The organism is Parendozoicomonas verongulae, assembly GCF_009711465.1.
GTDB classification, from domain to species: domain Bacteria; phylum Pseudomonadota; class Gammaproteobacteria; order Pseudomonadales; family Endozoicomonadaceae; genus Sansalvadorimonas; species Sansalvadorimonas verongulae.
The window spans coordinates 1-48668 of sequence record NZ_SMME01000849.1 but is presented as its reverse complement, the minus strand read 5'-3'; the positions used below and the strand labels follow the sequence as shown (position 1 = coordinate 48668).

45 protein-coding genes and 1 tRNA gene are annotated in these 48668 nt (G+C 50.9%); 26 read left to right on the top strand and 20 right to left on the bottom strand.

Going from position 1 to position 48668, the window contains the following annotated elements; translation table 11 throughout:
• Positions 1 to 355: 355 nt before the first annotated feature.
• Positions 356 to 432, bottom strand: a tRNA-Arg gene (locus E1189_RS14840).
• Positions 433 to 738: 306 nt separating this feature from the next.
• Here E1189_RS14840 and E1189_RS14835 point away from each other — a divergent pair.
• From E1189_RS14835 to dnaB, 7 genes are all read left to right on the top strand, one after another.
• The gene (locus tag E1189_RS14835) at positions 739 to 1194 is read left to right on the top strand and encodes a c-type cytochrome (protein ID WP_329602056.1); all 456 of its coding nucleotides are present in this window, start codon (positions 739 to 741) and stop codon (positions 1192 to 1194) included.
• A gap of 203 nt (positions 1195 to 1397) precedes the next feature.
• On the top strand, positions 1398 to 2519 hold the full coding sequence (locus E1189_RS14830) for a polyamine ABC transporter substrate-binding protein (protein WP_155161110.1): 1122 nt from the start codon (positions 1398 to 1400) through the stop codon (positions 2517 to 2519).
• Positions 2520 to 2649: 130 nt separating this feature from the next.
• Positions 2650 to 3864 carry an EAL domain-containing response regulator gene (locus E1189_RS14825; RefSeq protein ID WP_196221451.1) on the top strand — a complete coding sequence of 405 codons (1215 nt, stop codon included), beginning with the start codon at positions 2650 to 2652 and terminating at the stop codon, positions 3862 to 3864.
• Between the two features lie 234 nt (positions 3865 to 4098).
• Complete coding sequence (gene rpsF / locus E1189_RS14820) at positions 4099 to 4515, top strand: 30S ribosomal protein S6 (protein WP_155161108.1); 417 nt, start codon at positions 4099 to 4101, stop codon at positions 4513 to 4515.
• A 52-nt stretch (positions 4516 to 4567) separates the two neighbouring features.
• Positions 4568 to 4792, top strand: coding sequence for a 30S ribosomal protein S18 (rpsR, locus tag E1189_RS14815; protein WP_155161107.1), 225 nt, complete (start codon positions 4568 to 4570; stop codon positions 4790 to 4792).
• 144 nt (positions 4793 to 4936) lie between these two features.
• The gene (gene rplI, locus E1189_RS14810) at positions 4937 to 5383 is read left to right on the top strand and encodes a 50S ribosomal protein L9 (protein WP_155161106.1); all 447 of its coding nucleotides are present in this window, start codon (positions 4937 to 4939) and stop codon (positions 5381 to 5383) included.
• A 142-nt stretch (positions 5384 to 5525) separates the two neighbouring features.
• Complete coding sequence (dnaB, locus tag E1189_RS14805; protein ID WP_155161105.1) at positions 5526 to 8429, top strand: replicative DNA helicase; 2904 nt, start codon at positions 5526 to 5528, stop codon at positions 8427 to 8429.
• On the opposite strand, the gene E1189_RS14800 is transcribed toward dnaB, so the two are convergent.
• Positions 8338 to 9726 (bottom strand): MFS transporter, encoded by a 1389-nt coding sequence (locus E1189_RS14800; RefSeq protein ID WP_155161104.1) that lies wholly within the window; start codon positions 9724 to 9726, stop codon positions 8338 to 8340. The genes dnaB and E1189_RS14800 overlap by 92 nt on opposite strands.
• 81 nt (positions 9727 to 9807) lie before the next feature.
• On the opposite strand from E1189_RS14800, the gene E1189_RS14795 reads away from it, so the two are divergent.
• Positions 9808 to 11526: a hypothetical protein gene (locus E1189_RS14795; RefSeq protein ID WP_155161103.1), complete on the top strand. Its 1719-nt coding sequence runs from the start codon at positions 9808 to 9810 to the stop codon at positions 11524 to 11526.
• Between the two features lie 120 nt (positions 11527 to 11646).
• Here the strand turns inward: E1189_RS14795 and E1189_RS14790 are convergent, their stop codons facing one another.
• On the bottom strand, positions 11647 to 12408 hold the full coding sequence (locus E1189_RS14790) for an SDR family NAD(P)-dependent oxidoreductase (protein WP_155161102.1): 762 nt from the start codon (positions 12406 to 12408) through the stop codon (positions 11647 to 11649).
• A gap of 114 nt (positions 12409 to 12522) precedes the next feature.
• Between E1189_RS14790 and E1189_RS14785 the strand changes: the two genes are divergently transcribed.
• Together E1189_RS14785 and E1189_RS14780 are read left to right on the top strand one after the other, a co-directional pair.
• Positions 12523 to 13377: a LysR family transcriptional regulator gene (locus tag E1189_RS14785; RefSeq protein ID WP_155161101.1), complete on the top strand. Its 855-nt coding sequence runs from the start codon at positions 12523 to 12525 to the stop codon at positions 13375 to 13377.
• Between the two features lie 208 nt (positions 13378 to 13585).
• On the top strand, positions 13586 to 14701 hold the full coding sequence (locus E1189_RS14780) for a Fic family protein (RefSeq protein WP_155161100.1): 1116 nt from the start codon (positions 13586 to 13588) through the stop codon (positions 14699 to 14701).
• 36 nt (positions 14702 to 14737) lie between these two features.
• Here E1189_RS14780 and E1189_RS14775 read toward each other — a convergent pair whose 3' ends face one another.
• The 9 genes from E1189_RS14775 to E1189_RS14735 form a co-directional block, all read right to left on the bottom strand.
• The gene (locus tag E1189_RS14775; protein WP_155161099.1) at positions 14738 to 16153 is read right to left on the bottom strand and encodes a protein adenylyltransferase SelO; all 1416 of its coding nucleotides are present in this window, start codon (positions 16151 to 16153) and stop codon (positions 14738 to 14740) included.
• Between the two features lie 17 nt (positions 16154 to 16170).
• Positions 16171 to 16749, bottom strand: coding sequence for a hypothetical protein (locus E1189_RS14770; protein ID WP_155161098.1), 579 nt, complete (start codon positions 16747 to 16749; stop codon positions 16171 to 16173).
• On the bottom strand, positions 16742 to 20080 hold the full coding sequence (locus tag E1189_RS14765) for a mechanosensitive ion channel domain-containing protein (RefSeq protein ID WP_155161097.1): 3339 nt from the start codon (positions 20078 to 20080) through the stop codon (positions 16742 to 16744). The genes E1189_RS14770 and E1189_RS14765 overlap by 8 nt, the downstream gene beginning before the upstream one ends.
• 118 nt (positions 20081 to 20198) lie before the next feature.
• Positions 20199 to 21182 carry a serine/threonine protein kinase gene (locus tag E1189_RS14760; RefSeq protein ID WP_155161096.1) on the bottom strand — a complete coding sequence of 328 codons (984 nt, stop codon included), beginning with the start codon at positions 21180 to 21182 and terminating at the stop codon, positions 20199 to 20201.
• A 63-nt stretch (positions 21183 to 21245) separates the two neighbouring features.
• The gene (locus E1189_RS25540) at positions 21246 to 21683 is read right to left on the bottom strand and encodes a pilin (RefSeq protein ID WP_155161112.1); all 438 of its coding nucleotides are present in this window, start codon (positions 21681 to 21683) and stop codon (positions 21246 to 21248) included.
• A 72-nt stretch (positions 21684 to 21755) separates the two neighbouring features.
• A complete protein-coding gene (locus tag E1189_RS14750) occupies positions 21756 to 23144 on the bottom strand; it encodes an MATE family efflux transporter (RefSeq protein WP_155161095.1) in 1389 nt (462 codons plus the stop codon).
• 1 nt (position 23145) lies between these two features.
• Entirely contained in the window at positions 23146 to 23514 is a 369-nt protein-coding gene (locus tag E1189_RS14745) for a MarR family winged helix-turn-helix transcriptional regulator (protein ID WP_196221450.1), read from the bottom strand.
• Between the two features lie 118 nt (positions 23515 to 23632).
• Entirely contained in the window at positions 23633 to 24088 is a 456-nt protein-coding gene (locus E1189_RS23955) for a ComF family protein (RefSeq protein ID WP_196221449.1), read from the bottom strand.
• Positions 24089 to 24360: 272 nt separating this feature from the next.
• Positions 24361 to 25485, bottom strand: coding sequence for a vWA domain-containing protein (locus tag E1189_RS14735; protein ID WP_155161092.1), 1125 nt, complete (start codon positions 25483 to 25485; stop codon positions 24361 to 24363).
• Positions 25486 to 25742: 257 nt separating this feature from the next.
• On the opposite strand from E1189_RS14735, the gene bioB reads away from it, so the two are divergent.
• The 7 genes from bioB to E1189_RS14700 all read left to right on the top strand — a co-directional run bounded on the left by bioB (position 25743) and on the right by E1189_RS14700 (position 32698).
• Entirely contained in the window at positions 25743 to 26825 is a 1083-nt protein-coding gene (gene bioB / locus E1189_RS14730; protein ID WP_155161111.1) for a biotin synthase BioB, read from the top strand.
• A gap of 5 nt (positions 26826 to 26830) precedes the next feature.
• Entirely contained in the window at positions 26831 to 27997 is a 1167-nt protein-coding gene (gene bioF / locus E1189_RS14725; protein ID WP_155161091.1) for an 8-amino-7-oxononanoate synthase, read from the top strand.
• On the top strand, positions 27994 to 28701 hold the full coding sequence (locus E1189_RS14720; RefSeq protein ID WP_155161090.1) for an alpha/beta fold hydrolase: 708 nt from the start codon (positions 27994 to 27996) through the stop codon (positions 28699 to 28701). Before bioF ends, E1189_RS14720 begins: the two co-directional genes overlap by 4 nt.
• A 5-nt stretch (positions 28702 to 28706) precedes the next feature.
• Positions 28707 to 29543 carry a malonyl-ACP O-methyltransferase BioC gene (gene bioC / locus E1189_RS14715; protein ID WP_196221448.1) on the top strand — a complete coding sequence of 279 codons (837 nt, stop codon included), beginning with the start codon at positions 28707 to 28709 and terminating at the stop codon, positions 29541 to 29543.
• Positions 29544 to 29561: 18 nt separating this feature from the next.
• Positions 29562 to 30242: a dethiobiotin synthase gene (gene bioD / locus E1189_RS14710; protein WP_155161088.1), complete on the top strand. Its 681-nt coding sequence runs from the start codon at positions 29562 to 29564 to the stop codon at positions 30240 to 30242.
• A 17-nt stretch (positions 30243 to 30259) separates the two neighbouring features.
• Complete coding sequence (locus E1189_RS14705; RefSeq protein WP_155161087.1) at positions 30260 to 30670, top strand: hypothetical protein; 411 nt, start codon at positions 30260 to 30262, stop codon at positions 30668 to 30670.
• 234 nt (positions 30671 to 30904) lie between these two features.
• Positions 30905 to 32698 carry a phenylacyl-CoA dehydrogenase gene (locus E1189_RS14700; RefSeq protein WP_155161086.1) on the top strand — a complete coding sequence of 598 codons (1794 nt, stop codon included), beginning with the start codon at positions 30905 to 30907 and terminating at the stop codon, positions 32696 to 32698.
• A 69-nt stretch (positions 32699 to 32767) separates the two neighbouring features.
• Here the strand turns inward: E1189_RS14700 and E1189_RS14695 are convergent, their stop codons facing one another.
• Entirely contained in the window at positions 32768 to 33418 is a 651-nt protein-coding gene (locus tag E1189_RS14695) for a chorismate mutase (protein ID WP_155161085.1), read from the bottom strand.
• Positions 33419 to 33598: 180 nt separating this feature from the next.
• Here E1189_RS14695 and E1189_RS14690 point away from each other — a divergent pair, with 180 nt between their 5' ends.
• On the top strand, positions 33599 to 33898 hold the full coding sequence (locus tag E1189_RS14690; protein WP_155161084.1) for a DUF2288 domain-containing protein: 300 nt from the start codon (positions 33599 to 33601) through the stop codon (positions 33896 to 33898).
• 6 nt (positions 33899 to 33904) lie between these two features.
• On the opposite strand, the gene E1189_RS14685 is transcribed toward E1189_RS14690, so the two are convergent.
• Entirely contained in the window at positions 33905 to 34519 is a 615-nt protein-coding gene (locus E1189_RS14685) for an acyloxyacyl hydrolase (protein WP_155161083.1), read from the bottom strand.
• 62 nt (positions 34520 to 34581) lie between these two features.
• On the bottom strand, positions 34582 to 34842 hold the full coding sequence (locus E1189_RS14680; protein WP_155161082.1) for a hypothetical protein: 261 nt from the start codon (positions 34840 to 34842) through the stop codon (positions 34582 to 34584).
• A gap of 214 nt (positions 34843 to 35056) precedes the next feature.
• On the opposite strand from E1189_RS14680, the gene E1189_RS14675 reads away from it, so the two are divergent.
• Together E1189_RS14675 and E1189_RS14670 are read left to right on the top strand one after the other, a co-directional pair.
• Positions 35057 to 36838 carry an acyl-CoA dehydrogenase C-terminal domain-containing protein gene (locus E1189_RS14675; RefSeq protein WP_155161081.1) on the top strand — a complete coding sequence of 594 codons (1782 nt, stop codon included), beginning with the start codon at positions 35057 to 35059 and terminating at the stop codon, positions 36836 to 36838.
• A gap of 152 nt (positions 36839 to 36990) precedes the next feature.
• Positions 36991 to 37143 (top strand): hypothetical protein, encoded by a 153-nt coding sequence (locus E1189_RS14670; protein WP_230460414.1) that lies wholly within the window; start codon positions 36991 to 36993, stop codon positions 37141 to 37143.
• Positions 37144 to 37303: 160 nt separating this feature from the next.
• Here the strand turns inward: E1189_RS14670 and E1189_RS14665 are convergent, their stop codons facing one another.
• Positions 37304 to 39709, bottom strand: a complete 2406-nt coding sequence (locus tag E1189_RS14665) for a response regulator (protein ID WP_155161080.1) — start codon at positions 39707 to 39709, stop codon at positions 37304 to 37306.
• A gap of 116 nt (positions 39710 to 39825) precedes the next feature.
• A complete protein-coding gene (locus E1189_RS14660) occupies positions 39826 to 39972 on the bottom strand; it encodes a hypothetical protein (RefSeq protein WP_155161079.1) in 147 nt (48 codons plus the stop codon).
• 175 nt (positions 39973 to 40147) lie between these two features.
• Between E1189_RS14660 and E1189_RS14655 the strand changes: the two genes are divergently transcribed.
• Together E1189_RS14655 and E1189_RS14650 are read left to right on the top strand one after the other, a co-directional pair.
• Entirely contained in the window at positions 40148 to 40780 is a 633-nt protein-coding gene (locus tag E1189_RS14655) for a hypothetical protein (RefSeq protein WP_155161078.1), read from the top strand.
• Positions 40781 to 40851: 71 nt separating this feature from the next.
• Positions 40852 to 41784: a class I SAM-dependent methyltransferase gene (locus E1189_RS14650; protein WP_155161077.1), complete on the top strand. Its 933-nt coding sequence runs from the start codon at positions 40852 to 40854 to the stop codon at positions 41782 to 41784.
• Between the two features lie 2 nt (positions 41785 to 41786).
• Here E1189_RS14650 and E1189_RS25935 read toward each other — a convergent pair whose 3' ends face one another.
• Positions 41787 to 42338 (bottom strand): pilin, encoded by a 552-nt coding sequence (locus E1189_RS25935; protein WP_155161076.1) that lies wholly within the window; start codon positions 42336 to 42338, stop codon positions 41787 to 41789.
• A gap of 264 nt (positions 42339 to 42602) precedes the next feature.
• On the bottom strand, positions 42603 to 42932 hold the full coding sequence (locus tag E1189_RS14640) for a hypothetical protein (protein WP_230460413.1): 330 nt from the start codon (positions 42930 to 42932) through the stop codon (positions 42603 to 42605).
• A 191-nt stretch (positions 42933 to 43123) separates the two neighbouring features.
• Between E1189_RS14640 and E1189_RS14635 the strand changes: the two genes are divergently transcribed.
• The 3 genes from E1189_RS14635 (at position 43124) to E1189_RS14625 (ending at position 47580) form a co-directional block, all read left to right on the top strand.
• The gene (locus E1189_RS14635) at positions 43124 to 44665 is read left to right on the top strand and encodes a Re/Si-specific NAD(P)(+) transhydrogenase subunit alpha (protein WP_155161074.1); all 1542 of its coding nucleotides are present in this window, start codon (positions 43124 to 43126) and stop codon (positions 44663 to 44665) included.
• 12 nt (positions 44666 to 44677) lie between these two features.
• Entirely contained in the window at positions 44678 to 46072 is a 1395-nt protein-coding gene (gene pntB, locus E1189_RS14630; protein ID WP_155161073.1) for a Re/Si-specific NAD(P)(+) transhydrogenase subunit beta, read from the top strand.
• Positions 46073 to 46350: 278 nt separating this feature from the next.
• Positions 46351 to 47580: a lytic polysaccharide monooxygenase gene (locus E1189_RS14625; protein WP_155161072.1), complete on the top strand. Its 1230-nt coding sequence runs from the start codon at positions 46351 to 46353 to the stop codon at positions 47578 to 47580.
• Positions 47581 to 47645: 65 nt separating this feature from the next.
• Here the strand turns inward: E1189_RS14625 and E1189_RS14620 are convergent, their stop codons facing one another.
• Positions 47646 to 47915: a helix-turn-helix domain-containing protein gene (locus tag E1189_RS14620; RefSeq protein WP_155161071.1), complete on the bottom strand. Its 270-nt coding sequence runs from the start codon at positions 47913 to 47915 to the stop codon at positions 47646 to 47648.
• A 415-nt stretch (positions 47916 to 48330) separates the two neighbouring features.
• Between E1189_RS14620 and E1189_RS14610 the strand changes: the two genes are divergently transcribed.
• Positions 48331 to 48504 carry a hypothetical protein gene (locus E1189_RS14610; protein WP_155161069.1) on the top strand — a complete coding sequence of 58 codons (174 nt, stop codon included), beginning with the start codon at positions 48331 to 48333 and terminating at the stop codon, positions 48502 to 48504.
• The last annotated feature ends 164 nt before the right edge of the window (positions 48505 to 48668 follow it).

Below are 48668 nucleotides of genomic sequence, written 5' to 3'. Positions count from 1 at the left end.
ACTTTCTTCCAGAATCCAACAAGGGGCGTACTGACCCACGGCCAATGTCTAAACGTGATCGGGAGGTCATCAAGCTGAGGGAAAGGTTTGGGCCGGAAAAACTGCGCAAGGAGCTTGAGAGTTTGAAGAGGAAGGTCGGGCTTTTATCTTAGAGGGATCGATACCACTCATTGGCCCTCCCATTTCATTCGATGATTATTTTCTCGGTAATGAGGGGGGCTCTATTCAAGGCCTCCTGGCAGAATCCTGAAAGCCTGAATCTTATGACTTTGCTTCAAATGCGCTTAATCTGCGCTTAAATCACCAAACATAAAAAAAGGGTCTGCGCTAAATCGTCGCAAACCCTTGATTTACATGGCGCACCCTAGAGGATTCGAACCTCTGGCCTCTGCCTCCGGAGGGCAGCGCTCTATCCAGCTGAGCTAAGGGTGCGTATCGCATGCATTGCCTTCCCGAGCAGGCTCCGGAAGCGGCGCTAATAATACTCAGGACGTATTCGCAAGTCTACGGGTTTTTTGAGGATTCTCAAGCGCTTGAGAGGCTTGTGGGAGTGTATCCTTTAAAATTGTGGTTTGTGCGTCTTGACTGTCATCTTGTGTCATTGTTGGCGAGGGGGCATTTGTCTATAATCGCGGTTGGCAATAACAAATGGACCGGTCTCTGCGTTCCTGATAATGATGAAAACAGTCAGGTGTTGTCAGGCCCAAATAAGTCCGTGGCAATGATGAGGAAAGGCGAGTGGCAAACGTCAACAGGGTGCGTGCTGTTAAGGCAGCTGTGTTACTGGGGGGAATGATGACGGGCCTGGCGATGGCCGCATCAGCTGAAGTGGATAAAATCACCCGTGGAGAGATTGCCGAGCGTATTGCACCTGTGGGGGAGGTCTGTCTGGAAGGTCAGCCCTGTGCAACGGCAGCGCCAGTAGTAGCGGTAAGCAGTGGTCCTCGCAGTGGTGAAAGTGTTTATAACTCCTTTTGTACAGCCTGCCATACTGTTGGGGTTCTGGGGGCACCTAAGAAAGGGGATGATGCAGGCTGGCAAGCGAAGCTGGCAGCGGCAGGTTCTTACAACCAGCTCCTGACCAACGCTATTAAAGGCGTTGGCTCTGCCATGCCGCCAAAAGGCACTTGTGCTGATTGCTCCGATGATGAAATCAGCGGCGCTATTCAGTACATGAGTGGCTTGAAACCTTAAACGGTACATTTCGCCTTTTATTAAAAGCTGTTTGTATGTTTTGTTAAACAGGCATTCAAACGGCTTTTTGTTTCCTGAAAGGCCTTGAACGGTCAGGCAAAGCTGTTATCCTTCGCCGCCGTCTTAGCTGAACGTCGCATCAGGCGAAACAAGCTAACCTCTCTTTACTACTCCTATCCACTGCCTTCTGGAGAACCTTCGTTATGGTTCGTTTTTCCAGTGCTCTACGAGCCACCTGCCTACTTTTCGCTGTTAGCCTCTTGTCTGGCTTTGTGCAGGCGGATGAGTCTAAAACCGATGCTGGGAATGTATTTATCTACAACTGGTATGACTATGTTGCTGATGACACCGTAGCAAATTTTGAAAAGCAGACCGGCGTTCATGTCACCTATGACTTGTATGACAGTAACGAGGTATTGGAGGCCAAGCTGCTGTCTGGCCGTAGCGGATACGATGTTGTGGTTCCTTCCCACGACTTTCTGGCCAACCAGATTAAAGCGGGTGTTTATGAACCGCTGGATAAGAGCAAGCTGAAGAATTATAAGAACCTGAATCCGGAAGCCATGAAGCTAATGGAGGCTGTAGACCCAGGTAACAAGTACGGCATTCCTTACCTGTGGCAAACCACTGGTCTGGCCATCAATCCCGAGAAGGTGAGGGAGTTTGCCGGTAAAGATGCACCCTTAGATAGCTGGGCTCTGGTATTCGATCCCAAGTACATGAAGAAGCTGCAAGGCTGTGGTGTGGCCTTTATAGATGCGCCAACAGAAATCTTCCCGGCAGCACTGCGCTTTATGGGTAAAGATCCCAACTCCCGTCGTAGTGGCGATTACCGCAAAGCTACTGAAATGCTCTCCAAAGTGACTCCTTACGTTCGCTACTACAGTGCATCTCGTGCCCTGACTGATTTAGCCAACGGTGATATCTGTGTGGGTATTGTGTGGTCTGGTGATGCTTTGATTGCTGATGAACGCGCTCAGAAAGCCAACAATGGTGTACGTGTGAAATACGTGATTCCAAAGGAAGGCGCAGCGGTTTCCTACGATGTTATGGCCATCCCTAAGGATGCTCACAACAAAGAGAATGCTTACAAATTCCTGGATTACATCATGCAGCCTAAGGTGATTGGCGACATCACCAACTACGTGTACTACGCCAACCCTAACAAGGCTGCGACACCTTACGTAGAAAAAGAACTGCGTCAGAATCCCGGCGTTTACCCAACCGGTTCTATCGAGAAAACACTCTACATCTTCAAACCTCTGGACAGCAAACTGCGTCGCCTCGTATCCCGCGAGTGGACCCGCCTGACCACTGGCCAATAAAAGCTCTGATAATTATCGCCGTGCTGCAGCCACTGGTACGGTGGTCGATATATCTCCTGTCAGGGGCATCGTATGTTCAGACATGCGGATGGTGCCTGGCAGGAATCTAGGTTTATGGAGTGGCTTGGGTATGACAGACGAAGGGAAAGGGCTCACCCTTCTGGTTGTTGAAGACAACGACTTCCAGCGTGCCGTAGCAGTTAAGGTTCTCGAAGATCTTGGCTGTGATCATGTGCTCTCGGCAGCGGATGGTGATGCTGCGCTTCGGGAGATTGTTGCCCATCCGGGCAAGGTTCACATTATTCTCAGTGATCTGGATATGCCCGGCATGGATGGTGTGGAGTTTCTGCGCCATATTGCCGAACGAGAGCTGGCAGGCTCTGTGGTGATTGCCAGTGCTCTGGATTCCGCCCTGATCCATACCGTGGAAGACATGGCTCAGGAGCACGGGCTGCAGGTGCTCAGTAATGTCGAGAAGCCTGTCACCCGCAAAAAAATGCGCAATGTGATTGATCAGTACCGCCGGGAAGAGCGCGTCAGAAACCCGGAGAAGTGGGCTGGCTCCTTCTCGAAAGAAGACATCCTTGAAGGCCTGAATAACAACGAATTTACCGTCTGGTATCAGCCGAAAGTCCGAATGAGTGATGGTGCCTGGGTGTCGACAGAAGCTCTGGCCCGTTGGCAGCACCCCGAACATGGCATTGTTATGCCTGCCCGCTTTGTGCCTGTGATGGAAAAGGCAGATATCATCGATCAGCTCACCTGGAAGCAGGTTCACGGCATAGTCGAAGACCTGTGTGGCTGGCAGCGGGAAGGCCGGGATGTGTCTGTGGCCGTAAACCTTTCCCCCACCCTTCTTGTGGATATGGACATGCCACAAAAGCTGGAGGAGGTTATGGCCCACTATGGCGTTTCGCCCTGCCGGATGATTCTGGAACTGACTGAAAGTGCCTTAATGAGAGATATGGCTCGTAGTCTGGAAACTCTGGCACGCCTGAGAATCAAGGGTTTCGCCCTCTCCATCGATGATTTCGGGACCGGATTCTCCAACTTCCAGCAGCTCAACCGTATTCCCTTCTCAGAGCTGAAAATCGACCAATCCTTTGTGCGCGGCCTTGGTGTGAAAAACACCAGCCGCACCATTGTGCTCTCCAATATCGAGCTGGCTTCACGTCTGGGCCTGAGAACAGTGGCCGAAGGGGTAGAAACCCCGGAAAGCTGGCACGAACTCAAAGCCATGGGGTGTGATTACGCCCAGGGCTACCTGATTGCGCGACCCATGCCCTATGCAGAATTGGGCGAATGGGAGAAAGACTGGCTCAAGCGCTATCCGAAACTGGTCTAACCCCTATCCTGAAGCCGGTAAATCAGAAGCCGATCGCGGTCAATTCACTTGCGTGGTTCGCCATGCTTCTCTAAAATGCCCGGTTCTTGTGATTTCACCCTTGGTGGAATTGCAAAGAGTCTTTCCCGGGAGCATCTACTGTTTAGAGGCTCCTATTACTCCTTGCCTTACCTGATACCGGACGCATCAATGTAACCGGCGCTTGAGGGAGGCTATAACCCGTAAGGAGCAGTCATGCGTCATTACGAAATTGTGTTCCTTGTACACCCTGACCAGAGCGAGCAGGTGCCTGCTATGGTTGAGCGTTACAAGAAGCTCATTGAAGAAGATAACGGTTCTGTACATCGTCTGGAAGACTGGGGCCGCCGTCAGCTGGCTTACCCAATCCAGAAGATCCACAAAGCTCACTACGTTCTGATGAACGTTGAGTGTGGCGACGAAGCTCTGGCTGAGCTGTCCAGCAACTTCCGTTTCAACGACGCTGTTATCCGTAACATGGTTATTCGTCGTAACGAAGCTATCACCGAGCCATCCATCATGATGCAGGCTGATGAGCGTCGTGACGAGCGCCGCGACGACCGTCGTGAAGAGCGCCGCGAAGAGCGTAAAGCTCCTGCTGCCGAAGCTGCTTCCAGCGAAGCTGCCGAATAACCCAGGTTTTTACCTGATTTCAGGATAACCGTCTAATAAGGAGACGTTGCAAATGGCACGTTTTTTCCGTCGTCGCAAGTTCTGCCGTTTCACTGCTGAAGGCGTTCAGGAGATCGATTACAAAGATCTGAACACCCTGAAAGCGTACATCACCGAAACCGGTAAGATCGTACCTAGTCGCATCACTGGCACCAAGGCTCGTTACCAGCGTCAGCTGGCTACTGCCATCAAGCGTGCCCGTTACGTTGCTCTGCTGCCTTACTGCGACCAGCACTAATCAGCAAAAGTAATATCATTCCCGGTGAATTCATTCGCTGGGAATGAAAGCCTGTCCTGATGAGCTATTTTTGCCCCTGATGCTCTGCATCGGTGCAGGGAAGTGGGTCGGACTAATCCAATTTTTGGTGAAAGGTATTTAGAAATGGAAGTTATTCTTCTTGAGAAAGTCGCCAATCTGGGCGCACTGGGTGACAAGGTTAAAGTGAAAGCTGGTTACGGCCGTAACTTCCTGGTTCCCTTCGGCAAAGCTGTTCCTGCTACCAAGGCTAACGTTGCTGAATTTGAAGCACGTCGTGCCGAGCTGGAAAAAGCTGCTGGCGAGAAGCTGTCTGCTGCACAGCAACGCGCAGAACAACTGGATGAAATCGAACTGACCATCACTGCCAAAGCTGGCGACGAAGGTAAGCTGTTCGGTTCCATCGGTACTCGCGACCTGGCTGAGTCTATCTCTGCTGTGGGCGTTGAAGTTGCCAAGAGCGAAATCCGTCTGTCTGCTGGTCCTATCCGCACCGTTGGCGAATTCGACATCGCTCTGCAGCTGCACACTGATGTATCTGCAACTGTTAAGGTATTCGTTGAAGCTGAATAATTTTCAGCAAGCGAACGCTTAATAGTGAAAGCCGCTGGCACTCTTGGGTGCTGGCGGTTTTTTTGTTTGTTTTCTTTAGATTCCACTGTGGGTAATATAATTTTTTACCCCGTTTCGCGTCAGACAGGTTTCCACCAGACTTATGCTGGACACAGAGACTCCTACCAGAGAACTTCCCATTGATGAGGCGCTGGCCTCTCTCAAAACGCCACCTCATTCCATAGAGGCAGAACAGTCTGTGCTTGGCGGCCTGATGCTGGATAATGAGGCCTGGGATAAAGTCGGGGATAAAATCACCTCAGACGATTTCTATAACCCAGCACATCGCCAGCTGTTTGAATGTATCAAAGTGCTGGCACTGGAATCCAAACCGTTCGACCCGATTACGGTGTCCGAAGAGCTGGACAGAAAAGGTGAGCTGGAAGAAGCGGGCGGCATCGCATACCTCACCGAGCTGGTAGAAAGTATCCCCAGCGTCGCCAACCTGCGCGCCTATGCCGACATCGTTTACGAACGTTCCGTACTCCGCCAGCTGATCAGCGCCTCCCAGCGGGTAGCGGATGCAGCCTACAGCCCCGAGGGGCGCAAAGCCGACGACATCGTAGAGCTGGCAGAACGGGAGGTCTTTCACATAGCTGAAGCCCGAGCCAAAGAAGGCGGCCCAGTCGGTGCACGGGAAATTCTGAAGAAAACTGTCGAAAAAATCGACGAACTCTTCAAAACCACTGGCATGATCACCGGCCTCACAACCGGCTTTAAAGACCTGGATGAGATGACATCCGGCTTTCAGCCCTCGGATATGATTGTGGTGGCGGCACGGCCCTCGATGGGCAAGTGCATTGTGGCTGGCAGCCGTGTGCTGAACTCAGAAACGGGGGCGTATGGTACTATTGATGAGATTGTCGCTAATCAGTCTGGAGCCCTGCTCTCTCTCGGTGACGATTTCCGCCTGACCCCTGCGACTCCCAGCGCCTTTGTCGATGATGGCATGAAGCCGGTTTTCAAAGTTCGTACAGCCCTTGGGCGGCAGATTGAAACAACTCTCACACACCCATTCCTCTCTGACTCTGGCTGGAAGCCTCTGGGACAGTTGAAAGAAGGCGACATTGTTGCTGTACCACGTACTTTGCCTGTGTTCGGTCGTAAAACACTGCCTGCGTATCAGTTAAGGACCATGGCTTACTTCATTGGTGATGGCGGTACGACTCAGTCGTCCATGCGGTTTACCAATAAAGACGAACAGGTTCTTGAAGACTTCGCTGAAGCCATAAAAGGCTTTGGTTCTGTAAAATGTACAAGAGTCGCTTCTGATGACAGAACGCAGTCTGTTCGTGTAAGCAGTGATAAAGAGCTGGTTACAGCTGAGCGTAATCAGTTTGCTGAGAGTTTGGCTGCACTACTCAAAAGCCGAAAGATAACGGGCAAATCCGTTGCCAAGGCATTAGATGTGTCCAAAGCCACTGTCAGTCAATGGCTGAATGGCGTGACTACGCCGACAGAAGAAAATGCACAATCCCTTTGCCAGCTGTTTAAAATTGATGGATCAGAGTTGTTTGCGGAAGGTCGGGATCAGGCTGCCTGGCTTGGGAAGAACCCGGTAGCAAAATGGCTCGAAGAGTTAGGGTTGCTTAATCGTTTGGCGCACAAAAAAGATATTCCAGCAATTGTGTTCCAGCTGGAAAAACCATGCCTTTCCATATTCCTGAAGCATCTGTTTACCTGCGATGGCAGCGCCTTTGTACAAGGCAACGGCCAGTGCCGTATTTCCTATGCGTCTTCCAGTGAATCTCTGATCCACTCCCTGCAGCACTTGCTTTTACGATTTGGGATCAACGCCAAAGTTCGTCAGAAAGCCTGTAAGTACGAAAGCGCCCAAACGCCTTGGGAGATGGAAATTCTCAGTCAGTCTTCCATTCAGACCTTTATTGATGAAATCGGTATTTTTGCTAAGGAAGACCGTATACAGGCTGTTCGTGAAGCTCTTGCAACCAAGCAACCCCACGATAACAGCGATACTTTGCCGGAGTCTGTTTGTGACTACATCCTGAATAAAAAGGGTGATAGAAGCTGGAGCGACTTGTTTGCTGCAGCAGGCATGGATTACCCCGAGGGGTATAATCCGCATCTATCTGGAAAGAGCCGGCGGAGAGTGAGTCGACAGCGGGCTGCGCTTTTCGCCAAGTTGCTGCAGGATGACTATCTGGCAAACCTTGCAGAGTCAGATGTGTACTGGGATCGCATTGCTTCTATCGAAGCGATGGGTGAGAAACAGGTTTACGACTTGACCGTTGACAGTACCCATAATTTTGTGGCGGAGGATGTGTATGTCCACAACACAACCTTCTCCATGAACCTGGTAGAAAACGCTCTCATGGGGTCAGACGACTGTGTTGTTGTATTCAGTCTGGAGATGCCTTCCGAGCAGCTGATGATGCGAAGCCTGGCGTCTCTCGGTCGTATCGATCAAGGCAAGGTGCGTACCGGTAAGCTGGATGATGAAGACTGGCCGAAGCTGTCTAACGCAGTGAAAAGCCTGAAAGAGAAGAAGCTGTTTATCGACGACACCGCCGGTATAAGCCCCCAGGAAATGCGAACCCGTCTGCGCCGGATTCACCGTGAGCACGGCAAAATCGGCATGGTGATGATCGACTATCTGCAGTTGATGCAGATTCCCGGTTTCAGCGAAGGGCGTACTAACGAGATTTCTGAAATCTCCCGTTCCATCAAGGCAATGGCGAAAGAGTTCGAATGCCCGGTGATTGCACTGTCTCAGCTTAACCGATCTCTGGAACAACGCCCCAACAAGCGCCCTGTAAACTCCGACCTCCGTGAATCCGGTGCGATCGAGCAGGATGCGGACGTCATCATGTTTATCTATCGGGACGAAGTGTATAACCCGGATACAGAACACAAAGGTGTTGCTGAGATTATTATTGGAAAACAGCGGAACGGCCCTATCGGTTCGGTGCGTGTTGCGTTCCTTGGTCGTATGTCTCGTTTTGAGAACCTTGCCCCTGAGGCTTATGGCAACTTTGACGACGATTAAACCGTCGGTACAGCCAAAGCGCTGTCAGGCCACATGCACCGGATAGAGCCAATACCAGACCAGCAGCTGTGCTGGTCGGGAGCCTGGTTGCCAGCAATGTCGCCAGAAAGGGGGTGAGCCCCCCGCCAAACGCAAGCCCTGCATTGTAGGTAAATCCTGAGCCGGTGTAGCGAACGTCTGGTGAAAATAGCCGAGTGAAAATCCACAAACTGCTGGCACACACCATTCCCACCAGAATGGACGACAGTTGCAGGGCAAGTTGAGTCCATATGCTAACGCCGGAAAAAATAAACCCTGTCAGCGGAAGGCCAAGTAAAAGCATTAGCGGAAAGGTCACGAAAGGCAGCTTTTGGTGTACGTGGTCGGCCACATAGCCAAAGCCTAAACAGCATAAAGCTGCTGTGACACTGGCAATTGCACCTCCTACCGCCAGCATATCGGCATAGTCAGAACTGTTGCTCCCGATCCATGTGGGAATGAATATCAGAATAAAAATGGAGCAAAAGCCATGGGCTGTAATGGCGAGAACCCCTGTGACGATCTGTGAAGGATATTTGGCAAACAGGCGGGCGATGGGCACTTTGCTGATATTTCCCTGTTGTTGAAGGTTAAGAAAACCAGCGGTTTCCTGAAAGTGTTTCCGGATAACGTAGCCAATCACCCCAAGCAAACCACCGAAAATAAAAGCGAGCCGCCAGCCAAGGGTGTGCATACCTTTCGCTCCTAATGCAAACTCCAGCCCTGCATGAACAAGATGTCCAAGGGCCAGCCCGAAGAGCATGCCACATACCACACTGCAAGAAGCTATGGTTCTTCTGTTTGGCATTATTTCCTGCACGTAGGTCAGCGCACCACCTACCTCCCCTCCCATCGAAACACCCTGCCCAAGCCGCAGGGTAAGCAGCAGGAACGGGGCGATGGAGAGTGTGTTATATCCCGGCAGCAAGCCTATTAAGGTGGTTGTGAGGGCCATAAGCAGAATGGTTGCAGCGAATGGCTTTTTGCGGCCTTTGCGATCACCGATATGACCAAACAGAACGCCTCCAAAAGGCCGGGCAAGATAACCAATACCAAAGGTGGCAAAGGTGAGGAGTAAACCGTTTACAGCTCCATCTTCCGGAAAGAAAGCAGCACTGATATAAGGCGCCATCAGCGCGTAAATCATAAAGTCATAGGTTTCCAGAGCGCAGCCAATGGCACAGATAACCAGCATGCGAAATAAGCTAGGTGATTGAGCACTGGGGGAGACATAAAGGTCCGGCACGGTGATTTCCTGAAAAATACAGGCTCTGGACAATAGATTTAAATCTCCAGGCCCGCCAACTTTGCTGATGGCTGCTAGATTTTTTGGATAGCCTTTGCTCAGGGATGGTCAGCCATGGAGTCAGGAAAGAGTCGTTCCCTAAAAACATCGAATGCAGAAACTTCGTACCAGAAAGGGCCTGTTCAACAACAGGAAACCAGTTCTGCTCAAGGAGGGACCTCCAACGGTGTTGCAGTAAATACTTTGCCTGAGGACAAGGTGAAAAAGTATCTTCCCAAGAGTCGGCAGGCTTTCTCGGGCGTACGCTTACTGGCACGAAAGATTGATTCCCATCTACTGAAATCCAGCAGGCTCAACGGTATTGTCAGCTTTATCAGCCAACGCCCTACAGCTACCCATAAAGCCCAGATGCGGGATACCTTTCACCGCCTGGAAACCTCGCTCTCTCAAACAACGGGAAATCCCATACAGCCTGTTGAGAAGGGCCGTTCCGATAGAATAACAGTGTCTCTTGGCTCTGATGGGGAGAAGGTGTGTGCCTTGATGGTATCCACAGGGCTTGCCCGTGTTGTCTCGCAGGATCCGGTCATGGGTACGATGAGCATCAAGTTCCTGCGTCCGAAAAATCTGGATCTTCAAACCCGGGCGATGGAAGCCTTATTGCAAAGTTGCCCACTCACTGTAGGTAGCGATGGTTCACTGGATTGGCCTCAGGTTATTGCAGCAGACAAACAACAGACGGCAGGAAGCCTGTCCGATGCCGGTGTTGTGTATGGTGAAGGCAAACTTGTTACAGACTGGTATAAGCAAGAAACGGTTGTAGAGGGTCTGGAATATCTGGCGGTTGTCCGCGCTCCGGTAGATGATCGCCTTGCAAAGCTGACTCATCTGCAGGAAGGAGAAAATCAGTGGGATTTGGCTCGCAGACGCATGAATGAGCTCAGTGAAGAGTCATTCCGTGAGGGGATTTTCGATATTGGTAATTTACTGCGTAATAAAACCAGGTACGTCAGCATTATGGATAACGAAAAGTGGGACGCAATGGTCGCACGGGTTGAGGCTATGCATCCACTGTTTGCTGAAAAACTACGGGAGGTGAAGCCTGTTTTCGAAGAGCCGCAGGTCGAAGCATCGAGTCAGCAATTTCATAGCTTTCCCGACTACGAGCAGCTCAGAAGTTTTTTGAAGAGTCATGATCTGTACAAAAAACCTGTCACAGAGGCGATGATAAAAGAACTGGAAACGAAGAAGGGTGAAAACCCGTTTCCTGTTGAAGCCGCTTACAGAAAGGCCGTTGAAAAGAGTGCAAAAGATGACATGAAAGAGGTTTTTGCTGTTTTGGATTTACCTTCAGGGAAAAAGGTTGATCTGATGCGTGTACAGCGGGGGTTGGGGAAGTTGCGACGTATAAATCCTGATCTTTACCAGCGCTGTCTGGATAATGATCGAAGAGCCGATGCCATTACAGAGGCTGAGGCAAGAGCTGCGCATTTCAAGCAAACCAAACGCAGCCTTTATCAAGAACACAGAAACGAACCTTTACTGACACTGTTGATGGAAAAGAATATTGAGGCTTCTGATTACAATGATGGTGGTCTGACCGGAGAGAATGCAGCCCCTGTGTCCAGAGAGAAAGAAGTCATGACTCCAGGCACAATCATGAAGTTGTTAAAAGCCTACGACAGAGTTGAAGGTTATTTGCAAAAACAAGAAAACGGCAAGGCCACCATGGAAGAGATGTGTAAACTGGCCGAGCTTGATACGCTTTCCCATGGTGTTGAACTCAATGTACAGGACTGGCAGAAAGCCATACACAAAGTACCTTTGGAATAAGCTTTAAACGGCAGGAGACGCGACTTTCTCCACCCGGGCCGGAACATACTTATGCCAAGTGCGCGGAAGTCGTCAGCTCCCCCACCCACACTGCAGAGGAACTGTCGTCAAACTGCGGGATTAACTCTGGTGATGGCCAGCGGAGATGCCGCCATCAACAAACAGGGTCTGCCCCGTTACGAAGTGGCTGCCATTGCCAGCCAGCTGCTGAACCCAGGATACGATATCTTCCATCTTGCCCAGCTTGCGCAGTGGGTGCAGGTTCGCCAGTGCCTTGAACTGTTCCTTGTCCATCAAGTCGTCGTACAGAGGTGTTTCGATAACGCCTGGAGCAACGGTGTTTACGCGAATGTTGTCTTTGGCGAATTCGATAGCCAGGTGACGAGTCAGAGTGTGCATCCCACCCTTGGCCACTTGAGATGCGGAACATGGAGTGGCTTCCAAAGGGTTCTCAACCCACATGGAACCAATGTTGATGATGCTGCCGCCACCTTGCTTCTGCATAGCTGGAATGACAGCCTGAGATGCGAAGAAGCTACCCTTCATGGTTACGGCGTAGTACAGGTCCAGGCTTTCTTCGGTCTCTTCCAGAAAAGGTTTGGGTACGAAGATACCTGCGTTATTCACAAGTACGTCGATGGTGCCGAAGTGAGTCAGAGCCGCATCAGCCAGGGCATCGCTGGTGGCTTTTTTACCGATGTCGCCGGTAATCGCCTGAATGCGTGCGCTGTGTTCTGCGTTTTGAATAAGGAACTTGTCCAGTTCGCTCTGAGTACGGCCGTTTATAACAACGTTGGCGCCGTCTGCCAGAAACTTCTCAGCAATTGCTTTACCCATGCCGGAGGTGGCGCCAGTAACGATGACAGTTTTGCCTGCAAACATGATGTGAATTCCTCAACAATAAATCGGTTGGTGTATTTCGTTGAGGGCATAGTAGGTAAAAACGTATTATAGAAATAACTGCTTTTTTCTCTATGTTGTATAGGTTTTTTCTATATGGATTTGCAGCAGATTAAATACTTCCTGGCTGTAGTGGATAGCGGGACCTTTTTGGCCGCATCAAAGCGCGTGTTTGTCAGCCAGCCAACGCTTTCAGCGGGCATTCGCAAACTGGAAGAGTCTCTGGATACCACCCTGTTCCATCGCGGCTCCCGTTCCGCAACACTTACACAAGCAGGTGAACGATTTCTTGTTCCCGCCCGACAAGCCTATAACCAGCTGCAAGCTATTAAATCCCAGCTCTCTGAACAGCCAGAGAAGATTGTGGTTGGTGTGCTGAAAAACATTCACATGGATTACGTGGCCGACATTATAAGAACCTACCGTGCCTCTCATCCCCATATTCTGATAGAGGTTGTTGAGGCGGGAAGTGAAGATCTGCTCAACCTCTACAAAAAGAAAAAGGTGGATGTGATTGTGGTGAACAGTTTGCTGGCGGCCGATAACTTCACGCCATTGATAGACGAGCAGCTTTGTCTTGTTGTCCCTAAAGTTCATGCCTTTGCCGGGGCGGAGTCTATCGAGCTTTCTGTATTAAACGACGAACTGTTTATAGAGCGCACAGGGTGCAGCTTCTGGCAGGAAGTGAACGACCTGTTCCAGAAGCACGACATAAGACCTCGCACCGTCATGCAAACCGCCAGTGATGAGTTTGTGCTCTCGCTGGTGGCCGCAAACCTGGGAACCTCTGTGATGACTTACCGGGAAACGCCTTACGATGTGAGCTTTATTCCGCTAACGGATTTCTCTCTGGATAGAACCATTGGCATTTGTGCGGCGCCTGCACCGGAGCAGGGTTACCTGAAGGACTTTTGTCATCTGGTGGCTGGGCGGTATAGCCGAAGAATATGAGGTTCACTGCTTCCATTTTAGTAGTTTGTGTATTAGATCTGCCTATATTTCATACACAATCAAGTTTGTGTGTGGTGATGGACACATAAAAAGCTTTGTGTATGAAACTTATAAATATTTAATACGCAAAAATGGTTGTGTATGCTAGAACATACATAAGGAGTTTTGTTTATGAAAAATTACAGTTTTTGATTCATAAAGTGAGCCTATGAAACCTTATATTCCCGACCCCCTTCCATTGCAGACACTCGATTATGGACAACTAATTACGCTGGTTGGTGAGGCGAATGCTGCTTTGGCGGAATATAGTGGGTTATTACAAGGCATTATTAATCCAGAGGTCATGCTATCTCCTCTGACAAACCAGGAAGCGGTTTTATCATCAAAAATAGAAGGGACCCAGGCTACAGTGGAGGAAGTTTTAGAGCATGAGGCTGGGGAGAGGTTTGATGAGGTCAAGCAGGCTGATATCCAAGAAATCCTGAATTATCGAAAAGCTCTGATTCTTGCTCAGGAGCATATTGGGGAAGGGCGACCTATCTCACTCAGCTTGTTACTCCAGCTCCACCAAATACTTTTGGAGAGTGTTCGCGGAGAAAAGAAAAAGCCGGGCGAGTTCCGCAAAGATCAAAACTGGATTGGACGAACGGGTTGCTCTATGGAACAAGCCTCTTTTGTACCTCCTGATCCACTATTACTGCCGGAGCATCTGGATGCATGGTCTCACTATCTTAACGGGAAGGATTTTGACATCCTTGCACAGGCTGCTGTTGTTCACGCGCAGTTTGAATTGTTACACCCCTTTAAAGATGGAAATGGTCGTATAGGTCGACTCTTGATCCCTCTGTTTTTATTTAGCAAGGGGCGCTTATCCAGTCCCATGTTTTATCTATCCAGTTTTCTCGAAACAAATCGGGAGGAGTATTATCAGCGTCTGCAGCATATATCTCGTGAAGGGGATTGGAATGGATGGATACAATTTTTCCTGCATGGGATTGTGGTTCAGGCGCGAGATAATGTCTTGCGAGTGAAAGCCATTATGGCTTTATATGAACGAACAAAGGCGAGAGTTCGGGAGCTGACAGGCTCCAAGTTTACAATGCAATTGGTTGATACTTTATTCGACAGGCCTATTTTCCAAGCTTCGGACTTTGCAAAACGTTCAGAGATCAGCAAAGTTACGTTGCATGGTTTGCTAAGACAACTTCATACCCCAGAGGGGCCTATTGTAATCCTAAAGGAAGGAGCAGGGCGCCGACCTTCTATCTATGCCTTTCCTGAGCTATTAAATATTTGTGAGGGTAAAGAGGTTCTTGCCAAGTAAATAAGTACCCAGACCATTGCTTTTGTATCTTATCCATCAGGAAGAACAACTAATCTCCAACTCACCAGCCCACTCCGGCGGGAGTGCAGCATAGCTTTCGTTTTCCGGCTGTTCGTCAAACGGTTTTTTCATAATGTCGAGCAGCCGCTGTACTTCGTTGTAATCACCTGACTCAGCCTTATCAATAGCGATCTGGAGCAGGTGGTTGCGGAGGATGTATTTGGGATTAGCGGCCAACATCCCTTTACGCACCTCATCTTCTGAACGCCCTTCTGATGCCAGCCGTTCCTGATACTTCTGGTGCCAGGCGTGGAAGCGTTCCCGATCAATAAACACATCTTCAGCATTACCCTGTGAGAGTGCCCGGAAGAAAACTGTGTAATCGGTTTTCTCCTCCTGCATATGAGTGAAGAGCGGGTCTATCAGCTTATTGTCGTTTTCCTGTGCAGTCACAAGGCCAAACTTGGCTCGTAAAAGAGAGGAGTATCTGGAAGCAAAGGCTTTAGGGTAGGTTTTCAGAATGACTTCCGCTTTTTCCTGCCCAGCCGGGAGAATCGGCAACAATGCCTGAGTCAGTGCGGCGCAGTTCCAGTAACCAATTTCAGGCTGGCGGTTGAAGGCGTAGCGTCCCTGCCAGTCTGAGTGATTGCAGATATGCCCGGCATCAAAGCCGTCGAGAAAACCGAAAGGTCCGTAATCAATGGTATGGCCGAGGATGGACATGTTGTCGGTATTCATCACTCCGTGGCACCAGCCTGCGGCTTGCCAGAGGGCTATCATTTCTGCGGTGCGTGTTACGGCCTCTGCCAACAGTTTCTCTACACGACTTTCGTCGTCCTGCCATTGAGGGAAGTGACGCCAGATCACATAGTCAGCCAGTATCTGCAGTTGCTCGTGCTGTTTGCTGTAGCTGAAATATTCGAATGTCCCGAAGCGTACATGGCTCTCTGCCACGCGAATCATAGCTGCACCGGTTTCTGTTTTTTCTCGATAAACCGGTGTCGTGCTGTTAATCAGGCAAAGGGAGCGAGTTGTGGGAATGCCTAAGTGGTGAAGGGCTTCACTGCACAGATATTCCCGAATAGTGGAACGAAGAACTGCCCGGCCATCGCCACTGCGGGAGTAGGGTGTTAAGCCTGCGCCTTTGAGGTGAAGGTCGTAGAGTTTGCCGTCTGCGCCATGAAGTTCTCCCAGTAATAATGCTCGTCCATCCCCCAGGCGAGAAACCCAGCTGCCAAACTGGTGGCCTGCATACACCATTGCCACAGGTGAGGACTCATTCAGAGGCTTTGAGCCATTGCAAAGCTGAGTCAGTTCTTCCTGTGAGTAGGAATCCAAAGAGAGTTGTTCGATGACTTCTCGATTGCTGCTTACCAGCTCTGGGTTATCCAGCGGTTGCGGCTGAACGGGAGACGAGAAGGCGGAACCCAGATCAGCGTATGTGTGTTTCATTTGTTGTAATGGCTGCTCTATGAGGCGTTATAAACCTGCCATAGAGCATCTTCGTAGGAGCCGCCAAAGTCAATACGGGTGATGCTTTCGATATCGAACGTGTCAAGGGAACTTTCCAGCCTTGCTTCCGGCGACATGCACTGCAGATAGAGCAGATCGTTATCAATCTTGCTCATGCGTCCAATCCAGCACACGGAGGGATCGGTAATCTCCTGGTACACCGTCATGAGCGGCCTGAGACGAGCCGCCGTGCGCAGTGCTTTTTCCATGGAATCGAGATTAATGATTCCGGGGTGCTTTGTCTCCTGTCCACGTAGTTTCAAAGCTTTCATTAGAAAGTCTTGCTGAGGAATAGGGCGTTCGATATGGCTGATATCGAAGCGGCGAATAATCTGGAAACCGTTGAAGTTAATTTGGTCGCTGATCACCTGCAATAACAGTAAATCATGGCTGGCATCCAACAAAATGCCGCTGGTCCAGGCATCATCGCCTTCAACACGCTGGCGGAAAATGCGAATGCACGAGTGCAGAGGCAGTAGTTGATCCGGCCTTTGGCGAATCTCCTGATGCTGTCTTTCAGTTACATATTCAGACATGTCCAGCTCCCGGTGACCGCAGGAAAATATCTTGTTTGGGGTACGCTACAGTGACCCCATGTTCTTTGAATAGTTCCTGAACCCGTGCGTTTAGTTCATCACGCACGGGCAAACGGTCGTTCACGTGAGCGACGTGGGTGCGCAGTTCGTACATCAATGAGCTGTTGCCGTATTCCATCAGTAACACCAGTGTTTCCGGTTGCTCAACAATGCGATCATGTTCCTGTGCGGCTTGATGCAGGAGTTTTTGGACAAGTTTCGGATCGGTACCATGAGCCACCTGAAAAGGCAGAATAATCCGCACAATCGAGTTGCTTAAAGACCAGTTAATTAACTTCTCGCCCATAAGCAGCTTGTTGGGAATAATGATCTCGCGGTTATCCCAGTCCGTTACCGTAGTGGAGCGGATACGGATACGGGACACCTCACCATCCAGCTCCCCAAGGGTGATGGTGTCGCCAATACGAATGGGGCGCTCGAACAGGATGATCAAACCGGCAACAAAGTTGGCTACAATTTCCTGCAAGCCAATACCAATACCGATACCCAACGCAGCAATCAGCCACTGCAGCTTGGCCCAGCTGGCACCCAACAGGCTTAAGGCCATGATGAAGCCGACGCAGGTGATGGTGTAACTGAGCAGAGTTGTCATGGCATAGCTGCTGCCAGCCCGCAGTTTCAGCCGGGAGAGTACAGTCATCTCCAGCAGACCGGGCAGGTTGCGGGCCAGAATAAAGCTGGTGACCAGCGTGCCCAGACTCAGTAGTAAATCACTTAACCGAACGGTAAACGGCTCCCCTCCCTCTTGCCCGGCAGCAAACTCCCACAGGGTTACGTTATCCAGAACATTCAGCAGAGCAAACAGATCTTTCCAGAACCAGTACAGCCCGATAAACAGCCCCACCATCATCAGTGAATTGAGCAGGCGCAGGGATTGCTGGTTGATGGTGGCAAGGTCGAGGTTAGGCTCTTCAACATTTTCCCCGTCTTTGCTGGCGGCCCGTTTCTTTAAGGCACGGGTAAAGGCCAGTCGCCGTTCTGCCACATTCAGACTTCGGATCACCAGTGCCTGCAATAGTACAGCGCCGCCCACCATATACAGGGTTCCTGCCAGCTGGAACTGGAGAATCAGGGTGGAGTAGTAATAACCGGCAGCGGTGAGAAGCAGCTGGGCGAAGGCAATTATCACCAGTACCAGAGTCAGCATGATATGGAGCACGCGGGAGCCGAACAGATAGCTGCTCTCCTGCATCAGGCGGAATAGCATCCAGCCCTGCAACAGTGAACCGGCCATCAGCAGTGTCATGCCGAGAATATCCTGATTCAAATCTGTAGGCTGATTCTTGGCAAGGCTTACCGTGAGCAGTAAGGGAACCATCACTGCCCGCAGTTTAATCAATTGACTCTGTATTCTGCGACACTGAGCTGGAGGCCAGCGGAAGTGAGTTACGGCAATGTTATGGGGGCGGTGAATCTGGATAGCCAGAGACAAAAGCAGCCAGGCAAAAGCGGTTACGATAAAGGCGGAGCCGAGGTTCGATACGCCTACAGAGTGTCCATCTCCCGTAAGCAGCGCCAAACCTGTTACGCCCATAAGCACTGGCAGCGGCATCACCTGCAGCAGGCTTAAGCCGAGTGCCGTAGGTGTCAGCGTCAGGGTATCGTGGCGTACATTGCCCATCTTCCGTGAGAAGGTACGCTGTATGGCCATAAATGTGCGGCGGCGAGTGTGGAGCAAAAGCACCAGAGCAAGAATCAAAGATGTGAAGAGCCAGTGGCTACGGGCGGAATCCGTAAAGGCTAGCAGAATGCCATCCCACGGGATGTTGCTCACCTGCTGCCAAAGGTTCTTGGGGAGCTGTTGAATCCAGTTCAGTCCAAGAGCCTGATTACTGGCAATCCAGAACAGCCGTTCTTCCAGCTTTTTGGACAGTTCCTGACTCTGCGCTTCCAGATTCTTCTGATCAAGATCAAGGCTGGTGGCGGTACTCAGCAGAGTGCCAATCTCGCCTGATAAATCTTCCAGAAGCACCTGCCGGTTTTTCATCAGCCGCAGAAGCTCTTTGGTGTCTTGTGGGCTGAACACGTACTCCGACTTGTTCTGCTCAATCACCACATCAACACGTGCTTCCGGGCTGGTGAGTTCCTGTCGCTGCTGGTCGTATTGAAACTTTTGCAAACGAGCCTGAGCCACCATATCGGGAATGCCGGGGTCGATGCTGAAGTGTGGGAGAGACATCAGGTTTTCCCGCAGCATTCGTGCAAGAATCCGGTTCTCACCCAGCAGTACAGACTGCTGTTGCACAGTTTGACCGATATTGCTCAGGTTATTGAGCTGGTTGCGCACTCTGGAGCTTTTAGCTGTGAGCTGGCTGAGGCGGTCGGAGATTGACAGCAGTTGCTGGCTCATTTCCATATTCAACGCTGCATGTGTCTGTAGCACACTCTTGCCTGCGGTAGAGCGATTCAAGCGTGAGGCCGTGGCAACGGCTTTCTCACTGGCCGCGCGACGTTTGAAGTTGATGATGGTCTGCATAGACAGCACTTCCTGCTCCAGCAGCTGCAGCCTGCGGTTAAGAAGGCGCTGTTGCATGGTTTCCAGATCAAGCAGGGTGCTGCTGGAGCGGATTTCGATATTGAGGCGGGTGTCCTGATGTTGAAGTGCGTTGGCTTCGGCTTGCAGTAAGACCCGCTTTTTGTCCTTTAAGTCTGCCGCCAGTTCTGTGTCCACATCTAACAGATTGATCTGGGTGGTGATGTCTTTCAGTCGTTCCTGATTTTTGCTGATGGTGGCCTGATTACGCTCTGGACGTGCACGGCTGTGGGTGATCTGGCCAGATACCCGAGAAAGCTGATTTTGCAGCTCTGAAATTTCTTCAAGGCGGGTGTCCAGCAGTTTACGCAGTTCATCAACGGGCTGGTGCCGGTATTTTTCTAACAGTACTGTGTCGGATGGTAGAGGCAGGCTGTCCAGAACGTTCTGCTGCCGGGTGAGTTCATCTGAGGCGTTATCAATTTGTTTCTTGAGAGTTGTTAGCTGTTCCTGCTCTGAGGCAGCCTGGCGCAGGAATGTAAGGGTTTTTTTATAAATATCCGAGAGCTCGGACTCTTTGGCGCTCAGGGTTTTCTCCGCAGGCTTTATTTGTTCTAAAGCCTTGGAAATAGCCTCTTGGCTGGGTAGGCGAGGCGTGGAGTTTTCGGCCAGAAGCTGACAGGAAAACAGGGTGGTGAAGATCCATAAAGCCAGCGTACGCATGCCTGAATGACGTCCCAGTCGTGGAGTGATTTTCAAAAGTAGCCGATTAGATAAAGTGTAGCGGGACTTATTCACTACAAACGCGCTGAAAGTGGGACTTTGTCACTGCATCGTCACTGGTTTCAATGGAAGAAACCAAGCGGTATTCACCAGTCAAAGCCCTGTCAGGACAGGGCTTGAGGACAGTATGTTATCAAAACATTTCCAAAGGCTCTTCATCCAGAGCTGCCATCTGCTCTCGTAATTCCAGAATGTGATCCGCCCAGTAACGCTCACTGTTAAACCAAGGGAAAGCGATAGGGAAGGCCGGGTCTTCCCAGCGTCTGGCCAGCCATGCGCTGTAGTTCATCAGGCGCAGGGTTCTGAAGTATTCAATCAGGTTAAGTTCAGCAGGGTTGAACGTGTGGAACTCGTTGTAACCATCAATCAATTCAGACAGCTGCGCCATCTTGTGTTGGCGATCACCGTTCAGGAACATCCACAAATCCTGAATGGCCGGGCCGTTGATGCAGTCGTCGAAATCCACAAAGTGAAACGCATCGTCACGGCAGAGAATGTTGCCAACGTGACAGTCCCCATGCAGACGAATCACTTCAGGGTTGTTGTGGGCATCAATGACTTCCAGTTTGTCGATCACATCTCGGGCCAGGGTCTCGTAGGCTGGCACAAGACTTTGGGGAATAGTATTACTTTCCAACAGAAACGCTGCACTGTCTTTTGCGTAACGCTGCAGATTGATCTCGGTGCGATAGTTGAAATTGTGGGTGGAGCCCGCTTTGTGAATCCGCCCCATCAGCTGACCAAGGCTGAACAGGTGATCCATATTATCCAGTTCTGGGGCATGTCCACCTTTGCGGGTGTAAAGGCTGAAGTGGAAACCAGCAAAGTCATGAAGGGTCTGGCCATTCTCGCTGGCTATTGGTGGCACAACAGAGATCTCCAGATCAGCTAACTCCTGTGCGAAGGCGTGCTCTTCGAGAATCTGTTCTTTCCTCCACCGCAGTGGGCGGTAGAACTTCACTATCACTGGCTGTTTATCTTCAATACCTACTTGATATACACGGTTTTCATAGCTATTCAAGGCAAGGATACGAGCGTCACTGAAATAGCCGAGGGATTCAACAGCATCAATGACGGTATCCGGAGTCAGGGATTCATAAGGGTGCTGAGTCGTCATAGCTGGCTCCGGAAGGGAAAAGTCCCTATTGTAGAGAGCTAGCCAACAGGCTTCACTGATTTTTTAACGACACCGTTCAGGAAGGAGTTGCGGAGGGATAATCGCACCGTTATTAACCGAAGATTGGCATGCCCATTCAATACTGCCATTGTTCGTGGAGGCGATGAGCAACAGTTGACCATCATCAATCACTTTCTCGTTATAGATGACGATGAGAGTGTTTCCACTAATCCTGATGCTTTTAACCGAATTGCCAGAGACTATGGTAGGGGAGCCAGCTTCAAAGTTATCGGCCGGCCACACACCGTTGGTGGCATAGTAATCCGCCATGGTGGCTTTCAGTGAAGAAGCCATGCCCAGCCCCTCCACCAAGTGGCTCCGCTTGCTGTAAATCTGATAAGCGTACAGGGCCGTAACAGCCAGAATACCGATAATGAGGGTGACAACCATCAGTTCGATAAGTGTGTAGCCTTTGATTTTGTTGGATTTTATATTTCTCATAATACACACCCTGTAACCGGATCCGATATACCTACCGGATTAAGACTAGCAGGGCGTGATGGATTGATGCGGTCAGGCGGCGTTCTGCAGCTCGCTTTCACTTGCCACAGGCTTCAGGGCTTTGCGCATACGCAGATCCCTTCTTATCACCAGAATCACAACCACAGCCAGAAATATATTGGAGATGGGCATGCTGATCCATACACCGGTAACTCCCAGCCAGTTAGGTAAAGTCGCCAGCAGTGGCAGCTGAACCAGCATATTGCCCATGGAGATGAATGTTGCCAGCCGTGCCAATGCCAGCGCCTGGAAGTAAGCCGCACCGACAACAATCAGGCCATCAAGGAACAGTGTGAACAGGTGCAGTCGGAAGCCGGTGGTGGTGGCTTCAATCAGAGCCTGATCTTCAGCGGCGAAGATGCCGGCAATAGTCTGGGGAAGCAGGTTAATCAGCAGCAGTGTGGCAATGCCGACACCCAGTACAACTTTCATGGCCAGCATCAGAGCCGCACGAATATTATTACTGTTACCCGCTCCCTTGTTATAACTCACCAGCGGCTGAATACCATGGCCGACACCTTCTGCAAACATGTAGTAGAAGGTTTGCACGTAACCCACAATAGAGAATGCCGCCAGCGTTACAACACCGCCATGTACGCTGAACAGACGGTTATGGATAATCAGCACAAAACTGAAATACATAAACATGATCAGGCTGGAGAATCCGGTGGCCAGCGTGTGCCATGAAAGCTTGAGGTTCAGGTTCAGCGTCTTCAGAGTGAGCTTTTCCAGAGCTCTGTTGCTGAAGAAGTAACCTGCTCCCAGAATCGTAACTACCAGCTGAGCAATCACTGTGGCAACTGCTGCACCGGCCACCTCTTGCTTCAGGTACACGACAAAAAGCCAGTCGAGGGCAATATTCAACCCGGCCCCCAGGCACATCAATTGCGTTGCAAGACGGGGCTGTTCATCGTTGCGCACCATCATGGGCAGGGCTGCGCCGGCCATGGCAGGCAGTGCGCCAAGGCTCATAAGATGAAGATAGGCAGTTCCGTGGTGCATCACTTGGTCAGAGGCTTTCTGCAGCTCCATTCCCCATACGGTAAAGTTGTACAGCACAGCTCCGAAAATGAAGCTGAATAATGGGAGCAAGACAAAAGCGTTGCCCAATATGTTTTGGGCTTTACCGTGCTTTCCGGCACCTCGGGCAATAGAGTATTGCGCCGACGCACCAATACCAATCATCAAACCAATACCGATAAGAACCCCAAAAAGAGGCCAGGCAAGGTTAATAGCGGCAAGGCCCTCTGCGCCTACGGCACGGCCAATAAAAATGCCGTCAATAACGGCATACAGGCCATTCACCACCATGCCCATAACGGCTGGTAAGGTGTAACGCCAGAACAGTTTGCTAATGGGCTGGTTGCTTATTTCACTGGTTTTGGTTGTACTTTCAGACATTTTATTCTGCTGCCAGGGTTAAAAGGCGCGTTAGTTCGTTACAATCTTTCTCACTGAGCTTGTGCCTGATCTGATCAGCAAAGCTTGCATAGAAAACATCGTCATGGCGGAGCAGCTCCTGACTTTTCTCAGTAAGAGAAATGCGGCTAGCCCGGCGATCTTCCGGGCAGGGGGAGCGCTGCACCATACCTTGTTTTTCCAGTCGCATAATCATGCTGGTGGCTGACGGCTTTTTAACCGAGAGATCTTCCGCTATCTCCGACAACCGGGGATTACCCAGTATCTGAACGGTTTTCAGGTAGTCGTATTCATTGCATGTCAGCGCCTGGGCATCCGGTGGAGAATCCATCGTGCGCCAGACTTTGGACATCCGCCGATCCATTGAGGCAAGAGCTTTTTCAAGTTTCATTGCGCCATTATAATTAGTTAGGCTAACTAATCAAATGGTGCTGTCTTTCAAAGATCTCACAAGAGTGCCAGCCTGGCAGTTAAAAGGTGGGCGTGCGGGCAAGACACCAGACATCAACCGTTTGCACTCCATGCTTTTTGAGCACTCTGCAAAGCTCCTCTGTGGTGGCACCGGTGGTCATTACGTCATCAACAACTGCAATATGGGTGAAGGGAATGGGTTTCTTAATGGCAAAAGCCCCTCTTATATTTTTTTGTCGCTGGCTGGCGGAAAGTCCTTGTTGGGGTGTACCGTGGCTGACTCGTTTTACATGGCTGTGAAGTACAGGGACACCTGTGGCTTTGGAAAGCTGTGATGCAATCACTCCTGCCTGATTGAAACCTCGTTTACGCAACTTCCACCAATGCAAAGGTACGGGAATCAAAGCCTCTGGCCATGGCGTATCACAGTAGTGATCCTGAAGACTGTTAACCAGATGAGCTGTTAACGGGCGTTCGAAAAGCAGACAGCGATTGTACTTTATCTTCTGCACCATAGTGGACACCGGAAACCGATAAATCAGTGGTGAGATACAGCTCTCAAAGTGACGGGGCGTGGTTTGGCAGCGTTTGCAGAGAATGGAATCATCTGGTTGATGAGGAGGAAAAGGCTCCCGGCATTTATCGCAGCAACTTCTCAAGGCAGGAAGGTTGATGAGACAGCTGTTGCAAATACTCTGTACTGGAGAGCAGTCATCAAGGCAGAGCAGGCACATAGCAACCCCATGCTCCCCAGCTTTCAGCATAAACATCAATATCGCCCAAAGGCTCACATAATAGTGCATTCCATAGCTTCGGCTTGATCTTTATCAAACTGAAGGCTCCCGGCTTCACGCCGGTACTTTTGGTACACTTGATCGGTGACCTTTTCACCTCTTATTTCTTCAAATTCATTGCGAGTAAATATGTAGTTTTCATCGGCCTTATCAAAAAGAGGGTCAACCGGGCCTAATAGAGCAGAAAGTAAAAGGAAAGACTCAGACACTGGAAACTGGTTCCCTTGCACCTTTTTTATCTCTTCCCTCTCGGATTGCGGATCATCTACTACATGCACTCGGGCAGCTTTTCTGTCCAGCTTATTAAGCCACTTCATACAGTCATCATCTCCTGTGCAGGCAATAATGCACAACGGGAATTTTTCAGGATTTCTCTCAGTGACACGTCGGCAAAATTCATCAGTGCCTCCAGCATCATTGGGTTCACCATCGGTGAAGAGGTAGATGACTTTTGGTGCTGGCGAGCTCTGCATAAGCGAATGCAGGATGCCATTTAACGGTGTGCTGGAATGGTCCAGCACTATTGTTTGAATGAATTGATGTATCGCATGGTATAGCTGATCAGGACGTTCATTTTGTGCGTAAGAGAATTCCACAGGGGCCGAATTGAATGTTCTCAGAGTAATTTTTCTGATTGGCAGATAAGTGAGCAGCCTTACCATATTGCCAAGTCTGAACTTGAGTTCTTCAAATCGCGTCATCTGTCTGCGGTCTGGGCCATACATACCATCGGGTGTTGCCATTGAGTAACGGTTATCAATAACAAATTCAACCTCATAGTTGCTCAGAACTCTCAATCTGTAGGCCAGCCACTGACCGCCGCCATTATCATGCAATACTTTTTGGATGCCTTGTGACTTATCGGGATCCTCTATAAAGGCATTTAACTTTTGAAGGGGGGAGGGCAACCATAAGTTAGCAGAAGCTCCAGTGTTCGTACCAGGGTACAGGGTAGATTGAGGGGAGTCCGATCCTATGGTTTGGTGGGGTTGTGAAGAAAAGAGAAGTGTAGGGTTCCAGTAATAACCACCCTTCTCTTCGTTGGCCAAAATTTTTAAAGGCAAGGTTGCACTCAAAGAGACAAGGAGCACTGCAACATAAAAAGCTGATCGGTGCATGGATCTGGTCTTCTAGGGGAGTAAGGGAGGCGGACAAGTGTAGGATATTCATCCAGCGAGCGATCTTATTTTAAGATACCTGTATAAAAAATAACCATGGGTCAACTTGTGCAACTTCTTTCAGTTGACTGGGTTCTCCCATAGGGTATTATCGCCAAAGCTTCCGATAAAAACACCCAGCCACAAGAGCCGGGATCAGAGAACGTTCAAAGACCAATCTTATGCCTGCACAGACAACAGCCGAGACAACTCCTGATATGAACCACACCCAAGGGCAAGACTCTTTGACAGGTCGTGACGCTGTGACTCGTCACAACTGGACTATCCCGGAAGTTGAAGCTCTGTTTGCCATGCCTTTCAACGACTTGATATTTCAGGCGCAAACCGTACACCGTCAGCACTTTGATCCGAACGAGGTGCAGGTGAGTACATTGCTGTCTATCAAGACCGGTGCCTGCCCGGAAGACTGCAAGTACTGCCCTCAGAGCGGCCACTACAACACTGGTTTGAAGAAAGAAAAGCTGATGGAGGTGCAGAGGGTTCTGGACAAAGCAAAGCAGGCCAAAGAATCCGGCACCACCCGCTTTTGTATGGGGGCTGCCTGGAAAAACCCGCCCGCCAAAGATTTCCCCTATGTACTGGAAATGGTGAAAGGAGTTAAAGAGCTGGGGCTGGAAACCTGCATGACCCTGGGCAAGCTCAGCCGGGAGCAAACTGAGCAACTGAAAGAGGCCGGACTGGATTACTACAACCACAACCTGGACTCTTCCAAAGAGTTTTACGACAGCATCATCACCACCCGCACTTACTCAGAGCGTTTGCAGACCCTCTCTTATGTGCGGGATTCCGGCATGAAGATTTGCAGTGGTGGCATTCTCGGCATGGGCGAAAGCGTACGCGACCGCGCTGGCCTGCTGGTGAATCTGGCGAACCTGCCTGTGCACCCGGAAAGTGTGCCCATCAATATGCTGGTTAAGGTAGATGGCACTCCGCTGGACAATGTGGACGATCTGGAGCCATTCGAATTTATCCGCTGCATTGCTGTAGCCCGGATTATGATGCCCAAATCCCACGTTCGTCTTTCTGCAGGCCGTGAAGAGATGAACGAGCAGATGCAATCCATGGCATTTCTGGCTGGTGCTAACTCCATCTTCTACGGCGAATGCCTGCTGACCACTCCCAACCCTGCAGCTCACAAAGACCGTTTGCTGTTTGAAAAGTTGGGTATTCGCCCGGAACGTCGGGTAGTGAAACAGGATGACGACCAGCAGGAAGCAGATTTGCTGGAGCAGGTTCAGAAAAAGCAGGATGAACATCTGTTCGTAGACGCTGCGGTTTAAGCCGTATGACGTTTGATTTAGACAGCGTCCTGCAGGAACGCAGGATCCAAAGCCTCTACCGCAGGCGCCGAACAGTGGATGGCCCGCAGCAACCCAACCTCGTCGTGGATGGTAAAGAGCGTCTGGCGTTCTGCAGCAATGATTACCTTGGCCTTGCCAATCATCCCGAAGTGATTCGCAGTTTTCAGAAGGCCGCAAACGAATATGGCGTGGGTGGCGGTGCCTCCCACCTGATTTCCGGTCATAGCCGGGCACATCACCGGCTTGAAGAGGAGCTGGCAGCGTTTACCGGCCGGCCCCGTGTGCTGCTGTTCTCTACGGGTTATATGGCCAATCTTGGCGTGATCAGTGCCCTGCTGGGCAAGGGTGATGCAGTTTTTCAGGATCGGTTGAACCATGCATCCCTGTTGGATGCTGGTCAGTTATCCGGTGCTCGTTTTCAGCGTTATCTCCATTGTGACCCCCAAAGCCTTGTGAAAAAGCTTGAACGCAGCGAAGGCAGGCGCAAACTGGTGGTGAGTGATGGCGTATTCAGTATGGATGGTAATATCGCCCCCTTGAAAGAACTCGCCGAAGTTGCGCACAGCCATAACGCCTGGCTGATGGTGGATGATGCCCACGGCTTTGGTTCTGTGGGACAGGGTGGTCGTGGTGTTGCTGATTTATTTGATATGGGCATGGGTGAGCTACCCATTCTTATGGGAACGCTGGGCAAAGGCTTCGGTACATCCGGTGCGTTTGTCGCTGGTAGTGAGGCGCTGATTGAAACCTTGATCCAGTTCGCCCGTTCCTACATCTACACAACGGCCATGCCACCGGCGGTGGCTGAAGCGACCCGCACCAGCCTTCGTTTGCTGCAAACAGAAGACTGGCGTCGTGAAAGACTGCAGACCTTGATTCAACAGTTTCGTTCAGGCTGCGAACAGCTTGGGCTGGAGTTAATGGATTCCCATACGCCTGTTCAGCCCATTATGGTGGGTAGTGCTGAGAAGGCATTGTCACTCAGTGAATCGCTGGAGCAGCAGGGGATTCTGGTCACAGCCATTCGCCCGCCCACTGTGCCGAAAGGTGCGTCCCGCCTGCGTGTCACTTTGAGTGCCAGTCACTCGGAAGCGCATATCGACCAACTCTTAATCGCCTTGGAAAATGCAGTAAAGGAGGGCCAGGGATGAGCCGTGTGATTTTGGTATCTGGCTGGTGTATGTCAGCCGATGTTATGAGCCCTCTGGAAGGTGCTCTGGTTGATGAAGGCTTCAGTGTTAGCAGCCTCTCCCTCGCAGATGCGGAAGGGGAAAGCTGGGACGCATTGCTGTCTGCCCTGGATCTGCAAGTGGGGGAGCAGCCTGCATTGCTGGTGGGGTGGTCTTTAGGCGGCAACCTCTGTGCCCGTTATGCCGCACAAAATCCTGACAAGGTGTCCGGCCTTGTCACCATGGGCAGCACGCCACGTTTTGTGGCTGCGGATGACTGGCCTGCGGGCAAGCATCCCGATGCGTATCAGGAATTTGCAGATGGCATAGCAGCGGATATTCAGCTGACCATGAAAGGCTTTGCGCCGATTTGTGCCCGGGGCAGTGAGAACCTGAAAGCCACTATCCGAACCTTGAGAGCGTCTGTGAAGTGGGCGATTTCTCAACCAGCAGACTGGCGAGTTTTGCTGGATCGTCTGGCAGAAGATGCCCGCCCTCAGTGGAAAGACATCACCTGCCCAGCGGTGCACCTGTTGGCAGAAAGCGACCCTCTGGCAAAAGCAGGCATTGCGGATGATCTGAAAAAACTGGCACCGGCTCACAATGTGCAGGTTCTGTCCGGAAGTCACGCTATCTTTCTGGATCATACGGAGGCTGTGGTTCACACCATAAAAACAATACTATGACGCCCATGCCTGTATCTCTTTTTCCAGAAGCACCGGATGTACTCCCAGCCCGACAGAACAAACGCCGCATAGCAGAAACCTTTGGCAAGGCTGCCAGCACCTACGATGCCGCTGCCACTCTGCAGCAGCGAGTGGCTGCCCGCGCCCGGCTTGGACTTCCAGAGCTGGGGGCTCAATCTTCCATTCTCGATATGGGATGCGGTACGGGCAATGAAACCCATGCTTTGTTGTCCCGCTATCCCAATGCTGATATTACCGGGCTCGACATTTCTCAAGGCATGCTCGACTTTGCCAGCGAAAATCCTGCACTGGCCAACTGCCACTGGGCAATTGGAGATATTGAGGAACTGCCGTTTGAGGAAGAGACGTTTGATCTGGTGTTTTCCAGCCTGGCGATTCAGTGGTGTGATTGTCTTTCCGAAGTGATGGCGCAGGTTCATCGTGTACTGAAACCCGGCGGTTGGTTTGTTTATTCCACACTGACAGAAGGCAGCCTCCATGAGCTGAGTTCGGCCTGGCAATCTGTAGACGACAAACCTCATGTGAATACCTACGAAAGTCTTGCTCGCCAAAAGCAAAGGGCAGCCGATTCTGATCTGAAAGTGGTCTCCCTGCGTCAGCAGACAGAAACCCTGTATTACCCAACTGTCACCCACCTGCTCCGGGAAATGAAAGCATTGGGAGCCAATACGGTTGTCGAAAAGCAGCAAAAAGGTCTGGCTGGGCGGAGCGTGCTGCGCAAGCTGTCTGAGGGCTATAAGCCGTTTGCCACCGAGAAAGGGCTACCGGCAAGCTATCAGGTGGTTTATGGCGTTTTACATAAAGCTGCCTATGAAAATTGAAGAGAAAAGCCGTTTTCTATGAAACAGACTGTATTTGTAACGGGTACTGATACCGACGCGGGCAAAACTGTTATCTCATGCGGATTGCTGGCGCGAGCGAGGCTGGATGGGCTGACGACAGCTGCCGCTAAACCTGTCGCCTCCGGCTGCGAGCAAACCCCGGACGGTTTGCGCAACAGCGATGCTCTGGCACTGCAGCAGGCCATCACTATGGATTTACCCTATGAACAGATCAACCCTGTTTCGCTGGAGCCAGCCATCGCTCCCCATATCGCCATGCAGGAAGCGGGTAAGCGGGTGAGTGCCGATCAGCTGGCGGGCTACTGCCGGGGTGTGATGATGAAAGGGGCGGACTTTACTCTGATAGAAGGTGCGGGCGGTTGGCGTGTGCCTTTGTCTCCACGGGAAATGTATTCCAGTGTGCCGAAAAAGCTCAATGTGCCGGTGATTCTGGTGGTGGGTATGACACTCGGCTGCATCAACCACGCAGTGCTGACTCTGGAGGCGATTTACAAAGATGGCCTCAAGCCCGTTGGCTGGGTGGCGAATCGTGCAGAGCCCGATATGAGCCGGTTTGACGAAAACCTTACAACACTCAAAGGGCTGCTGCCTGTACCATGTCTGGGAGTGGTTCCCCACTTGGAAAACCCTTCACCGGAACATGTGGCGGAACACCTCACTCTTCCTCCAACAATATAAATAAGAGGTGTAACGGCATGGGAATCTCAAACCTGTTCGCAAAAATCATCATGGCTTTCTCTGTGGTATTCCTGACGGCTTGTGCGGCCACTCAAGGCCCTGAGCCTGTTGCCATGCATTGGACGTCCAGTGGCCCTCAACAGGTCGAAGCCGCCATGGCTCTGCAGGAGCAGGGTGTAATTTCAGGCCTGAAAGTGACCCGTTCGATTCCTGCGCAAATCTCAGCCTCCGGCCCGGTGAATGTTCTCTCCTGCCTGAAAGACGGCGGGAAATGGCTGGAAGAGCATCAGGAGTGTGAGCTTATGGGGGAGAAAACCTGTACAGAACTGGGTGGAACCTTTGATAGATGTGCGTCTGCCTGCCGGAATGATAAGGATGCCATGGTCTGTATCCTGATGTGTGTGCCCCTGTGCAAGTTTGAATCCTGATCCGCTGCTTTGGGGGAGTCGTAGGAAAGCAGAGATGAGCCTTGGAAAGACGGTGGAAGGAGACGTAGTAGAGGCTTTTCTGGATAAAAAGAGGTGTTGTCAGCTCTTGACAGAGTACGTGTAGATACGTAGTTTTCAAACACCTGTTTTAATCGTCTGTTATAATTTGCTAACAGGCTGCGATAAACGGCCCAAGCCGACCAATGATAATCATAAATACCGAGGTCACAAGCTATGCCAGAATATAAGGCCCCTTTGCGTGACATCCGCTTTGTACGCGACGAACTCCTGAACTACCCCGAACACTATGCCACTCTGCCCGGAGCTGAGGACGCGACGCCGGATATGGTGGATGCGATCATCGAAGAGGGTGCCAAGTTTTGTGAACAGGTTCTGTCTCCCCTGAATCAGGTGGGTGATCAGGAAGGCTGTATCTGGTCTGAAGAGGGGGTGAAAACTCCAACTGGCTTTAAAGCTGCTTACGAGCAGTTTGTGGAAGGCGGCTGGCCTTCACTGGCTCACGAGCCAGAGTTTGGTGGTCAGGGGCTGCCTGAGTCCCTGAATCTGGTGATGAGCGAGCTGATTGGTAGTGCCAACTGGTCCTGGGGCATGTACCCCGGTCTGAGCCACGGTGCCATGAACACCCTGCACGCTCACGGCACGTCTGAGCAACAGCAAACGTACCTCACCAAGCTGGTGTCCGGTGAATGGACGGGGACGATGTGCCTGACCGAACCTCACTGTGGTACTGACCTCGGTATGCTGCGCACCAAGGCCGAGCCTCAGGCTGATGGCACTTACAAAGTGTCCGGCACCAAGATCTTTATCTCTGCCGGTGAGCACGATATGGCGGACAACATTGTTCATATCGTATTGGCCCGCCTGCCAGACGCACCTGAGGGCACCAAGGGCATCTCCCTGTTTATCGTTCCCAAGAACCTGCCAAACGAAGACGGCTCTGCCGGTGAGCGTAATGCTGTGTCCTGTGGTTCTATTGAACACAAAATGGGCATCCACGGTAACGCAACCTGTGTGATGAACTTCGACGAAGCTACGGGTTACCTGATCGGGCCTCCCAACAAGGGCCTGAACTGCATGTTCACCTTTATGAACACTGCGCGTCTGGGAACGGGGCTGCAGGGCCTGGCTCACTCTGAGATCGCTTACCAGGGCGCCCTGACTTACGCTCGCGAGCGTCTGCAGATGCGTTCCCTGACTGGCCCCAAGAACCCGGAAGGCCCTGCTGATCCCATCATCGTTCACCCTGATGTTCGCCGCATGCTGTTGACCATCAAGGCCTTCACCGAAGGTAACCGTGCGCTGGTTTACTACGCTGCCAAGCAGGTGGATATCATGCAGCACGCTGAGAGTGAAGAAGAGCGCAAGGCCGCTGACGCCATGCTGGGCTTCCTGACCCCAATCATTAAGGCATTTATCACTGAGACGGGCTTTGAAGCCGCGAATCACGGTGTTCAGTGCTACGGTGGCCATGGTTTTATCAGCGAATGGGGCATGGAGCAGAATGTCCGTGATGCCCGTATTTCCCTGCTGTATGAAGGCACCACTGGTATTCAGGCGCTCGACCTGCTGGGCCGTAAGGTTCTGATGTCCCAGGGCGAAGCGCTGAAAGGCTTTACCAAGGTTGTTCACAAGTTCTGCAAGGAACACGCGGATAACGAAGCTCTGAGTGCTTACACCTCTCAGCTAGGCGCTCTGAACAAGGAGTGGGGCGACATCACCATGAAGGTGGGTATGAAGGCGATGCAGAACCGTGAGGAAGTAGGCGCAGCTTCTGTGGATTACCTGATGTACTCCGGTTACGTGATCCTGGCTTATCTGTGGGCTGATATGGCACGTCTGGCGAATGCGAAACTGGCTGAAGGCACCACCGAAGAAGCTTTCTACACAGCTAAGGTTCAGACAGCAGACTTCTACTTCCAGAAGGTTCTGCCACGTGTTCAGATGCATAAGAGCTGTATCGAAGCAGGTGCTGATAGTCTGATGGCTATGGATGCTGCGAACTTCTAATCGCTTGATATCCACAGTCTTTTAAACGTGAAACGGGCTCAATGAGCCCGTTTCTGCGTTATGAATCTATCAGTTTACGGGGGAGAGGGATATCTTGATGGCCTCCCAGACCTCCGGGTTTTGGATACTGGACGCTCTGACGAGTGTATCAACTCTCTCAGAAACTGATCGCAAGTAGAGAGACTCCGAGAGCGGCTTGAAAGCTTCCAGCATCGGTTGCATCAGCTCAGCTATCTGTTTGCGTAGAGCTGCTTTTCTGTTCTCCAGTACCTCGCGATTTCTATGTGTTTCCTGATCCGGCAATGGCGCAGCGTCACGCTGGGTAATTTTGGCAGCTTCCATCTGCTGCTGGATGAAATTTTCTACAAGTAGAGGGGAGATCTCCAGCTTCGCACCTATTTCCCATGCCTGTTGTAAAACCCTTTTTTCCTGATCCGGGTCGTAAATGGCATCTCCCAGAGCTCTTTTGATGCAGACCATCTCAGGCATCAGGTTGAGACGCTGCTCAACAATATTGAGAAGCTTTTGGATATGAGCATCCGCATCGTTAGGGGACAGGTTGATTCTGTGGATCTCTCGTGCGGACAGGGGCGGGTGAGCCTCCGTCCGGGTGAGGGCCTCAGCAGTAAAACGCTGTCCTTGCGGTTGCTTTTGGGTGGGAACAAGCTGGATTTGTGAAGCTTGGTCGTATGAGTGTGATCCGGGCTGCCTGACTTCCATGGTGTCACCTGCCGTATTCTGTTGTGTGGCCTGCTGCAGGTGATTTCGGCTTTCTTTGCTGTATCTGTAGTGATTTATACATCCAACCACGAAATCACAGCACAGTGCAGGGGGCGTGAATCTGCTCAGCAACTGTGCGAGACTCTGCCTGCCTCAAGATAATCATAGAAAGATGTAGCCATGACTGATCTGCCGGAAGAATTAACCACTGCAGAAAAACTCAATATGGAAACGGCTCAAATCCCATGGAGTGAACTGCAACGCCTCTATGCCCGCGGTGTGGTGATGGTGGTTTCTCCAGAGCTTGATCTGGTGTCTGTCGCAGCAGCCTTTGTGGACGATAAGGCGGAGCTGGTGAAAGACTGGCTGGGAGCAACTCAGCTGCGTAAGGCTACGGATGAAGATGCAAAAGCCTGGTTTGAAGCGGAGGCGTCACTGTGGGCAGTGGCGGCTGCACCCGGGGTTTTGGTGCAGCCTTAAGGTTTGTTAGAAAGACCAGCCAAAGGCGATTTCCTGCAGGTTTACGCCATTGTTGTTAGCATGCAGGCCTGCGTTGGAGTAGTGGAATGCCCGCAGGATTACCTGAAACTGCTGATGTTTACCAAACTGGAATCCGAAGCCAATACGATCTTCAAACTGCAGACGGATACCTAAATTCACCGGCTTTTCGTTTTTGGCTTTCAAGGTGCTGCCAGATAGATAAGACAGGCCGATGCCTGCTTCTGCAAAAGGCACGACCGTACCGAACCATGGTGATTTGCGGGCTATGCGGAATACGGGGGAGAAGGCAATAGCGTTGATGTGGTCCTGCCCCTTTACACTGACTCCGGGGCCATTGGAAAGTTTGCTCTTCCAGCGGTTGATGGAGAGGTCGTAATACCCACCAATATACCAGTCCCCTTCGTTAAACCAGCGGGCATCCCAGGTTTGGAATACAGAAACACGGTAGTTATTTAAGTTTGCGTTACTGCTGAAATCATTACCGCCGGAAATAATCACACCATCAAACCACTCTGCATGGCTGGTTGCGGCAATACTTAACAGTAGGAGCAGCATAACAGCTTGCAGTTTCCGGAAGTGAAATGTGAGGTAGGTGAGCATGGCCGATATCCGTTTCAGAAAAGTCTGAAACGTTATCGGCTATGGATTTGTTCGGTTGAGTATCAGTGCGTTTCGTCAAGAATTGCGAAACTGAGTAGAGCCGCTGGCAATGAGATAACGAGCAGAATATGCAGCATAGGGTTTATCAGAATCAGTAGGGCTGCACCAATCCAAACGCTTTTTACGATGCGACGCTTGAGTTGATGACGGCGGGTAAACATACGCCTGTAGGGGTGCTTAGCTTCTGGTGTGCGATCGTGCATCCAGCTGGGCAGCAGATAGAGGTCCAGCCAGACCCGAACCATTAACCAGATAATATCCATCAGTCACTCCCTCGACGATGAACCAGACTGAACTTTTACTGTAAACACCAAGGTAGAAAATAACCAGTTTGTGGGCTTCTCGTTCAAAGTGTTGGCACAAGGGGTTAATTGAGGTAGGAAATAAATCAAACGCCCGTTTGAAGGTGAGCCAATAGCGAGTATTATACGTATCACTCTTTACAACCAATAAAGACAAAAGCATACGAGGTTGAAGATGGCTGAATACAAGGCTCCACTGCGAGATATGCAGTTTGTTCTCAATGAAGTCTTCGGTGCAGGGGATTTGTGGGCATCTCTACCGGGGCTTGCGGACGTTGTGGATCCTGAAACCGCAGACGCGATTCTCGAGGAAGGTGCCAAGCTGACCAGCCGTGAACTGGCTCCTCTGAACCGCTCTGGCGATGAAGAAGGTGCCACCTGGAAGGACGGTGAAGTCACCACTCCCGCAGGTTTCAAAGAGGCTTTCGCGACTTATGCTGAAGGCGGCTGGGTTGGCCTTGGCGGTAATCCTGAGTTCGGCGGTATGGGTATGCCGAAGATGTTGTCCGTTCTGTTTGAAGAGATGATGTACAGCGCCAATAACGCCTTCACCCTGTACCCAACCCTGTCGGCTGGTGCCTGCCTTGCCATTAACGCCCACGCCAGTGAGGAGCTGAAGAGCGCTTATCTGCCCAATATGTATGCGGGCGTCTGGTCCGGCTCCATGTGCCTGACCGAACCTCACTCTGGTACTGATCTTGGTATTATTCGCACCAAGGCCGAGCCTCAGGCTGATGGTTCTTACGCTATAACCGGTACAAAAATCTTTATTACTGGTGGTGAGCATGACCTGAACGACAACATCATTCATCTGGTTTTGGCAAAACTTCCAGATGCCCCCGCAGGCCCCCGCGGTATCTCCCTGTTCCTGGTTCCCAAGATCATGGTGAACGATGATGGTTCTCTGGGTGAAAAAAATGCTGTGTCCTGTGGTTCCATCGAGCACAAAATGGGTATTAAGGCGTCTGCGACCTGTGTGATGAACTTTGATGGTGCGAAAGGCTACCTCATAGGTGAGCGGAACAAAGGCCTTGCTGCCATGTTCACTATGATGAACTACGAGCGTCTGTCCATTGGCCTTCAGGGGCTTGGCTGCTCTGAGATGAGTTATCAGAGTGCTGTTGAGTATGCCAAGGATCGTTTACAAAGCCGTGCGGCTACTGGCCCTGCCGAGCCGGATAAGGCAGCCGACCCGATTATTGTTCATCCAGACGTGCGTCGTATGCTGATGAACATTAAGGCCACTACCGAAGCTGGTCGTGCATTCTCCACGTATGTGGGCATGCAGCTTGACCTTGCCAGGCATGCAGAAGATGCGGCTGTGAAGGCCAGGGCGGAAGGGTTGGTGGCCTTGCTTACGCCGGTTGCCAAAGCCTTCTTTACCGATATTGGATTGGAAAACTGTGTACAGGGCCAGCAGGTGTTTGGTGGCCACGGCTATATCCGCGAGTGGGGGCAGGAGCAGTTGGTGCGCGATGTGCGCATCGCCCAGATTTACGAAGGTACCAACGGCATTCAGGCCCTCGACCTGATGGGGCGTAAAACCGTTGCGAATGGGGGCAAGCTGTTTGGATTATTTGCTACAGAGATTCGTGGCTTTCTGGATTCTGAAACGACAGTGGGTCTGGAAGAGTTTACCAAGCCTCTGGGCGAAGCCTTGAACGAGCTGGAAAGCCTGACCAACGCTGTTATTGAAAGAGCCAAATCAAGCCCCAATGAAGTGGGTGCGGCCTCTGTAGAATATCTGCACACCTTTGGTTACGTAACTTACGCCTATATGTGGGCGCGCATGGCTGCGGCTGCACAGAAAGGCTCTGGAGATGAAAGCTACTATCAGGGCAAGTTGACCACTGCCCGCTACTACTTCAAACGACTGTTGCCGCGCATCGACAGCTTGAGCAAAGCAGTACGCTCCGGTGCCGAGCCACTGTTTGAACTGACAGCTGACCAGTTCTAAAAAGAAATCTGTCGTATAACTCAAAGCCCTTGAAGCTTTTGCTCTGAGGGCTTTTTTGTTAAATCCATACCATGGATGCGGCAATCATACAGACAAGATACCCCCCCAAAATTGCACCAAGCCCCCACCAGACTGCTTGTGGTGGGGCGATTATGCAGTACTACCTGACGGGCGGTCCTGTGGCAGCACTGGCAACCGTTATCCCTGTGATCAAGGGTTCTGATCTGAAAGAAGCGAATCAGTTTCAACGTCCATCCATGTTGTTTGGCATGGTATTACTGTTGGCTGTATCTCTGTTCTTCTAAGCGCTTTTGGCGAAAAAAAGGCTCCCGAGCAAATAAAGCTCTGGAGCCTTTTTCTTTTGAGTGCCGAGTTATTGTTTTCATGGTTTCTGTAGTCATGCTATCTGGTTAGCGGTTCCAGTCTATGCCTCTCACTGAGAGGAATAAACCCTTGGCCTGACTCTTACTCTCCTGAATCGGCCTCAAGCCAACGGGATAGTATTTCGCCAAGGGCATCACTTTTTACAGGTTTACTGATGTAATCATCCATACCCGCTTCAAGGCACTTCTCCCGATCACCTTCCATAGCGTTCGCTGTCATGGCAATGATTGAGTGACGCTCAGCCCCGGTTTCGTTCTCTCTTTTACGGATGGCTCTTGTGGCCTCGTAGCCGCTCATTTCTGGCATCTGGCAGTCCATAAGTACCAGTGAGTAATTCTTCCTGACAGTCATCTCAACGGCTTCAAGGCCGTTCACTGCCAGATCAACCCTGGTGATACCCAGTTTCTTGAGCATGGCTCTCGCTACTTTCTGATTCACGGGGTTGTCTTCAACAAGTAGTAAATCGTATTTGTCTTCAAATGTGGTTTTAATAACTGTCTTTTTCACAGGCACTGGCTCTGTCGCCGTGTGCTTGTTCATGACTTCCATAGTCAGGTCCAGCAGTTGGGACTGCCGGAAAGGCTTGGCAAGGCTGCCGTGGAGCATAGCCTCTTTTTGTTCTTTGGCACACAGATGACCGGCGCTGGTCAGCATAATACGACGGCAGTCGCCGAGGTCTTTGTCGTTGGCGATGGCTTTGGAAAGAGTGATACCGTCCATTTCCGGCATCTGCATATCAAGGTATACCAGTTGGAAGGGACGCCCTGCGATAACAGCGTCATGCATTTTGTCTAACGCCTGAGGGCCGCCTTCTGCCAGGGCGTGGTCGATACCCCAAGCTTCCAGATAGCGGTGCATAATCTCCCGATTGGTGGGGTTATCATCCACAACCAGAGCGTAGATATTGGAAAGATCCATGGTTTCGTAATGTTTGGGCAGGTCGGCACCATCGCTGATACCCATTTTAATCTCAAAGTAGAACTTGGAGCCTTCCCCAAGCTTACTGGAGACCTGCAGTTCGCCCCCCATGATTTCCACAAGCTGGCGAGAAATCGTTAGACCCAAGCCTGTGCCACCAAACTTCCGTGTGGTAGAACCGTCAGCCTGAGTGAACGGCTGGAAGAGGGTAGGAACCACTTCTTCAGGGATACCGATGCCTGTGTCTTCCACCTCAAAGAGAATGGTGTGCTGGTTGTTTTCTGTGCCTTTGTAGAGTGCACGCACTACAACTTCACCAGACTCCGTAAACTTCACCGCGTTGCCCAGCAGGTTGGTGAGCACCTGACGCAGGCGCACCGGATCGCCTTTCACGGCTGCGGGCATTTTTACATCGGTATAACATCCCAGTTCGATTTTCTTCTCCCGAGCGCGGCTGGCTAACAGTGCGGACACATCATCTGCCAGACTGCTGGGGCTCATATCAATCTGTTCCAGCTCCAGCTTACCGGCTTCGATCTTGGAGAAGTCGAGAATATCGTTGATGATTTGCAGCAGAGCGTCGGCAGAGCCATAAGCCGTTTCGAGGTAATCTTTCTGGCTTTTCTCCAGGCGGGTATCCCGCAGTAACTCCAGCATGCCGAGCACGCCGTTCATGGGGGTACGAATTTCGTGGCTCATGTTGGCAAGGAATGAGCTTTTAGCTTTGGCAGCATCCAGTGCAGCTTCCTTGGCAACGTTGGCTTCCTCAATGGCTTCACGAAGGTTCTCATTCGCCATGTTCAGCGCTTCGGTACGAAGCTGAACAGTATTTTCCAGCTCATCCTTGTGTTTGTTGAGCTTCTCGTCCCGACGGTGAACCAGGTCCATCATTTCGTTGAAGCGTTCGTAGAGCTGACCAATTTCATCGTCATTGGTTTTCTCCAGACGATGGGAGAACAGCTGATAGGAGGAAACCTGCCTCATGGCCTCAGCAAGTGCAGTAATGGGGTTGGATATGATGCGCTGCATGCGGTAAGCCGCCAGATAAGAGATGATAATCGCCAGAATGGTGATCATCAGGGCGGCCATGATATTCAGGGTTATCTGCTTGGAGAGTGGCTCCAGGCTGGCGCGGATAACAATAGTGCCGATGGGTTGGCCTTCAAACTCAATTGCACGGGCCACATCCAGCCAGTCGTCCGACACTTCCACTGTGCGCTTACCGGGGGGAAGAAGTAATTTTGTGAATGTCTGATTATCAGAACGGGTATAACTGGCAAGCTTTTGGCCATTGGGTAGAAGAAGGTAGGCTTCTTCAACGGAAGAGACAACATCCAGACCATGAAGTAGCTCGTTGCCGGCAGCAACATCGTGGAAGTAAACAGCCGCCTCCGATGTCATAGCGAAGACTTCAGCCAAAGTTTGAATGCGCTCCATCATTGCATCTTTCGACTTGCTATAGTCGGATACGCTGTACACAATCAGGCTCACCAGAAGACCTACCTCAGCGGTGGTCATCATGGCGTAGCGCAGCTTACGCTCGATTGAGAGCTTCGAAAAACTGAACATCACATCCCTGTGACTTTTAAAGTGACAATTACGAGAGAGTTTAGAGCAGTGCGTCAGCCACAAATGTGGCTGACGGGCAGGGTTGAGGGAATTGCAGAGGTCAGTGTGTCGAGTTACTAACGTAAAGCCAGAAGAAACTTTGCACTCTTTTCGTGTGTTGCTGTTGGATTATCCTGACCCGGACGTGTGGCTATAAGGTTGGCTGAAAGAATGCAGGTGGCCAGTAAAAGTACTCTCAACCCCTGACGACACTCACTACTCATAGAGAGCCTCTTTCCTTTGAGGTTTAGACGGCTGTTCATCCTGAATATCGCCTTTTTATTATGATTGTTAATTAAAACTCTAACTGATATTCCAACCAGTGCAAGACCTCTGCTTAATTGGTTTGTACACATTTCCTACTCTGTGTGTAGAGAAGGAAATATAACGGGTGGTGTAATGCCGGAAAGAATTTCACAAAATCAGCTGGCTCTGGAACGTTTGAGGGCCGAAGCTCGACGTCGTGCGGAAGAAGTGTCTGAGCAATCTGCCGAAGCGATTGAAAAGCAACAGCAGAAAAATGTTATCTCTGCAGGGTTTGGCGGTGAGAATACTGTGAGTTATCTAACTGGAGATGGCGATATTGTTGGGGCTACCGGCCAGGTGACACCTGTTCTTGACCGCCCTGAGGCCCAGCCTGTTGGGAAAACACAGGTATCAGAGTTTGAAGACATTGCTGCTCACAGCAGGCAGGATGTTGCAGCGGGTAAGCTCCTGTTAGTGGGGGATGAGCTTGGCAGGCAAGGGTATTTTTCTCCAGAATTACAGGCGAAGTTAGGCAACTATGCGATGCAACTGGCTCTCGCGGAAGATGTTCCTAAGGATGCTCTGGAGCGTATTACCTCTGGTACTGCCACGCTAGAGCAGGTTATTGCAGGAACTGCAGACCAATCCGAAGTGGGGCAGGTGTTAGCAGCCTTGAGCCCACTGCTCAGTCATAAAGCAGATGAAATCAGCCAAGGTGCGGATATCGTGGTTCAACAACAAAAGGATGCCCTCGCGGAAACCATACGCATTCCAAGAAATATCTAACATGCTGGTGGGATAAAAACGCAGCAATTTCGTACAATGCTGCGTTTTCTTTTGTCCATCTGGCTCCCTCCATGTCTGAAGCCCTTTCTCCGATAGAACACCTGAATGAACATCTGCATAAAACCGCCTTAGGTCACGACGCTGAGCGCCTGCTCCATGGGCGGGGTGGACTGCTGGCCGGATGTGAGCAAATCACGGTGGACTGGTATCCCCCGGTTCTTCTGTTCACAGCATTTAAGGAGATTGATCTGTCTTTTCAGGAGCAGGTTGTTGCCCTTTTGGGGGAGCTGTGGCGTGGGCTGTGGAATCAGTCTGGCGAGATGAACCTTGTATTTCAGCAGCGCGGGCAGGGTATTTCCAAGGTAGAACTGATATCCGGTAATGTGCCTGCACACCATGTGGTAACGGAAGATGGCCGCAAAACCGTTGTTCATCTTATGCGTGGGCAAAATCATGGTTTGTTCCTGGATATGCGTAATGGCCGCCGATGGACTCAGGAGCACGCCTCAGGACGAAAGGTTCTTAACCTGTTTTCCTACACCTGTGCTTTCTCCGTTGCGGCTATGAAAGGTGGAGCATCGGAAGTGGTAAATATTGATATGAGCAAAGGTGCTCTGGCTATTGGTCGGGAGAATCACCGGCTTAATGATGTTCACAGCGGGGTGCGGCTTCTGGGGCACGACATTTTTAAATCCTGGGGCAAGCTGCGTAAGCTGGGGCCTTATGATCTGATTATTGCTGACCCGCCCAGTAACCAGAAGGGCAGCTTTGTTGCGACAAAGGATTACGCCCGCCTGCTCCGAAAAATCCCTGAACTGGTAAGCGAGGATGGCGATGTACTGCTGTGCCTGAACGCACCGCAGTTACCACGAAAATTTTTGATGGACCAGGTGGAAGAGGAATGCCCCGGGCTGGTTTACGTTAAGCAAATTGCCAACCCGGACGTTTTTAAAGATGTGGATGCTGACAGTGCGTTGAAAGTGCTGCATTACCGCAAGGCCTGATCTCAGAAGCTCCAATCCCACACGCTGTTGCGACAGGGTGTGGGCAATAGGCTTTCGTCATAGTCAGCTGTTCCATTGCCTGTTACAGCACATCTGAAGCGGAGTCCTCCATCAGTATCCACTTTCACTTGCAGAGCAACGTAGATATCCCCGTCATTCGCAATCCTGAGCTGGTCGCCAGCGCTATCGGACATTAACTCGATATACATAGAGTTGGCCATGCACCCTACGTCAGAGCAAGTGGGGTGAGGACGAATCTTTACACCACTGAAAAGATCAGATTCGTGCCCAAAGAATTCCTGAAACGTGGCTTGGGTACCCAGGGAGGAACCATTAACCTGGCCAAGGGTTGCGGGTAACTCACCAAACGTACCGAAGTACTCCGTGATGCCGCTTTTATGGTTCGCCAGCAGACTGAAATCCTCAATCACCTTGGCGCGCATAGTGTAATCTTGGTAGGCAGGTATGGCTACGGCAGCAAGAATACCAATAATGGCTACCACAATCATCAATTCAATGAGGGTAAAAGCCTTCTGATAAAAACGTTTTTGCATATTAATTTTCCTTTTTATTTCTGTGGGAGCTGTCCATAGCTTTCAGTATTCAGTTATCCAAAAAAGTTTAGACGAAGGTTCAGACGTAACGGCTCTACAGGATAAACACCACAATCCTCAATTTACGGCTAGAAAACGGGTTCGCTGCAAGCCCAGCCAGTGTCGTGAAATTAAAAGAGCTCAGCACACTGAAGGTTCTTCGCTACCAGAAGGGTTAAGATTGTGTCCCCCTCCTGTTGAAGATGGTTGGATAAAATATTCGATTCAGTTTTTTAACTCCAGATCATAAACATCAAAATCACAGTGATCATATTCCTTGTAGCTTATGCAGTTGTAATAATAATTAAGAAGAGGGAGGTTTAGAGAACCGTCTTGGTAATCAAAACTCACTGAATCTGTTGGACGATGATACTGAATATTCCAGATGGAAATACTTCTCCATTGACCTTTTCTCTTAAACAGCAGTGATCCGGATGCGTGCTCTCCTGACTCAATTATTGCTGTCTGATCGTGCTCAAGCGGGTGGTGAACGATATAGATTTGCGCACACAATAAGGGGCAGATAATAAATAAAGAAAAGGCATAAAAGCGCATCGCAGTGAGCTCATTCAAAGATTGAATAGCTGCTATATGGCAGCTGTAGATGTGTGCTTATGTGTCTGGGTATTTGTACTTATAGACTCAAAATTCCCCATTACCAGCTATAACTACGCAATATGGTAAGTCTGTTCCTGTCGTGTTATTTCTATTAGTTCAAGGAACAGACGAAAACTGCGAGGACCACCATGAAAATAGTGATCCCTGAGGAAGTTGTGCCTCAGGAACAGCGGGTCGCTGCAAGCCCAGCCAGTGTCGTGAAATTAAAGGAGCTGGGATTTGATGTGTGCGTACAGGCCGGTGCCGGCCAGCAGGCAAGTTTCACGGATCAGCTCTATCAGGAAGCGGGTGCCGAGATAGTTGGAGACACCACAGAACTTTACGCCAACGCTGATTGTGTTCTAAAGGTGAACGGGCCGACAGCTGAGGAAGTCGAGCTGTTAAAAGAAGGCTCGATACTTATCGGCTTCCTCTGGCCTGCACAAAACCCGGAGCTGTTGCAGAAGCTGGCGGAAAAAAAGATCAACGTGCTGGCCATGGACTCCGTGCCCCGCATCTCCCGCGCCCAGAAGATGGATGCCCTCAGCACCATGGCCAATATAGGCGGTTACCGTGCTGTCGTTGAAGCTGCACATCAGTTTGGCCGTTTTCTCACCGGGCAAATCACCGCTGCCGGTAAAGTGCCTCCCGCTAAAGTGCTGGTTATTGGTGCAGGTGTGGCAGGCCTTGCGGCGATTGGTACCGCGAAAAGTATGGGAGCCATAGTTCGCGCTTTTGATACCCGTATGGAGGTGAAAGAGCAGGTCGAATCCATGGGTGGTGAGTTCCTCACCGTGGATATTACCGAAGATGGGGCAGGTAGCGGCGGCTACGCCAAGGAGATGTCCAAGGAGTTTATTGAGGCGGAAATGGCGTTATTCAGGGAACAGGCCAAAGAGGTGGATATTGTTATCACCACCGCGCTGATTCCCGGCAAGCCCGCTCCCAAGCTCTGGCAGGCGGATGCTGTAAGAAATATGAAAGAAGGCTCTGTGGTTGTAGATATGGCAGCAGAGCAGGGCGGAAACTGCGAGCTGACTGTGCCCGGTGAGCTGGCGGTAAAAGAAGGTGTGACGATTATCGGTTACACCAATCTGCCGGCACGTCTGCCCGGCCAGGCTTCCACCCTTTATGCCCAGAACCTCGTTCACCTGCTGGCGGAAATGACCCCCGAAAAAAATGGTCAGCCTGAGATTGATATGGAGAACGAGGCCATTCGTGGTGCCACAGTTACCAAAGATGGCGAAATCACCTGGCCACCACCGGCACCCAAGCTCAGCGTAGCCAAACCGGAGCAACCCAAAACTGCAACACCTCCGCCCGCTCCCAAGGAAGAGAAAAAGCCCAGAGGTGTGGGAGCCATTGTCGGTTTCTGGATTGTCGCAGGTATTCTTCTTTATGGGTTGGGTAAATACTCGCCGCCTTCGTTCCTGTCTCACTTTATGGTGTTTGTACTGGCCGTGTTTGTGGGCTGGCAGGTGATCTGGAATGTTTCTCACTCACTCCATACACCACTGATGAGTGTGACGAATGCGATATCGGGCATTGTTATTGTGGGTGCGCTTTTGCAGATAAGCAGCGGCTCGTTGCTGATATCCGTGCTTGCTTTTGTTTCCATTCTTCTTTCCAGCATCAATATTGTCGGGGGCTTTATGGTCACCCGCCGTATGCTGGCCATGTTTCGTCGGTAAGGGAGAGCAGATATGGATGGTGTCATTTATATGGCCTACCTGCTGGCCGCAGTTCTTTTTATCCTCAGCCTGAAAGGGTTGAGTAATCACGAATCCGCAAAGCTTGGCAATTACTACGGTATGGCTGGTATGGCGATAGCTGTACTGGCGACAATTTCCAGTGATGCAGTAACCGCCTACGTCATGCTGATTATTGCTGTGGGAGTGGGGAGTTATATCGGTGTTCAAAAGGCCAAGTCTGTTGAGATGACAGAGATGCCCCAGCTGGTGGCACTGCTTCACAGCTTTGTGGGCATGGCTGCGATTCTGATCAGCTGGGCCGGTTATATCAGCCCCGCAGCCCATGAACTCACGGGTGCGGAACAAACCATTCACCTGGTGGAGATTTATCTAGGCATTTTTATTGGTGCGGTGACCTTTACTGGCTCTTTGATTGCCTGGGGTAAGTTAAATGGAAAAATTTCCGGTAAGCCTTTAACCCTGCCGTTTCGCCATGGTCTGAATGCTGGTGCGATCATTATCAGTCTGTGGATGATGACCTACTTCGCATCCAACCCCCACACTGGGCTTTCCACGTTCATGCTGCTGGTGATGACTGTGATTGCACTGGCCCTTGGCCTGCATCTGGTGGCAGCGATTGGTGGTGCGGATATGCCGGTGGTTGTCTCGATGCTCAACAGTTACTCCGGGTGGGCTGCGGCTGCTACAGGCTTTATGCTGGGTAACGATTTGCTGATTGTTGTGGGGGCGCTGGTGGGTTCGTCCGGTGCCATTCTCAGCTACATCATGTGTCGGGGGATGAATCGCTCGTTTATCTCGGTGATTATGGGAGGCTTTGGTACCGATGGCTCCTCTGGAGGTAGCGCAGATGCCGGAGAACAGGGTGACGCTGTGGAAGCCTCGGCAGACGATGTAGCTGATGAGTTAAGCAATGCCAAGAGTGTGATCATTGTTCCCGGCTTTGGCATGGCAGTAGCCAAGGCACAGCAGGTTGTGAAGGAGATGACCGAGAATCTGCAAAAGAAAGGCTGTAATGTCCGGTTTGGTATTCATCCGGTTGCAGGCAGACTGCCGGGGCACATGAACGTGCTGCTGGCCGAGGCGGATGTACCCTACGATATTGTTTTGGAAATGGATGAAATTAACGACGATTTTCCCGAAACAGATATGGTGCTGGTGATTGGTGCAAACGATACCGTGAACCCCGATGCAATGGAGCGCCCCGATTCACCTATCGCAGGTATGCCTGTACTGAAAGTGTGGGAGGCGAAACAGGTGATTGTTCTCAAGCGCTCCCTCGCTTCCGGCTACGCTGGCGTGGAGAACCCTCTGTTCTTCAAAGATAACACTCGTATGTTGTTTGGGGATGCTAAGGAAAGCATCCAGAGTGTGCTGAAGAGCTTGTAAGTTAAAATGTTGGGCCGGTGCTGTTTGGCACGGGCCCCGTTTTCGACAGGCCTCCACCTCACCTTTTTTGACGCTCAAAACTGCCGTGTGAGCCTTATCTTCTCAACTTCACTCAGAAAACCCTACACTGGGTTTGTGGATGCACCAAATCTGCCGACATGCTGTTATGTGACGGTTCCCATAACCTCGTAATAATATGACCATTTGAGGAGCGGTAAGGCATATTTGGGGGAATCATAAAACAGAACCCTGACACGCTTTATGAGTGGCAAAGAAAAATGATAAAACCTCTACTGATGAAAATAACCCCGCTAACGGCAGTGCTGCTTTCAAGTGTTGCCATGGGGCATGGCTGGACAGACTTCCCCAAAGCAAGACAAACCCTGTGCGCTGATGATGGTGGCTACTGGAGTTCTACCGATGGCTCCACTGTTCCCAATGCCGCCTGCCGTGCGGCTTTTCTTGAATCAGGTACTTACCCTTTTGTGCAAAAGAGTGAGTTTTCTGCCAACGTAACGGACTATCGCAATCAAAATGCCATTCGTTCTACCGTAGCTGGTGGCAACCTGTGCAGTGCAGGCTCTGTTGCGAAGGCAGGCATGGACATTCCTTCCCCTGCCTGGCAAAAAACACAGCTGTCGGCAGGCACTCATAAATTGCGCTTCCGAGCAACGGCACCTCACAATCCCAGCTTCTGGAACATTTACCTGACCCATCCAGGCTTTGACTCTTCTTCTCAGCGGTTGTACTGGACTGATCTTGAGTTGATTAACAGCTACGGCAATATTGCCGTATCCAATGGCTATTACGAAATGGACATCACCATACCGGAAGGTCGCAGCGGCTCGGGTATACTCTATGTACACTGGCAGCGGGAGGATGCAGCGGGAGAGGGCTTCTACAACTGTTCGGACATTGCCTTCAGTAACAGTAACACCTCTGAGTCAACACCATCAACTCCCGATACAGGGCCTGCTTTGGTCAACATAGGCACTTACGTGAACGTTGGGCACGATATTGCCGAAGTGGGGGATCTGGTGCGGTTCCGCCTGTTTGACGGTTCGGGAAAAGAGGTTGTTGATGAGCGAATAGAGGTTACAAACAAAAATCAAGCAATAGGTGGCTGGGCAGAAGAACTGGCGATGAAAGTGAATGACCGAAACCAGGATAAGGCTTTCATTGGTATCTGGCACGAATCTATGAATCACCTGATGTACGATAACTACAACCTCTTCAGCAACCGTGTGTGGGCAGTTGATACAGCCTATACATCATCTACCTCAGTGATTAAGGCATCCGATGCCCCTCTTCCTCCACCTGCATCGGATTATGAATATCAGTACCCGGAGGGGCGAGGAGAGTATCAGGCAGGAACGGTTGTGCTGGGAACGGATGACAACGTGTATGAGTGCAGGCCATTCCCTAACTCAGGTTGGTGTAACCAGTCACCTCTCTATTATGCGCCAGGCACTGGGTTGGCTTGGGAGGATGCGTGGATTCGGCGGTGATGCCTGAATCTGGAATCAGGAGAGCTATAATTCCTTGGGCACAATAAAAAAGCCGGAGTGAGAAATTACTCCGGCTCAAGAGATACATTAAGCTTCATGCTCAAAGCGGTAGCCATGTTGGCAATTTTGCGGAGGGTGAGATTATTACTTCCATCCAGCAGTTTGCTGACATGGGCTTTACTGACACCCATGCGGCGGGCCAGCTCGGCCTTGGTGACACCTTGCTGATTCATGTTTTCCCAGAATTGCTCGGTAACCTCCAGGATAAGGGTTTCTTCATCCAGTAGTGCTTTATTCTCGGTGGACTCTGCCACCCATGCATCAAGAATGCTCATCCTCACCACCTTTATTTTTGCGCTTCATACTGTGTGCGGCTGGCTTGCATACGCCTTAAGTAAAATGACACTGACTTAAGCCTCTTTCCCTTGGTATTTCTTGAGTGACCGGGTGTGCTGCAATTTGGGGAAAGCTTTTGGTCGCCTCTTCACTGCACGAGGTTCAGATCTCCCCGGTCGGTTTCCAACCTGATGTTCAGCCATGATATTCAGCATGGCTGCGATAACACCGGTCAGGTGATCACCACTCAAAAGTAGACTGTGGAAGTTTTGCAGGGTTTGTTGTGTTGCTCTAAAGCTGATTTTCTGGGGTGTTTGCTCTGTCATCTGTGCCGTTCGAGTTATTAATCCAGCTCCACTTTACTTGGAATTTTGGGTGTTGCCTTTGTCTGGTGTTACAAGACGGAGGGAGTGGATGAATGCGGAAAAGCCCATACACACCAAAAAGCATGGCCGAAAAGCAAAGAGTCTTTTTAGAGCGGGGCTGGACAAGCTTCAACAAGTTCTTGGGCATATCCATGAATGGCTTGATGAGTTAGCTCGGCTGGTTGACCTTCTCTTCGAGCCCAGACTGACGCTGGGCTCGTGAAAAATTGACGTGTATAAGAAGGTATTTGGTTCAGATATAACAAAGGCCCCTTAAGAGGCCTTTGGGTTAGCTATGACGGCTTGTATCGCAGCAGTGCCAATGATTACTTCTGCTCCTTAGAAGCAATACTGGTAAATATATAGATGAGTGGACGTTGTTCTGTT

Excerpts from the sequence above, each read along its gene's own strand:
- E1189_RS14830 (WP_155161110.1), top strand. The coding sequence starts at position 1,398 with ATGGTTCGTTTTTCCAGTGCTCTACGAGCCACCTGCCTACTTTTCGCT.
- E1189_RS14825 (WP_196221451.1), top strand. The coding sequence starts at position 2,650 with ATGACAGACGAAGGGAAAGGGCTCACCCTTCTGGTTGTTGAAGACAAC.
- rpsF (WP_155161108.1), top strand. The coding sequence starts at position 4,099 with ATGCGTCATTACGAAATTGTGTTCCTTGTACACCCTGACCAGAGCGAG.
- rpsR (WP_155161107.1), top strand. The coding sequence starts at position 4,568 with ATGGCACGTTTTTTCCGTCGTCGCAAGTTCTGCCGTTTCACTGCTGAA.
- rplI (WP_155161106.1), top strand. The coding sequence starts at position 4,937 with ATGGAAGTTATTCTTCTTGAGAAAGTCGCCAATCTGGGCGCACTGGGT.
- dnaB (WP_155161105.1), top strand. The coding sequence starts at position 5,526 with ATGCTGGACACAGAGACTCCTACCAGAGAACTTCCCATTGATGAGGCG.
- E1189_RS14795 (WP_155161103.1), top strand. The coding sequence starts at position 9,808 with ATGGAGTCAGGAAAGAGTCGTTCCCTAAAAACATCGAATGCAGAAACT.
- E1189_RS14790 (WP_155161102.1), bottom strand. The coding sequence starts at position 12,408 with ATGTTTGCAGGCAAAACTGTCATCGTTACTGGCGCCACCTCCGGCATG.
- E1189_RS14785 (WP_155161101.1), top strand. The coding sequence starts at position 12,523 with ATGGATTTGCAGCAGATTAAATACTTCCTGGCTGTAGTGGATAGCGGG.
- E1189_RS14780 (WP_155161100.1), top strand. The coding sequence starts at position 13,586 with ATGAAACCTTATATTCCCGACCCCCTTCCATTGCAGACACTCGATTAT.
- E1189_RS14775 (WP_155161099.1), bottom strand. The coding sequence starts at position 16,153 with ATGAAACACACATACGCTGATCTGGGTTCCGCCTTCTCGTCTCCCGTT.
- E1189_RS14770 (WP_155161098.1), bottom strand. The coding sequence starts at position 16,749 with ATGTCTGAATATGTAACTGAAAGACAGCATCAGGAGATTCGCCAAAGG.
- E1189_RS14760 (WP_155161096.1), bottom strand. The coding sequence starts at position 21,182 with ATGACGACTCAGCACCCTTATGAATCCCTGACTCCGGATACCGTCATT.
- E1189_RS25540 (WP_155161112.1), bottom strand. The coding sequence starts at position 21,683 with ATGAGAAATATAAAATCCAACAAAATCAAAGGCTACACACTTATCGAA.
- E1189_RS14750 (WP_155161095.1), bottom strand. The coding sequence starts at position 23,144 with ATGTCTGAAAGTACAACCAAAACCAGTGAAATAAGCAACCAGCCCATT.
- E1189_RS14745 (WP_196221450.1), bottom strand. The coding sequence starts at position 23,514 with ATGTCCAAAGTCTGGCGCACGATGGATTCTCCACCGGATGCCCAGGCG.
- E1189_RS23955 (WP_196221449.1), bottom strand. The coding sequence starts at position 24,088 with ATGGTGCAGAAGATAAAGTACAATCGCTGTCTGCTTTTCGAACGCCCG.
- E1189_RS14735 (WP_155161092.1), bottom strand. The coding sequence starts at position 25,485 with ATGCACCGATCAGCTTTTTATGTTGCAGTGCTCCTTGTCTCTTTGAGT.
- bioB (WP_155161111.1), top strand. The coding sequence starts at position 25,743 with ATGAACCACACCCAAGGGCAAGACTCTTTGACAGGTCGTGACGCTGTG.
- bioF (WP_155161091.1), top strand. The coding sequence starts at position 26,831 with ATGACGTTTGATTTAGACAGCGTCCTGCAGGAACGCAGGATCCAAAGC.
- E1189_RS14720 (WP_155161090.1), top strand. The coding sequence starts at position 27,994 with ATGAGCCGTGTGATTTTGGTATCTGGCTGGTGTATGTCAGCCGATGTT.
- bioC (WP_196221448.1), top strand. The coding sequence starts at position 28,707 with ATGCCTGTATCTCTTTTTCCAGAAGCACCGGATGTACTCCCAGCCCGA.
- bioD (WP_155161088.1), top strand. The coding sequence starts at position 29,562 with ATGAAACAGACTGTATTTGTAACGGGTACTGATACCGACGCGGGCAAA.
- E1189_RS14705 (WP_155161087.1), top strand. The coding sequence starts at position 30,260 with ATGGGAATCTCAAACCTGTTCGCAAAAATCATCATGGCTTTCTCTGTG.
- E1189_RS14700 (WP_155161086.1), top strand. The coding sequence starts at position 30,905 with ATGCCAGAATATAAGGCCCCTTTGCGTGACATCCGCTTTGTACGCGAC.
- E1189_RS14695 (WP_155161085.1), bottom strand. The coding sequence starts at position 33,418 with ATGGAAGTCAGGCAGCCCGGATCACACTCATACGACCAAGCTTCACAA.
- E1189_RS14690 (WP_155161084.1), top strand. The coding sequence starts at position 33,599 with ATGACTGATCTGCCGGAAGAATTAACCACTGCAGAAAAACTCAATATG.
- E1189_RS14685 (WP_155161083.1), bottom strand. The coding sequence starts at position 34,519 with ATGCTCACCTACCTCACATTTCACTTCCGGAAACTGCAAGCTGTTATG.
- E1189_RS14680 (WP_155161082.1), bottom strand. The coding sequence starts at position 34,842 with ATGGATATTATCTGGTTAATGGTTCGGGTCTGGCTGGACCTCTATCTG.
- E1189_RS14675 (WP_155161081.1), top strand. The coding sequence starts at position 35,057 with ATGGCTGAATACAAGGCTCCACTGCGAGATATGCAGTTTGTTCTCAAT.
- E1189_RS14670 (WP_230460414.1), top strand. The coding sequence starts at position 36,991 with ATGCAGTACTACCTGACGGGCGGTCCTGTGGCAGCACTGGCAACCGTT.
- E1189_RS14665 (WP_155161080.1), bottom strand. The coding sequence starts at position 39,709 with ATGTTCAGTTTTTCGAAGCTCTCAATCGAGCGTAAGCTGCGCTACGCC.
- E1189_RS14660 (WP_155161079.1), bottom strand. The coding sequence starts at position 39,972 with ATGAGTAGTGAGTGTCGTCAGGGGTTGAGAGTACTTTTACTGGCCACC.
- E1189_RS14655 (WP_155161078.1), top strand. The coding sequence starts at position 40,148 with ATGCCGGAAAGAATTTCACAAAATCAGCTGGCTCTGGAACGTTTGAGG.
- E1189_RS14650 (WP_155161077.1), top strand. The coding sequence starts at position 40,852 with ATGTCTGAAGCCCTTTCTCCGATAGAACACCTGAATGAACATCTGCAT.
- E1189_RS25935 (WP_155161076.1), bottom strand. The coding sequence starts at position 42,338 with ATGCAAAAACGTTTTTATCAGAAGGCTTTTACCCTCATTGAATTGATG.
- E1189_RS14640 (WP_230460413.1), bottom strand. The coding sequence starts at position 42,932 with ATGCGCTTTTATGCCTTTTCTTTATTTATTATCTGCCCCTTATTGTGT.
- E1189_RS14635 (WP_155161074.1), top strand. The coding sequence starts at position 43,124 with ATGAAAATAGTGATCCCTGAGGAAGTTGTGCCTCAGGAACAGCGGGTC.
- pntB (WP_155161073.1), top strand. The coding sequence starts at position 44,678 with ATGGATGGTGTCATTTATATGGCCTACCTGCTGGCCGCAGTTCTTTTT.
- E1189_RS14625 (WP_155161072.1), top strand. The coding sequence starts at position 46,351 with ATGATAAAACCTCTACTGATGAAAATAACCCCGCTAACGGCAGTGCTG.
- E1189_RS14620 (WP_155161071.1), bottom strand. The coding sequence starts at position 47,915 with ATGAGCATTCTTGATGCATGGGTGGCAGAGTCCACCGAGAATAAAGCA.
- E1189_RS14610 (WP_155161069.1), top strand. The coding sequence starts at position 48,331 with ATGAATGCGGAAAAGCCCATACACACCAAAAAGCATGGCCGAAAAGCA.